Annotated in this window: 55 protein-coding genes and 2 tRNA genes (1 of these 57 running past the window's edge); 27 read left to right on the top strand and 30 right to left on the bottom strand. The window is 63.3% G+C overall.

Annotation, left to right across the window (positions count from 1 at the left end):
- The 3 genes from IM784_RS08365 to IM784_RS08355 all read right to left on the bottom strand — a co-directional run.
- Window positions 1-633 carry the beginning of an N-acyl-D-amino-acid deacylase family protein gene (locus IM784_RS08365; protein WP_199554861.1) on the bottom strand. The gene continues 1,089 nt to the left of window position 1, outside the view, so 633 of the gene's 1,722 nt are visible here — the first part of the coding sequence; the start codon lies at window positions 631-633; the stop codon falls past the left edge of the window.
- A gap of 126 nt (window positions 634-759) precedes the next feature.
- Window positions 760-1,320 carry a DUF3011 domain-containing protein gene (locus IM784_RS08360; RefSeq protein WP_199554860.1) on the bottom strand — a complete coding sequence of 187 codons (561 nt, stop codon included), beginning with the start codon at window positions 1,318-1,320 and terminating at the stop codon, window positions 760-762.
- A 12-nt stretch (window positions 1,321-1,332) separates the two neighbouring features.
- Window positions 1,333-1,773: an EF-hand domain-containing protein gene (locus IM784_RS08355; protein ID WP_199554859.1), complete on the bottom strand. Its 441-nt coding sequence runs from the start codon at window positions 1,771-1,773 to the stop codon at window positions 1,333-1,335.
- Between the two features lie 156 nt (window positions 1,774-1,929).
- Between IM784_RS08355 and IM784_RS17425 the strand changes: the two genes are divergently transcribed.
- A complete protein-coding gene (locus tag IM784_RS17425) occupies window positions 1,930-2,058 on the top strand; it encodes a hypothetical protein (RefSeq protein ID WP_268920827.1) in 129 nt (42 codons plus the stop codon).
- 9 nt (window positions 2,059-2,067) lie between these two features.
- On the opposite strand, the gene IM784_RS08350 is transcribed toward IM784_RS17425, so the two are convergent.
- The 4 genes from IM784_RS08350 to IM784_RS08335 all read right to left on the bottom strand — a co-directional run bounded on the left by IM784_RS08350 (window position 2,068) and on the right by IM784_RS08335 (window position 4,993).
- The gene (locus tag IM784_RS08350; protein ID WP_199554858.1) at window positions 2,068-2,532 is read right to left on the bottom strand and encodes a GreA/GreB family elongation factor; all 465 of its coding nucleotides are present in this window, start codon (window positions 2,530-2,532) and stop codon (window positions 2,068-2,070) included.
- 126 nt (window positions 2,533-2,658) lie between these two features.
- Window positions 2,659-3,309, bottom strand: a complete 651-nt coding sequence (locus IM784_RS08345; protein ID WP_199554857.1) for an HAD-IA family hydrolase — start codon at window positions 3,307-3,309, stop codon at window positions 2,659-2,661.
- Complete coding sequence (locus IM784_RS08340; protein ID WP_235976712.1) at window positions 3,306-4,061, bottom strand: sulfotransferase; 756 nt, start codon at window positions 4,059-4,061, stop codon at window positions 3,306-3,308. The genes IM784_RS08345 and IM784_RS08340 overlap by 4 nt, the downstream gene beginning before the upstream one ends.
- On the bottom strand, window positions 4,058-4,993 hold the full coding sequence (locus tag IM784_RS08335; RefSeq protein ID WP_199554856.1) for an aminotransferase class IV: 936 nt from the start codon (window positions 4,991-4,993) through the stop codon (window positions 4,058-4,060). Before IM784_RS08335 ends, IM784_RS08340 begins: the two co-directional genes overlap by 4 nt.
- Before the next feature lie 54 nt (window positions 4,994-5,047).
- On the opposite strand from IM784_RS08335, the gene IM784_RS08330 reads away from it, so the two are divergent.
- Together IM784_RS08330 and IM784_RS08325 are read left to right on the top strand one after the other, a co-directional pair.
- On the top strand, window positions 5,048-6,295 hold the full coding sequence (locus IM784_RS08330; protein ID WP_199554855.1) for a dicarboxylate/amino acid:cation symporter: 1,248 nt from the start codon (window positions 5,048-5,050) through the stop codon (window positions 6,293-6,295).
- A gap of 248 nt (window positions 6,296-6,543) precedes the next feature.
- Window positions 6,544-7,791 carry a cytochrome P450 gene (locus tag IM784_RS08325; protein WP_199554854.1) on the top strand — a complete coding sequence of 416 codons (1,248 nt, stop codon included), beginning with the start codon at window positions 6,544-6,546 and terminating at the stop codon, window positions 7,789-7,791.
- A 102-nt stretch (window positions 7,792-7,893) separates the two neighbouring features.
- Here the strand turns inward: IM784_RS08325 and IM784_RS08320 are convergent, their stop codons facing one another.
- The 4 genes from IM784_RS08320 to IM784_RS08305 form a co-directional block, all read right to left on the bottom strand.
- Entirely contained in the window at window positions 7,894-8,094 is a 201-nt protein-coding gene (locus IM784_RS08320) for a hypothetical protein (RefSeq protein ID WP_199554853.1), read from the bottom strand.
- The gene (gene vapC / locus IM784_RS08315) at window positions 8,091-8,498 is read right to left on the bottom strand and encodes a type II toxin-antitoxin system tRNA(fMet)-specific endonuclease VapC (RefSeq protein WP_199554852.1); all 408 of its coding nucleotides are present in this window, start codon (window positions 8,496-8,498) and stop codon (window positions 8,091-8,093) included. The genes IM784_RS08320 and vapC overlap by 4 nt, the downstream gene beginning before the upstream one ends.
- Window positions 8,498-8,731 carry a type II toxin-antitoxin system VapB family antitoxin gene (gene vapB / locus IM784_RS08310; protein ID WP_199554851.1) on the bottom strand — a complete coding sequence of 78 codons (234 nt, stop codon included), beginning with the start codon at window positions 8,729-8,731 and terminating at the stop codon, window positions 8,498-8,500. The genes vapC and vapB overlap by 1 nt, the downstream gene beginning before the upstream one ends.
- Before the next feature lie 73 nt (window positions 8,732-8,804).
- The gene (locus IM784_RS08305) at window positions 8,805-9,233 is read right to left on the bottom strand and encodes a DUF805 domain-containing protein (protein ID WP_199554850.1); all 429 of its coding nucleotides are present in this window, start codon (window positions 9,231-9,233) and stop codon (window positions 8,805-8,807) included.
- A 243-nt stretch (window positions 9,234-9,476) separates the two neighbouring features.
- Between IM784_RS08305 and IM784_RS17160 the strand changes: the two genes are divergently transcribed.
- Both IM784_RS17160 and IM784_RS08295 read left to right on the top strand, forming a co-directional pair.
- On the top strand, window positions 9,477-9,776 hold the full coding sequence (locus IM784_RS17160; protein ID WP_235976705.1) for a hypothetical protein: 300 nt from the start codon (window positions 9,477-9,479) through the stop codon (window positions 9,774-9,776).
- Window positions 9,777-9,962: a hypothetical protein gene (locus IM784_RS08295; protein ID WP_199554849.1), complete on the top strand. Its 186-nt coding sequence runs from the start codon at window positions 9,777-9,779 to the stop codon at window positions 9,960-9,962.
- Here IM784_RS08295 and IM784_RS08290 read toward each other — a convergent pair.
- Window positions 9,931-11,451 carry a YifB family Mg chelatase-like AAA ATPase gene (locus IM784_RS08290; RefSeq protein ID WP_199554848.1) on the bottom strand — a complete coding sequence of 507 codons (1,521 nt, stop codon included), beginning with the start codon at window positions 11,449-11,451 and terminating at the stop codon, window positions 9,931-9,933. The genes IM784_RS08295 and IM784_RS08290 overlap by 32 nt on opposite strands.
- Before the next feature lie 123 nt (window positions 11,452-11,574).
- On the opposite strand from IM784_RS08290, the gene ppc reads away from it, so the two are divergent.
- Window positions 11,575-14,241: a phosphoenolpyruvate carboxylase gene (gene ppc, locus IM784_RS08285; RefSeq protein WP_199554847.1), complete on the top strand. Its 2,667-nt coding sequence runs from the start codon at window positions 11,575-11,577 to the stop codon at window positions 14,239-14,241.
- Between the two features lie 118 nt (window positions 14,242-14,359).
- Here ppc and IM784_RS08280 read toward each other — a convergent pair whose 3' ends face one another.
- Window positions 14,360-15,640, bottom strand: coding sequence for a PDZ domain-containing protein (locus IM784_RS08280; RefSeq protein ID WP_199554846.1), 1,281 nt, complete (start codon window positions 15,638-15,640; stop codon window positions 14,360-14,362).
- Window positions 15,641-15,714: 74 nt separating this feature from the next.
- On the opposite strand from IM784_RS08280, the gene IM784_RS08275 reads away from it, so the two are divergent.
- Window positions 15,715-16,329, top strand: a complete 615-nt coding sequence (locus tag IM784_RS08275; RefSeq protein ID WP_199554845.1) for a DUF2975 domain-containing protein — start codon at window positions 15,715-15,717, stop codon at window positions 16,327-16,329.
- Window positions 16,329-16,571 carry a helix-turn-helix domain-containing protein gene (locus tag IM784_RS08270; RefSeq protein WP_199554844.1) on the top strand — a complete coding sequence of 81 codons (243 nt, stop codon included), beginning with the start codon at window positions 16,329-16,331 and terminating at the stop codon, window positions 16,569-16,571. Before IM784_RS08275 ends, IM784_RS08270 begins: the two co-directional genes overlap by 1 nt.
- Window positions 16,572-17,277: 706 nt before the next feature.
- Here the strand turns inward: IM784_RS08270 and IM784_RS08265 are convergent.
- Complete coding sequence (locus IM784_RS08265) at window positions 17,278-21,603, bottom strand: NACHT domain-containing protein (protein WP_199554843.1); 4,326 nt, start codon at window positions 21,601-21,603, stop codon at window positions 17,278-17,280.
- A gap of 145 nt (window positions 21,604-21,748) precedes the next feature.
- Entirely contained in the window at window positions 21,749-23,059 is a 1,311-nt protein-coding gene (locus tag IM784_RS08260; RefSeq protein ID WP_235976704.1) for a hypothetical protein, read from the bottom strand.
- A 440-nt stretch (window positions 23,060-23,499) separates the two neighbouring features.
- Between IM784_RS08260 and IM784_RS08255 the strand changes: the two genes are divergently transcribed.
- From IM784_RS08255 to IM784_RS08235, 5 genes are all read left to right on the top strand, one after another.
- The gene (locus IM784_RS08255; RefSeq protein ID WP_207791709.1) at window positions 23,500-23,787 is read left to right on the top strand and encodes an RNA polymerase sigma factor; all 288 of its coding nucleotides are present in this window, start codon (window positions 23,500-23,502) and stop codon (window positions 23,785-23,787) included.
- 91 nt (window positions 23,788-23,878) lie between these two features.
- Complete coding sequence (locus IM784_RS08250) at window positions 23,879-24,790, top strand: HEPN domain-containing protein (RefSeq protein WP_199554841.1); 912 nt, start codon at window positions 23,879-23,881, stop codon at window positions 24,788-24,790.
- A 434-nt stretch (window positions 24,791-25,224) separates the two neighbouring features.
- Window positions 25,225-27,174 carry a relaxase/mobilization nuclease RlxS gene (rlxS, locus tag IM784_RS08245; RefSeq protein WP_199554840.1) on the top strand — a complete coding sequence of 650 codons (1,950 nt, stop codon included), beginning with the start codon at window positions 25,225-25,227 and terminating at the stop codon, window positions 27,172-27,174.
- A gap of 72 nt (window positions 27,175-27,246) precedes the next feature.
- Window positions 27,247-27,669 carry a CopG family transcriptional regulator gene (locus IM784_RS08240; RefSeq protein ID WP_199554839.1) on the top strand — a complete coding sequence of 141 codons (423 nt, stop codon included), beginning with the start codon at window positions 27,247-27,249 and terminating at the stop codon, window positions 27,667-27,669.
- Window positions 27,666-27,860, top strand: coding sequence for a helix-turn-helix domain-containing protein (locus IM784_RS08235; RefSeq protein ID WP_199554838.1), 195 nt, complete (start codon window positions 27,666-27,668; stop codon window positions 27,858-27,860). Before IM784_RS08240 ends, IM784_RS08235 begins: the two co-directional genes overlap by 4 nt.
- A 774-nt stretch (window positions 27,861-28,634) precedes the next feature.
- Here IM784_RS08235 and IM784_RS08230 read toward each other — a convergent pair.
- Window positions 28,635-29,264 carry an AbiV family abortive infection protein gene (locus tag IM784_RS08230; RefSeq protein ID WP_199554837.1) on the bottom strand — a complete coding sequence of 210 codons (630 nt, stop codon included), beginning with the start codon at window positions 29,262-29,264 and terminating at the stop codon, window positions 28,635-28,637.
- 190 nt (window positions 29,265-29,454) lie between these two features.
- Between IM784_RS08230 and IM784_RS08225 the strand changes: the two genes are divergently transcribed.
- The 4 genes from IM784_RS08225 (at window position 29,455) to IM784_RS08210 (ending at window position 34,403) form a co-directional block, all read left to right on the top strand.
- Window positions 29,455-30,111, top strand: a complete 657-nt coding sequence (locus IM784_RS08225) for a hypothetical protein (RefSeq protein WP_199554836.1) — start codon at window positions 29,455-29,457, stop codon at window positions 30,109-30,111.
- Window positions 30,112-30,113: 2 nt separating this feature from the next.
- A complete protein-coding gene (locus tag IM784_RS08220; protein WP_199554835.1) occupies window positions 30,114-30,803 on the top strand; it encodes a PIN domain-containing protein in 690 nt (229 codons plus the stop codon).
- A gap of 410 nt (window positions 30,804-31,213) precedes the next feature.
- Complete coding sequence (locus IM784_RS08215; RefSeq protein WP_199554834.1) at window positions 31,214-33,646, top strand: Eco57I restriction-modification methylase domain-containing protein; 2,433 nt, start codon at window positions 31,214-31,216, stop codon at window positions 33,644-33,646.
- A 7-nt stretch (window positions 33,647-33,653) separates the two neighbouring features.
- On the top strand, window positions 33,654-34,403 hold the full coding sequence (locus tag IM784_RS08210; protein ID WP_199554833.1) for a hypothetical protein: 750 nt from the start codon (window positions 33,654-33,656) through the stop codon (window positions 34,401-34,403).
- 232 nt (window positions 34,404-34,635) lie between these two features.
- Here IM784_RS08210 and IM784_RS08205 read toward each other — a convergent pair whose 3' ends face one another.
- Both IM784_RS08205 and IM784_RS08200 read right to left on the bottom strand, forming a co-directional pair.
- Window positions 34,636-35,877: a tyrosine-type recombinase/integrase gene (locus tag IM784_RS08205; RefSeq protein WP_199554832.1), complete on the bottom strand. Its 1,242-nt coding sequence runs from the start codon at window positions 35,875-35,877 to the stop codon at window positions 34,636-34,638.
- Between the two features lie 218 nt (window positions 35,878-36,095).
- A tRNA-Thr gene (locus IM784_RS08200) sits at window positions 36,096-36,171 on the bottom strand.
- 102 nt (window positions 36,172-36,273) lie between these two features.
- Between IM784_RS08200 and folE the strand changes: the two genes are divergently transcribed.
- The 9 genes from folE to IM784_RS08155 all read left to right on the top strand — a co-directional run bounded on the left by folE (window position 36,274) and on the right by IM784_RS08155 (window position 44,777).
- Window positions 36,274-36,900, top strand: a complete 627-nt coding sequence (gene folE / locus IM784_RS08195; RefSeq protein ID WP_199554831.1) for a GTP cyclohydrolase I FolE — start codon at window positions 36,274-36,276, stop codon at window positions 36,898-36,900.
- Between the two features lie 5 nt (window positions 36,901-36,905).
- A complete protein-coding gene (gene rimO / locus IM784_RS08190) occupies window positions 36,906-38,249 on the top strand; it encodes a 30S ribosomal protein S12 methylthiotransferase RimO (protein WP_235976702.1) in 1,344 nt (447 codons plus the stop codon).
- An 8-nt stretch (window positions 38,250-38,257) separates the two neighbouring features.
- Window positions 38,258-38,782, top strand: a complete 525-nt coding sequence (locus IM784_RS08185; RefSeq protein ID WP_235976695.1) for a methylated-DNA--[protein]-cysteine S-methyltransferase — start codon at window positions 38,258-38,260, stop codon at window positions 38,780-38,782.
- Between the two features lie 23 nt (window positions 38,783-38,805).
- Complete coding sequence (locus tag IM784_RS08180) at window positions 38,806-41,091, top strand: spermidine synthase (protein WP_199554830.1); 2,286 nt, start codon at window positions 38,806-38,808, stop codon at window positions 41,089-41,091.
- Between the two features lie 72 nt (window positions 41,092-41,163).
- Complete coding sequence (gene argC / locus IM784_RS08175) at window positions 41,164-42,207, top strand: N-acetyl-gamma-glutamyl-phosphate reductase (protein WP_199554829.1); 1,044 nt, start codon at window positions 41,164-41,166, stop codon at window positions 42,205-42,207.
- Complete coding sequence (locus IM784_RS08170) at window positions 42,207-42,743, top strand: GNAT family N-acetyltransferase (protein ID WP_199554828.1); 537 nt, start codon at window positions 42,207-42,209, stop codon at window positions 42,741-42,743. The genes argC and IM784_RS08170 overlap by 1 nt, the downstream gene beginning before the upstream one ends.
- Entirely contained in the window at window positions 42,740-43,270 is a 531-nt protein-coding gene (locus tag IM784_RS08165) for a GNAT family N-acetyltransferase (protein ID WP_199554827.1), read from the top strand. Before IM784_RS08170 ends, IM784_RS08165 begins: the two co-directional genes overlap by 4 nt.
- Entirely contained in the window at window positions 43,270-43,788 is a 519-nt protein-coding gene (locus IM784_RS08160) for a gamma carbonic anhydrase family protein (RefSeq protein ID WP_199554826.1), read from the top strand. Before IM784_RS08165 ends, IM784_RS08160 begins: the two co-directional genes overlap by 1 nt.
- 11 nt (window positions 43,789-43,799) lie before the next feature.
- The gene (locus IM784_RS08155; RefSeq protein WP_199554825.1) at window positions 43,800-44,777 is read left to right on the top strand and encodes a Gfo/Idh/MocA family protein; all 978 of its coding nucleotides are present in this window, start codon (window positions 43,800-43,802) and stop codon (window positions 44,775-44,777) included.
- A gap of 74 nt (window positions 44,778-44,851) precedes the next feature.
- Here IM784_RS08155 and IM784_RS08150 read toward each other — a convergent pair.
- Window positions 44,852-44,928, bottom strand: a tRNA-Pro gene (locus IM784_RS08150).
- 33 nt (window positions 44,929-44,961) lie between these two features.
- Here IM784_RS08150 and ccmA point away from each other — a divergent pair.
- On the top strand, window positions 44,962-45,540 hold the full coding sequence (gene ccmA / locus IM784_RS08145) for a heme ABC exporter ATP-binding protein CcmA (protein ID WP_199554824.1): 579 nt from the start codon (window positions 44,962-44,964) through the stop codon (window positions 45,538-45,540).
- A gap of 57 nt (window positions 45,541-45,597) precedes the next feature.
- Here ccmA and IM784_RS08140 read toward each other — a convergent pair whose 3' ends face one another.
- The 11 genes from IM784_RS08140 to IM784_RS17155 form a co-directional block, all read right to left on the bottom strand.
- Window positions 45,598-46,527, bottom strand: coding sequence for a cation diffusion facilitator family transporter (locus IM784_RS08140; RefSeq protein ID WP_199554823.1), 930 nt, complete (start codon window positions 46,525-46,527; stop codon window positions 45,598-45,600).
- Window positions 46,528-46,574: 47 nt separating this feature from the next.
- Entirely contained in the window at window positions 46,575-47,846 is a 1,272-nt protein-coding gene (locus tag IM784_RS08135) for an OprO/OprP family phosphate-selective porin (protein WP_199554822.1), read from the bottom strand.
- A 90-nt stretch (window positions 47,847-47,936) separates the two neighbouring features.
- Entirely contained in the window at window positions 47,937-49,037 is a 1,101-nt protein-coding gene (gene ychF, locus IM784_RS08130) for a redox-regulated ATPase YchF (RefSeq protein ID WP_199554821.1), read from the bottom strand.
- Window positions 49,037-49,588 carry a GNAT family N-acetyltransferase gene (locus IM784_RS08125; RefSeq protein ID WP_199554820.1) on the bottom strand — a complete coding sequence of 184 codons (552 nt, stop codon included), beginning with the start codon at window positions 49,586-49,588 and terminating at the stop codon, window positions 49,037-49,039. Before IM784_RS08125 ends, ychF begins: the two co-directional genes overlap by 1 nt.
- A complete protein-coding gene (gene pth, locus IM784_RS08120; RefSeq protein WP_199554819.1) occupies window positions 49,585-50,154 on the bottom strand; it encodes an aminoacyl-tRNA hydrolase in 570 nt (189 codons plus the stop codon). The genes IM784_RS08125 and pth overlap by 4 nt, the downstream gene beginning before the upstream one ends.
- Window positions 50,155-50,268: 114 nt before the next feature.
- Window positions 50,269-50,877, bottom strand: coding sequence for a 50S ribosomal protein L25/general stress protein Ctc (locus IM784_RS08115; RefSeq protein ID WP_199554818.1), 609 nt, complete (start codon window positions 50,875-50,877; stop codon window positions 50,269-50,271).
- 99 nt (window positions 50,878-50,976) lie between these two features.
- A complete protein-coding gene (locus IM784_RS08110) occupies window positions 50,977-51,303 on the bottom strand; it encodes a type II toxin-antitoxin system PemK/MazF family toxin (RefSeq protein ID WP_199554817.1) in 327 nt (108 codons plus the stop codon).
- Window positions 51,304-51,549, bottom strand: a complete 246-nt coding sequence (locus tag IM784_RS17420; protein WP_268920826.1) for an antitoxin MazE-like protein — start codon at window positions 51,547-51,549, stop codon at window positions 51,304-51,306.
- 76 nt (window positions 51,550-51,625) lie between these two features.
- Complete coding sequence (locus IM784_RS08100) at window positions 51,626-52,105, bottom strand: pyridoxamine 5'-phosphate oxidase family protein (protein WP_199554815.1); 480 nt, start codon at window positions 52,103-52,105, stop codon at window positions 51,626-51,628.
- A gap of 322 nt (window positions 52,106-52,427) precedes the next feature.
- Window positions 52,428-54,767, bottom strand: a complete 2,340-nt coding sequence (clpA, locus tag IM784_RS08095) for an ATP-dependent Clp protease ATP-binding subunit ClpA (RefSeq protein ID WP_199554814.1) — start codon at window positions 54,765-54,767, stop codon at window positions 52,428-52,430.
- A 264-nt stretch (window positions 54,768-55,031) separates the two neighbouring features.
- Window positions 55,032-55,781 carry an Npun_F0296 family exosortase-dependent surface protein gene (locus tag IM784_RS17155; protein WP_235976693.1) on the bottom strand — a complete coding sequence of 250 codons (750 nt, stop codon included), beginning with the start codon at window positions 55,779-55,781 and terminating at the stop codon, window positions 55,032-55,034.
- Window positions 55,782-55,854 lie beyond the last annotated feature (73 nt).

The following is a 55,854-nucleotide window of genomic DNA, read 5'->3' as shown; positions in this document are numbered from 1 at the left end:
GCTGGGGGCAAGATCGCCGGCGCGGGTGCGGTGCATGACGTTGCGCGAAGTGGTGACGCCGAAGGCGCCGGCGTTGATCCCCTCGGTGACGAGGGCGCGCATGGCGGCGAGGTCTTCGGCGGTGGGCGGCTCCTTCGCGGCGGCGCGATCGCCCATCACATAGACGCGGAGCGCCGAGTGCGGGATTTGCGTTGCGACGTCGATGTCGAAGCGGCGCTGATCGAGGGCTTCGAGATATTCGGGGAAGGTTTCCCAGTTCCACGGCAGGCCTTCGACCATGACGATTTCGGGGATGTCCTCGATGCCTTCCATCAGCTTCACGAGGGTGTCGCGCTGGTGCGGGCGGCAGGGCGCGAAGCCGACGCCGCAATTGCCCATCACGGCGGTGGTGACGCCGTGGCCGGAGGAGGGGGCGAGATGACTGTCCCAGGTGACCTGGCCGTCGAAGTGGGTGTGGACGTCGACGAAGCCGGGGGTGACGAGGAGGCCGGTGGCATCGAGCGTTTCCGTGGCGGTGCCGGGGATGTCGCCGATGGCGGCTATGCGGCCGTCGAGGATGGCGATGTCGGCGTGGCGCGGCGGGGCGCCGGTGCCGTCGTGGACGGTGCCGCCCCGGATGATGAGGTCATACATCGGCTTCTCCCCGCGCCCAGTATCGACAGGATAGTCGCAGGGTTGGGGAGATCGGACAACGGGCGCTTTTCGGAGCCTGCGGAACAGGCGCGGCACAGCGCAGCATTGGCCGGGCGCTGGCGCGGATCAGCGCCCCGACCAGCAGCTGCTGTAGCCGGAGGAATAGGCCTGCTCGCTGCGGCTGTTGAAGCTGGAGCCGTGGCGGCTGTAGTCGCGGCTCATGCTGCGGGATTTGTCCTGCCGGGCGGCGTTGCAGCCGTTGTTCCAGTTGGATTGATAATCGGTGGAACCGGACTGCTGCTTCTTGTTGCTGGCGGCGGAGGCGATCAGGGCCGCACCGAGGATGGCGCCGATGGCGACGGCTGCTGCTGCGCCGTCGTTGTTCTTGCTGCGATCCTGGCCTGAATAATAATCATTGTCGCCATGCCAGTTGTTGCCGCTGTAGCCGGTCTGGAACTCCGCGCGGCAACCGCCGGAGACCCAGATGCCATTGCCGTCGTAGCCCCAGGTATCGCCCTGGTAGCAGCCGTTGCGGCTGAGCTGGTTGGAGAGATAGACGCCGCCGCGGGTGTTTGCGGCGCAGTAGCGCTCGCGCCCGTCGGATTCGCAGGTGATGGTATCGGCGAGGGCGGGGGCCGCAAGGGCGAAGGCGGCGAGGATGGCTGCTCCGGTGCGGATCATGTGCATGGCTTCGGTCTCTCAGAAAGCGCGGCTGGGGCGGATGGTGTCGTGCCATTCGGCGGGCGTAAGTGCGCCGTCCTTGTTTGCATCGCCGGAATCGAACAGCTTGCGCATCGCGGCGTTGAACGTGGCGGCGCTGATGTCTGCTGCCGGCTTCGGAGCGCTGGGGCCGGCGAGAGCCTGTAGTTCCGCGACCTGCAGGATGCCGTCGTTGTTGGCGTCGACATGGCCGAACAGGCGCATGGCACGGTTGCGATACTCCTCCCAGCTGATGACGAGATCCTCGTCGCGATCGGCGTAGGCGAAGGCGATTTGCGAGGCCGTGTCTCCGGCAGGGGCAAGGCCTGCGGCATTGTTTGCCATCGGGTCGTTCGCGAGCGGGGACTGGGCAGTGGCGGAGACCGCCGCCAGCAGGCAGATGAGGGCTGAAAGGCTTTTGAACGCAGTTGTCTTGATCATCCGCTTTTCCCCCGACAGGCCAGCAAGAATGTAATCGGATATCGGGGGTGTCAATGGCGGACCGCGCTCATTTGCGGTCCGCGCGAGATTGCGCGCGCCACGGCATTCGGTTTCGGCTAGATTGAGACGATCGGGTGTTCAGCGGGGAGAGTGACGGTGGCGAAGGGTCAGCAACGATCGACCAAGGAAGCGCGAAAGCCGAAGGCGAACAAGGGCCCCAAGCAGAATGCGTCCAATCCATCCACCAAGGGCAAGGTGCCTGCCGAGAGCCCCGCGAAGGAATAGCGCGGGGCTTTACGGCCGCACTTCGATCGCGAGGATTTCGATCGCATCCGGCTTTCCGCCATAGGGGACAAGATCGTCCTGTTCGGCGTGCATCATGGCGCGGGCGAGTGGAGCCGAGAAGGAAATCAGGCCGGCAGCGGGGTCTGCTTCGTCGTCTCCCACGAGGGTGAGGGTGCGTTCCTTGCCGTTCAGCCGGTAGGTGACGGTGGTGCCGAACTCGACCGTGGCGCCGGTTGGGATGGGCGCTGGCTGGGCGGTGGCCTGACGGGTTTGCCAATAGCGCAGGTCGCGCTTTGCGGCGTCCAGCGGTTGGCCCGCCGGGAGGGTTTGGACGAGCGCTTCCAGGGCGGCTGCTCTCTCCCGGACGAGTTCCAGCCCCCGTGCCGTCACGAGATTGGGGCCGGGGGGGATGGGGATTTCGAATTTTGGCTCGAGATGCTCTTCGTCGCTCTCTCGCCGGAAGGCGACGCTCATGCTGGGTCCTTTGTTTCAGGCAATGTATATCGGTTTTGGGGAGATGGGGCGCAAGGTTGTGCGGGTTGGCGCGGCTGATCTGCGGCAAGCCCGGCGTGCGCGGCGAAATGGGCCCGGGATCAGGTCCTAGAGCCGCGTGCCCAGGAGCTTGTTCAGATCCTCCAGCGCCTGTTCCTCGCCGTTCACCTTGATTGCCGTCATGCCCAGCGTTGCGGCGGGTTTGCAGTTTATGCCGAGGTCGTCGAGGTAGATGCATTCGGCGGGTGCTACGCCGAGGGCTTCGGTCATCCTGGTGTAGATGCGCGGATCGGGTTTGCGGATGCCGGCTTTGGAGCTTTCGATGATGTGGTCGAAGCGTTGCATGACCTCGGCGATGGCGTTGGCCTTTTCGGCGTTGGCGGTCATGCCGGGGCCGTGACCTGTCGGGGCGTTGTTGGTGATGCAGCCGAGCTTGTAGCCCTGGGCCTTCAGCGTATCGAGGGCGGCTACCATGCGGGGGCGGATGTCGCCTGCTAGGAGGGCGATTACGTCTGCGCCGCGCACTTCCTGGCCCAGCGCGTCGGCCTCCGCGGTGAAGATCTGGTCGAACTGCTCGGCGGTGATTTCGCTGCGTTCGAATCTGGCCCAGGCGTTGCTGTCCGGGTTGGTGGCGTTCACCGTGCGGATGAAATTGTGCGGCAGGCCGCGCTGGGCTTCGTAGCGGTTGAAGGCGTCGAAGGGGGACGAGGTGATGACGCCGCCGAAATCGAAGAGGATGGCGGTGTAGGTGCGGCTCATGCGGTGATCCTGAACTGGTGGAGATGGGCGTAGTCGGCGGCGCAGGCGTCGGCGATGGCTTGTGCTTCGGGCGTCAGCCGGGGGAGGGCGCCGGGGGGCGGGCCGAAGCCGGTGCTGGCCTCGACGCTGGCGTACCAGTGGCTGGCCCAGATGCCGTCGGTCTCGCGGCGGCCGGGGAGCCAGTGGAGCATGTGCGGGCTCCAGGGGATGTTCAGGGCGGCGCACAGCGCGGTGAGGGTGGCTTCGGGGTTGGCGAGGATGTCGGCGCTGTCGACCACGGGCGGGGCGTGGCCGAGCGTATCGGCGAGCTCGTCGAACCATCGGCGCTGGCGGGCGAGGCCGAGATGTTCGGGACGGACGGCTTCGCGCTTCTCGGCGTAGCTGGCGACGACGCGGACGGGGTCACGGATGAGGAAGGCGTGGCTGTGGGTGGGGAGATCGGCGATGCCGATCGGCCCTTCCATATGGTGGGCCATATGCTTTTGATACCAGATGGGCTTTTCGCCGGGAACAGGGCCGGAGAGGGTGCGGGTGATGCTGGCCCAGTCGCAATCCATGTCGGCGATGACGTCGGCGGCCATTGGTTGCGGGTCGCCGGTCAGTTTCAGGTAGGCGCCGTAATAGGGTTCGTCGGAGACGGCCGTGTCTGGCCGGGCGCCGAAGCTGCGCAGCATGGCGGTGGAGAGGTTGCGCGGGCCTGACCACATGGCAATGCGGGTAGGGGCTATGCGGGTGGGGGCAATGCGCTTCATGGCCGGAGGCGCCCTTCGGTATCGGCCGTGGCATAGGCCTTGTAGAGGGTTTGCAGGCGCTCGACCATCGGGCCGCGACCTTCCGTGAGCTGGCGGCCGTCTATGCTGGTGACGGGGACCACGCCGGCGAAGGTGCCGGTGACGAAGGCTTCATCGGCACCGTAAACGTCTGTGAGGGAGAAGTTTTTCTCGAACACGGGGATGTTGTTGTCTTCGCAGAGGCGGATGACGTTGCCGCGGGTGATGCCGCCGAGGCAATAGTCGCCGGTGCTGGTCCAGACCTCCTGCTGGCCGCGGCGGTTGCGCTTGACGATGAAGAAATGGGTGGAGTTGCAGGTGGCGACGAAGCCGTGTGGATCGAGCATCAGCGCTTCGTCGGCGCCCGCCTCGGTCGCCTGGATGCAGGCGGTGATGCAGTTGAGCTTGGAATGGGAGTTGAGCTTCTGGTCCTGCACGTCGGGGTAGCCGCGGCGGACGTGGACGGTGAACAGGCGGATGCCGCGCTCCAGCGTTGCCGGGAGCGGGTCCTTGTGCTCGGCGATGATGACGATGGTGGCGGGAGAAACGACGACGCGCGGATCCTGATAGGGGGTGGAGCGGATGCCGCGGGTGACCATGAGGCGGATGTGGCAGCTGGTCATGTTGTTGGCGTCTATGGTGGCGTAGAGGCGCTGTTCGAGTTCTTCGCGGGTGACGCCGACGTTCATGGCTATGGCTTTTGCGCCTTCCCACAGGCGATCGAGATGCTGATCGAGGAAGGCGATTCGGCCGGCGTGGACGCGCAGGCCTTCCCAGACGCCGTCGCCCAGCATGAAGCCGCTGTCGAAGACGGAGACGGTTGCCTGCGCGCGGGGGATCAGCGCTCCGTTGATGTTGATGAGGATGTCCGCGTTGCGCGGATCGGCGACGAAATCGTGGGTTCCTTGGGCCATGTCGGTGAACCTATGGCTCTTGCGGCGGGCTAGGCAACCTGACTAGTTGTCGGAATGGGTAATAAACTTACGTGGTGGATCCTGGGTGCGCTGGCGCTGGGGCTGGTGGCGGGATTTGTGGTGCATCGGACGGCATCGCCCGACGAGGCGAAGGAAGTTGTCTATTACCTCTCCATCGTGACCGACCTGTTCCTGCGGATGATCAAGATGATCATTGCGCCGCTGGTGCTGGCGGCGCTGATTTCGGGCATCGGCCATATGGGGGGCGATGCGAGCGCGCTGGGGCGGATCGGCGGGCGGGCGATTGCCTGGTTTATCGCCGCGTCGTTCGTTTCGATCACCATCGGCATCATTGCGGTGAACTGGTTGCAGCCGGGTGTGGGGCTGGACCTGCCCCTGCCGCCGGTGCTGGCGGACAGCGGCATCCACTCCCAGGGCTTTGATGCGAAGAAGTTCTTCACCGATCTGGTGCCGAAGTCGATCTTCGAAGCGATGGCGGGGAACCATATCCTGCAGATCGTGGTGTTCTCGATCTTTGCCGGGATCGCCTTGTCGGCCATGGGGGAGAAGGGGGCGCCGCTGTTGAAGGCGATGGACGCCTTGATGCACCTGATGCTGATCGTGACCGGCTATGTGATGCGCTTTGCGCCGCTGGCGGTGTTTGCGGCGGTGACGGCAACGATTTCGGAGCGCGGGCTGGGGGTGCTGGTCACCTATGGCGCGTTCATGGGCGGGTTCTACGTGGCGCTGGTGCTGCTGATGGCGACGATCCTGTTTGCCGGCGGGCTGGTGATCGGGATGAAGCCGGTGCTGCGGCTGGCGGCGGAGATTCGCGATCCGATCGTGCTGGCATTCACGACGGCGAGTTCGGAGGCGGCCTATCCGCGGACTTTGGACGCCCTGGATCGGGTGGGGGTGCCGCGGAAGATTTCGAGCTTTGTGCTGCCGCTGGGCTATTCGTTCAATCTGGATGGGTCGATGATGTATTGCGCCTTTGCGACGATCTTCATCGCGCAGGCCTATGGCATCGATCTCAGCATCGCGCAGGAAGTGACGATGCTGCTGATCCTGATGGTGACGTCGAAGGGGATGGCCGGGGTGCCGCGGGCGAGCCTGGTGGTGATCGCGGCGACGCTGGGGCAGTTCAACATTCCCGAGGCCGGGCTGATCCTGATTCTGGCGGTGGACCATTTCCTGGACATGGGGCGTTCGGCGACGAATGTGGTGGGAAATGCGGTGGCGACGGCGGTGGTTGCGGAATGGGAGAAGAAGCGGGTGCCTGCGCCGGCCGCCGATGGCTAAACCCCGGGCGTAGCCCGCAAGGCCGACCGGCCGTCGGAGCTAATGCGAGGAACCGGCGCGGAGCGCCGTAGGCATGACGGGCATAGCCCGCAAGCGCGACTGCGCGCCCGCGCTAATGCGCGGAGCTGGCCGCAGGCCAGCGCAAGACAATTGGCATTCGTCGAATTATGCGGAGTAGTACTCCGCACTGGGTTGACTCGGACGTGATCTGAGTTAGGCTCAGCCCCAATTCACTGGGGAGTGAGACTATGGCTACGCTTGCGCGCGAAACCGGTTTGGCGCTGGACATCCTGGATGTGGGGGAACCGCATCGCTGGCAAGACAATTACGACCGCGTTCTGAAGGATTTCGCCGCGATGCGGGCCGAGGGGCCTGTGCACTGGTGCCCGGAATCCATCTATGGCCCCTATTGGAATGTGGTTTCGCACCAGCACATCATGGAAGTGGAGGGGCGGCCCGACATCTTTTCTTCGAGCTGGGAGAAGGGCGGAATCACGATCGCCGACCGGCAGGACAACCAGGAAGAGCCGCCGATGCCGATGTTCATCGCCATGGACCGGCCGCAGCATACCGGGCAGCGCCGGACCGTGGCGCCGGCCTTTACGCCGGCCGAAATGGAGCGGCAGAAGGCCGATATTCGCCGCCGCACCGCCGAGCTGCTGGACAGCCTGCCGGTTGGCGAGCGCTTTGACTGGACCGACAAGGTTTCGATCGAGCTGACGACCGGCATGCTGGCGCTGCTGTTTGACTTCCCCTGGGAAGATCGGCGGCTGCTGACGAAATGGTCGGATGCGGCGACCGATTTCGAAGCCATCGAGAACGAGGAAAAGGACAAGGCACGCTGGGCGACGCTGTATGAGATGGTCGGCTATTTCACCAACCTGTGGAACGAGCGCGCCAACAAGGAGCCGGCGCCGGACCTGATCTCGATGATGATCCACTCCGACGCGACGAAGAACATGACGCCGCAGGAGTATCTGGGCAATCTGGTGCTGCTGATCGTGGGTGGGAACGACACGACGCGCAACAGCATGTCTGGCGCAGCAATGGTGCAGCATCTGCACCCCGAGGGCTGGCAGAAGATGATGGCCAACCCGGAGCTGATCCCGAACGCGGTTTCCGAGCTGATTCGCTGGCAGACGCCGCTGGCGCATATGCGGCGGACGGCGCTGGAGGATTTCGAGGTGGGCGGGCAGACGATCCGCGCCGGCGAGAAGCTGGTGCTGTGGTATCTGTCGGCGAACCGCGACGAGACGATATTCCCCAATGGCAATCTGTTCGACCCGACGCGGGAAAATTCGCGGCGGCATCTGAGCTTTGGGTTTGGCATCCACCGCTGCGTGGGTGCGCGGCTGGCGGAACTGCAGATCAACATCCTGCTGGAAGAGATGCACAAGCGGAAGATGGCCGTGGAGGTGGTGGGCGAACCGAAGCGGGTGTACTCGTCGTTCGTGCATGGGTTCCGGGAGCTGCCGGTGGTGATGCGGCGGGGTTGATTGCGGCTTTCGGGTGATTTGAAGGGGCGCTGCCCCTCCACCCTGGCGGGCAGATCTGTCCCGTGCATCCGGATTTGGCCATTTGTCGTCGAGATTTGAAGTTTAAAGAAGATCTGACAGCATATCGCGAAGCTCTTCCTTGGCTTCGTCGAACCTCGCGGAGGAATATTCAATCGAGAAGCTCGTCTCGTCGTTTCCGTATCCGCACGCACCGAGAAAAAGGTTCTTCAGGTCATCCGGCAGCCGAGCGGTCGGCCTTTCCCACAGCGCGAAACAATGGCGCGCGTTTGCGGTGAGAATCAATCTGCGCTTTCCCAATCCTCGCAACGCAGGCCGTCCACGCGGTTGAACTCGCGCAGATTGCCGGTGATGACCGTGAGCCCTCTGCTGCGGGCATGGCCGGCTATCAGCAGATCGTAGGCGCCGATTGTCTGCCCGCCACGTTCAAGGCTTCCGCGGATGTCGGCGGCGTGATCGGCGGCTTCGGAATCGAAGGGGAGGATTTCGAGGCGGGAGGCAAACCGCTCTACTTCCTTCCGGTGATGGTCGGGGCGGGCAGATTTTGCGGCGCCTGTCAGCAGTTCATAGAGGATGATTGTCGAGACGCACAGGCTGTCCGCATGGCCATTGAATCGTTCCCTAAGGCCTTGGGGACGATCGCGCAGAACGCGGATGCAGAGGTTGGTGTCCAGCATGTAGCGCAGCATCAGAAGGTTTCCCGCTGCTGAGCCTCCGGCTGGCTACGATCCGGCAGGTCGATGCCGGGCGCTGCAAAGAAATCGTCCCATGCCGCATCGGCCGGCACGATGAGCCTTTGTCGACCCTGTTTCAGCACCCGCACTTCGCGCACATTTTCCGGAAAGGCGACGGCCTTCGGCAGGCGGACGGCCTGCGAGCGATTGGATCGGAATAGGGGCGTGCGTACGCTTGGTTCTGCCATGTATCTGGCTCCTGGGCGGGATATCCCGAAGATATATCCCGTCGGACATTGAATGCAAGTGATCAGGCCTGCTTCAGCTCGCCGGGCCGGGTCTGCCCTTCGGGTCCGGGCCGTAGCTGTTGGGGCCTCTGGTACCGTCTATCAGGAAGAAGATGAGGAGGACGAGGGCGCCTATCGCGAGGAGGTTGAGGAGGAGCCACCAGCCGCTCTTGTCGCTGTCGTGGAGGCGGCGGACGGAGACGGCGAGGGACGGCAGGAAGAGGGCCAGCGAGACGAGGGCGATGACGATCATCGGCAGACGGGTGGGGCCTTCCATCAGGTTTCCGCTCATGGCGAAAAATTCGTCTGTGCCGACGACCTTGTCCGGCAAGGCGGCGAAGAGCCAGGCGAATAGGACGGCAGAGATGATCCAGATGAAGAGCTGCCAGAGCCAATATTCCCTGCGCCGGGCGCGGCCGGAAAAGGTGGCGAATTTGCGAAGTGGTTCGAACATCAGTGACATATGGTAACCCCCTGTTAGCGGGCAGTTTAAGCCAGATTCGCGGGGCTGGCTAGCGGTTGTGTACGAGGCGCGAGGGGAGGGTTTGCTTGCCCCGGAGCGCCATTTCCGTTAACCATATTTTGCGCGGCATGGGCTGACCGGCGCGCAATATCAGTCGGAATTCGACAAGTGGGTGGGCAAGGGGATGCGGCTGCGGGCGGTGCATCCGTATGCGACTGCCGGTGGCGTGCGCTATATGGCCTGGTGGGAGAAGAGCGCCGGGCCGGCCTGGACGGCACGGCACTGGCAGAGCGAACAGGCCTTCCGGCAGACAAGCTGGGCGATGGGGCGAAGCTGGCGGCCTGGGCCTGGGTGATTGCGACCGAGGCTGGGCCGGTTTCCGCGGAGACTACGGCGGATACCAACAAGTTCGCGCAGATTTCGAATGCGGCGAGCGCCGGGCGGTTTCGGCGGGCGCTGATCGGGCTGGCGCAGCGCGGAGGTGACGCCGATGGAGAGGCGGTGCAGCTGCGGATACCGGCGCTGCATACGGTGCTGCTGTGAGTGAAGGGCAAGCGCGAGGTGTATGAAGTGCTGGATAGCAGCGTTGCCGGGTTGGAGGTGGGGCGGCGCTATACGGCGGCGGAACTGGTGAAGATCCTGAAGCCGGAGGCGGAGGCGGCGATGCGCGGCGGGGACGTGGAGGGCCGACGGCCTTTCAGGATTGCGGGGCCTGGCGGCGGAAGCTGAGGGCCTCGGCGACGTGGGTACGTTGGGTGGTTGGGGTGCCTTCGAGGTCGGCTATGGTGCGGGCTACGCGGAGCATGCGGGTCCACGCACGGGCGGATAGTTTGAGGGTTTCGGCCGCGCGGGTGAGGAGCTGGCGGGCGGGTTCTTCGAGCATTTCCGGGGTTTCCAGCAGCTTGCCATCTGCTTCGGCATTGGTGCGGATGGCGGTGCCGGCGTAGCGGGCGGATTGCAGGGCTCTGGCCGCGGCTATGCGTTGGGCCACGTCTGCGCTGCGTTCGGCTGGCGACGGGAGGGCGAGATCGCTGGCCTTTACCGCCTGGATGTCGACGAACAGGTCGATGCGGTCGATGAGGGGGCCGGAGATTCTGGATTGATAGTCGGCGGCGCAGCGCGGGGCGCGGGCGCAGGCCAGGCTGGCGTCGGCGAGGTGGCCGCAGCGGCAGGGATTCATGGCGGCGATCAGCTGGACCCGGGCCGGGTAGGTGACGTGCAGGGCGGCACGGGCGACTTCCACTTCGCCGCGTTCCAGCGGCTGGCGGAGTGCGTCGAGGGCGCCGCGCTGGAACTCGGGGAGTTCATCGAGGAAGAGGACGCCGAGGTGGGCGAGGCTGACCTCGCCGGGGCGGGCGCGGGTGCCGCCGCCCACGAGGGCTGGCATGGAGGCGCTGTGATGGGGGCTTCTGAAGGGGCGGGTGCGGGCTATGCGGCCGCCTTCCAGCGTTCCGGCGAGCGAGGCGATCATGGCGACTTCCAGCGCCTCGGTGGTGGTGAGTTCGGGGAGGATGCCGGGCAGCGCCGCGGCCATCATCGATTTGCCGGCGCCCGGAGGCCCGCACATCATCAGGTTGTGGCCGCCGGCGGCGGCGATTTCGAGGGCGCGCTTGGGGGTTTCCTGACCCTTTACATCGCCCAGATCGGGGCCGGTGAAGGCCTTTGCTTCGAGCATGGCCGGGTTGGGCGGGGTGAGGAGCTGGCTGCCCTTGAAGTGGGCGACGAGGGCGTGGAGATCGGGGGCTGCGAGCACCTCCATGCCGCTGGCGGAGCCCAGCCAGGCGGCTTCGGGGCCCTGGGCGGCCGGGCAGATCAGGCCGAGCGATTTCGAGGCGGCATGCATGGCGGCCAGCAGCACGCCGGGTGACGGGGTTATGCGGCCGTCGAGGGAGAGTTCGCCGACCGCCACGAAGTGGGCGAGCGCCTCGGGGTCGAGGACTCCCATGGCGGCGAGGAGGCCCAGCGCGATGGGGAGATCGTAGTGGGAGCCGTTCTTCTCGAGGTCGGCAGGCGCCAGGTTCACGGTGATTTTCTTGGCCGGCATGGCGAGGCCGAGTGCGGCGAAGGCGGCTGAGACGCGGTCGCGGCTTTCCTTCACGGCCTTGTCTGGCAGGCCGACGACAACGAAGCTGACGAGGCCGGAAGCGAGCTGGACCTGCACATCCACGGCGCGGGCTTCGAGCCCGAGATAGGCGACTGTCGCCACGCGCGCGACCATCTACGCAACTCCACCAGTTATAGACCCGCTGTTTGCGTAGCGGCGAAAAGCGGTGGGCGGAAGGGCTGGCGCGGATTGTTGCAGCTGTTATGCTGCAGCTGCGAAAAAGAACAGGAACCACCCATGGCTGCAAACCCTCCGATCGTGCAGAACCCCGATATCCGGATGCTGGGGCGTATTTTGGGGGATGTGATCCGCGAGCGTGGCGGTGTGCGGCTGTTTCGGGGGACGGAATCCATTCGTGCGGCGTCGGTGGAGCGGCATCGCGGGCGGGGGTCCGTGGAGGATGTGGCGGATGCGCTGGGGGCCTTGTCTCTGGACGATACCCTGGCCTTCACGCGCGGCTTCATGCTGTTTTCGATGCTGGCGAACCTGGCCGAGGACCGGCAGATGGCGGCGGATACCGGGGCCGAACCGGGCTTTGGGCTGACCGAGGCGGTGCGGCGGCTGGGCGAGCGAGGCGTCTCTCGGGCGAAGGTGATGGCGACGCTGCGGCGGGCGAAGGTGGTGCCGGTGCTGACCGCGCATCCGACGGAAGTGCGGCGCAAGAGCGTGATCGACCACAAGACGCGGATTGCCGAGCTGATGGCGATGGCAGACCGCGGGGCGACTCATGCGGCGCCGGGCGAGACGATCGAGGCGGCGATCAAGCGGCAGGTGGCGCTCTTGTGGCAGACGCGGCCTATCCGGCGGGAGCGCATCCGTGTTGCCGACGAGATCGAAACGGCGCTGGCCTGGCTTCGCGACGATTTCCTCCCCGTCATGCCGGAGCTGGTGCAGGGCTGGGCGGAGGCTTTGGGCGAGGTGCCGCCGCCGTTCCTGACGATCGGGACGTGGATTGGCGGGGACCGCGACGGGAACCCGAATGTGACCGCTGACGCCTTGCGGCTGGCGATGGCGTCTGCGGCGCAGACCCTGTTCACCTGGTATCTGGACCGGGTGCATGCGCTGGGGGCGGAGCTGTCGATCTCGGCGGAGATTGCGCCGGTGCCGGAGGCGGTGCTGAAGCTGGCGGAGCTGAGCGGCGATACCAGTTCGGCGCGGACGGATGAGCCGTATCGGCGGGCTTTGACGGGTATTTACGCACGGCTGGCGGCGACTGCCGAGGCTTTGACCGGGTCTCCGCCGGCGCGGCCGGCGCGGATCGCGGCGCCTGCCTATGGCGGGCCGGACGAGTTTCTGGCCGACATCGATACCATCGCCAAGGGTGCGGAGATGGCCGGGGTTGGCGGCGGGGCGCTGGACCAGCTGCGCATTGCGGTGGGGTTGTTCGGCTTCCATCTGGCGACCCTGGACCTCCGGCAGAACAGCGATGTGCATGAGGCCTGTGCTGCCGAGCTGTTCCGGCTGGCGGGAGTTGAGGCGGACTATGCGGCGCTGGACGAGGCCGCCAAGGTGGCGCTGCTGCGGAAGGAGCTGACGAGCGCGCGCCTGTTGCAGACTCCGCTGGCGCCGGCTTCGGAGAAGGTGAATGGCGAGCTGGCGATCTTCCGGGCGGCTGCCGATGCGCGGCGGCGGCAGGGGGCGGCCGCGATCACGACGGCGATTGTTTCCAAGACCACCAGCGTTTCCGACCTGCTGGAGCCGCAGCTGATGATGCGGGAGAGCGGGCTGCTGAAGCCGGGGAAGGCGCCGGAAGCTGCGCTGATGGTGGTGCCGCTGTTCGAGACGATTGCCGACCTTGAAGCGGCGCCTGCGATCATGACCGAGTATCTGGGGCTGCCCGGTGTTGCCAAAGCAGCGCGGGCGCGCGGGGCGCAGGAAGTGATGATCGGTTATTCCGACAGCAACAAGGATGGCGGCTATCTGACCTCTACCTGGCAGCTGTTCAAGGCTTCGGCCGCGCTGGCGGAGGTGTTTCGCAAGGCGGACGTGCCGATCCAGCTGTTCCATGGGCGTGGGGGTTCGGTGGGGCGCGGCGGCGGGTCGAGCTTTGCCGCCATTCGGGCGCAGCCTGCGGGCACGGTGAACGCGCGGATTCGCATCACCGAGCAGGGTGAGGTGATCGCCGCCAAATATGGCACGCCGGAAGTTGCGGCGAAGACGCTGGATACGATGGCGTCGGCCACCCTGCTGGCGACCCTGGACCCGCCGCAAGTGGCGGATGCCGACATGGCGCGGTTCGAGGCGGCGATGGACGGCATTTCTACGCAGGCGTTTTCGGCCTATCGGGCGCTGGTCTATGGCGAGCCGGGGTTCCGCGCCTTCTTCCGGGCGATGACACCGATTTCCGAAATCGCGACGCTGAAAATCGGCTCGCGGCCGCCCAGCCGCACCGCCTCCGACGCGATCGAGGACCTGCGCGCCATCCCCTGGGTGTTCAGCTGGGCGCAGGCGCGGGTGATGCTGCCGGGCTGGTATGGCGCCGGACACGCGCTTTCGGCGTTCGAGGACAAGGGGCTGCTGAAGGCGATGGCGGAGGGCTGGCCCTTCTTCCAGGCGATGCTGGCGAACATGGAAATGGTGCTGGCAAAATCCGACATGGGAATCGCCGGGCGCTATGCGGCGCTGGCGGGCGAGAGCGGTGCGCCGCTGTTTGGGGCAATCCGCGATGGCTGGGGGCTGACGGTGGACTCGCTGCTGGCGGCCACCGGGCAGACGCGGTTGCTGGAGAAAAACCCGGCGCTGGATGGATCGATCCGGCTGCGGCTGCCCTATATCGAGCCGCTGAACCTGCTGCAGGTGGAGCTGCTGAAACGGCACCGGGCGGGCGAGGACGATGCGCGGATCGGCGAGGGGTTGCAGCTGAGCCTGAATGCGATTGCGACGGCTTTGCGGAACTCGGGGTAGGGCATTTGCCGCCGGCGGCCGGGCTCTGCCCGGAACCGGCAGTGGACGTCGCCGGACCTCATGCGCCGTCGCCGCCATCCGCGATCAGGCTTTCTTTCAGCAGACGCAACATGGCCGGTCACCCGGGTGCGGCACCGGCTAATTCCCCAACGATCTCGGCCTCCACCTCCAGCGTCGCGCCCTCGCGTTCCAGCGTCAGCCTCCGCCGCGTGCCGGGTGTTCCGCGCAGTGCCTGCAGGATGCCCTCCCGCGTCAGTTCCGCGGCCGTGCGCCCGTCTATCGCCAGCAGCCTGTCGCCCACTTTCGCGCCGGTCAGGTCCGGCTTGCCGTTGCGCGTCACGATGGCGCCGATCCGATAGAATTTCGTGCCCTTGATCAGCGAAATGCCCACAGCGTCCAGTTCGCCTGTCTGCGGTTCTCCGGTTCGCTTCCAGTAGCTCAGCTTTTTCCGGTAATCGAAGCTGACCCGATAGGGGCGCATCGCGTTGCCGCCAATCCAGCCGAACACCGGCTCGGCCGCCCCCTGGCCCCACAGCTTCCAGAACATCGCGTCCTTCACCTGGTCGGCCGGATGCCCCTGGGCGGGTGCCGTGCCCAGCACGCCGACATCGGTCAGCGTCAACGGGCCGATGGCCATCTGCGGCACCCGCACGACGGTTCCCAGCTGCTCCACATTCTCGGCCACCATCGCCTGATTGGAGGCGCCCAGCGCGCCATCAGCCCGATACCAGCCCGGATTGGCCTTCAGCCACCTGCGGACATCGTCGCCCCGGATCCAGCTGTATCCGCTGCCAGCGTCCAGCGCGACTGGCAGGGTGTGGCCGTCCACAAGGAGGCGTACCGAGGCAAGCCCCGTGGCCTCGTTCACCAGCATCGGCACTGCCACCCCATCGGGTGCCGGCGCGTCGGGCGCTTCCAGCGTCAGTGTTCGTGCGGGGTAATCCAGCGTGACGCGAAAAAGCGGCCACATGCCCGCCGGCAGCACCGCCTCCACGGGAAGCGGCCCCATCTGCGCGAAATTGCCGGCGGACATTGGCAGCAGCGCCGTGCTGTCCACCCGCACACTTGCCTCGCCAAGCGCAAACTCTACGGCGCCTCCGCCCAGCTCGGAATGCAGGGCGGGCGACAGACTCATGCCGCCGACGCCGAAATTCACCCAGGCCAGAGCCTTGCGGGTGCTGCCGTCCGCCTTGCGGAAAACCACATCGGTATAGATTCGCCCCCCATCCAGCAGGAAGGGAACGCTGGTAGGCGCCGACACGGGAGCAGCCAGGCTGATGGCTTGTGTCACGGGCTTTCCGAACGGCGCACGCACGCAGGCAGCAAGCGGCCACAGCGTCAGCAGGATCGCAGCCGACAGGACAACACGGGAACCGGCAGGCAATTTGGAATGGATCATGTTCAACCTCGACCAACGGCAACGGTTCGATTAGGATAGATAAATAATTATTGTATCACAATAAGGAATTTCCGTTGGCCACAATTTCCAACGTCGTCCACCTTTCGCCCCCGCCGCTTGCGCAACCGGAATCGCGGCCGCAGCTGAAGGGCCCGATGCGTGTCGCAAGCCGGGTTCTGGCAAATGTCCTCCTGGTGTCGGCTGCGCTGTTTGCGCTGGCCGTGCTCGGCGTGCTGGTTGCGATGGTTTTCTATCGTGGCGACGGCTTGCAGATCGGCGCCACCGGCATGTGGCTGGGCACCGGTCAGGGGCCCCCGGGTTACCAAGCGTTCGGCTCGCTGCCGTTGCATCACCGGCTGATCTACGTGCTGGTCGGCCTCGTCCGCTATACGCCCGCGCTACTGATCCTGCTGAACCTGTCCGCCCTGTTCCGCCTCTATGCGCAGGGTTCGGTCTTTGGCCGCAGCAACGCCATGCACCTGCGCGCCGTCGGCCTGTGGCTGGTCGTCGACGCGGTGCTGCCCTTCGTCGTCCATCTCCTTCTCTCCGCCACGGGCTACGAGATCGACCGCAACTGGATGCACATCGCCAGCCTGCAGAAACTGTTCGCAGGGGCGATGCTTTTTGTCATCGCCGAGGTGATGAAGGTCGGCAGCGAGATCGAGGAAGAAAGGAGCCAGTTCGTCTGATGCCCATCATCGTCCGCCTTGACGTCATGCTTGCCCGGCGCAAGATCCGCTCCAACGAACTTGCGCGACAGATCGGCATCACGGAAGCCAATCTGTCGTTGCTGAAGGCCGGTAAGGTGAAGGGAATACGCTTCGCGACGCTGGAAGCGATTTGCGACTATCTCCAATGCCAGCCAGGAGACCTGTTGGAATATGTGCCAGAAACCGGAGCAGGGGAAGAACGGGCGCGGCTTGCCGGCTGAGTGATAGGGGATTCCGTCCGCGGGCACTCTCCAGCTTCTCGAGGTTGCAATGAGACGGGTGGACGTCGGCGGACGTGAAATGGGCTGCAGGAATCGAATAACTAAAATTATCGGTTTGTTTTCAAAATCATATCGCGTTTTTTTGTTTTTCTGAGGCCCCCAATTTGGCCCCCTTTCCCAGATAAGCCACGGGTTCTGCGCACTTTTCTCAATGTCGGCTTGTCTCAAAACTGCCCATTTGAGCCCATTCGATCTCAAGGCAACCTACTGATACAATTGCCAAAAGAACATCCAGACCTGGTCCAAGAGGGCAATGCGGTGACACATTTCAACGGAAGCAGACTTGCAGCAATTTCTGATCTCTCATACGCGCAAAGTGATCGCTAGGTCGCACGGTATCCCGCAGTATCTCACGACGCACGTGAGGCTCTTAGACAGTACCAGAATGGGAAGTCTGGAAGGAGCCGATTGCGGAATGGCCGGTTTCAGATCCTGCGTTGTAATGGTTGCCCTTCAGGGCTCCGCTCAATTTAAGCAGCGAGCGCCAACCGATCGACCATCTGTGTGCGGCAAATCGGCTCGTCGGAAGCAGTCGGTCGTTCAGCATGCTATTCTGGCCAAACCTCAGGTTGATTGGACCGCTTCCTCGCAATCCGGGTTCCAAGTGCACCGCGCGGCCTCGTTGATCTCAAAAGTGGCCTGGAAACTAATCTGCGATTACATTTGGATCGGGCGTTATGATCGGCCACGGTTTGCCGGAGGCAAGATCGGGGTGGCGCGGCTCTGAAACGGGGGCGCCGCGTTCGTCTCGAATTTCGTCAATAGCGGTCAGACAACGCGCGGCGGCATCCTTAGGACCGCCATTGGCTGTCCGCGCGAGAAGCGCTTGCCGCAATTCGGCGGCTGCAACCGGAACTACGTTGTAGGCATTGCTCCAGTTCTCGACAGGGACGTGTTCGGTGACAACGGCTTCGATCGCGCGCCAATCCAACATGGATCGCTTCTGTTTGCTCTCCATATCGACCAAGAGCAGCAAACCCTCGCCATCGGGGCTTTCGGTCACGGCCCTTGCAAGAAGCGCGAGAGCTGGTGACGACGCACCCTCTTTCAGCAAGTCATAGACCTGCCTGCGCACTTCCGGGAATTTTTCAATCAGTGCGCCAAGTTCGCGCGACGACCGCCAGCCATCGACCGATCTGGCGTTAAAGACGCCGTTCGCCGTAAGCTCAATGAGCCGCTGCGCGGATGAGACTGTCCCCAGCTTGAGCGCCGCCGCGCGCCATTGGTAGTTCTCGTAGAATCGCGGGTCTTGTTCAGCGAGATCGAACAAGGTCTCTTCCGCGCCCGCCGAGGGGGTTGCGGCGAATGCGTCAACCATTCCCTCCAGAAAGCGCGGCTCCCGCTGCGCCTCCGGCATGCCGCGCACAACATCAAGCGTCGCGGCGGGTTGTTTCGTGAAGGGCAATAGTTGCAACCAGGCGCGCAGTTCATAACCGTCGCTTTGGGTGAGTATCCATGTTTCCTTTTTCGCCGCCTCGAAGGTCTCCGCAACGCCATCGGTGACGAGTTGGCTGTCGATTTCTGAACCCGAGAGAATGAGGTTCAACAGCAGCTTGGAACGTGCACGGCGGGACGTCAGGGAAACAAGTTTCTCAATCGTGGCGACGCGCTGGCCATGCGGCAAACGCACAGCCACGATACCAAGTTCGGCTGCGAGCCGCTTTTGGTCGACCGTCGCGCCATCCGTGATAAGCGTTTCGATAACGGAGAAAATTGCTTCCGCCGCGTCCGAGGTTGCGGCGGGATCGGCGGCACGGGCGGCGCGCTTTTCCGCCACGCCGCTGAAATCCGGCCCGCCAATGAAACGCTGGTTCGGTGGCGGTTCGTTTGCGGCTTTCCAGTGTGCGGCGAGGACGCAGGCCGCGAGTTCGCCAAAGTGCGGATCGCTGAGATATTCGCTCATAAGCGAAGTCGTTTCCGGCGATTCAATCGCCATGAACGCACGCATATATTCGTGCGTCATGGGCCAGCTCGCCTCGTCCCGTGCCTTGCCTTGCCGCCAGCCTGCGGCAGCGGCTTCTTCCCGGAAGGCGCGGTAACGGCGTAGATTCTCGTCCAGCATCCGCTTCAAGAGAGGAAGCAAGCTCACATTCGGCGCGCGGCGTGCAAGCGTTGCCACGCTTGCAATATGCCGCCGTTCCGCATCACCGGACGCCAAAACGCGATTGCCCCAATCTTCGATGAGCACACGGATAGCGGTGAGGCTTTCCGCATCGAAAGGACGGCCCCGGTCGGCCTCATCGGGGTGACGTGACAGCAACTCTGCCAGACGTGCCATCTGCTCGTCATCCGCTTCAGCGGCGCGGGTCTGTATGGCGGCAACAAGGCCCGCCCCCGGCACATGCGCAATACGTGATTCAATGCAGTGATAACGGTCGGCAGCCGCTTTATCATATTTGCCATCGACATCGCGCAGCCGTGTCGCCGCATCCAACAGCGCATCGACCATGCGCCCTACAGATTGGGGGCCGAGAACGGAGGCAGCGGCTTCCGCCTGGTCATCAAGGTGTGCGGTTTCTGCCAGCGCACGCCGCAGCAGATCATCGTCTTCAAGCGCGAAACCTGCACTGGCGAGAATATCGTCCGCGCCAATGAATAGATTGCGGCCCGCGCGCACCCGCGCCAGCAAGCCCTCCGCCACAGCCTGCGGATAACGGTTCCACGCTTCATAGATGAGCCGCACCGACGCATCCTGCCGATCCCCAATCTCCATCTCTGCGATGATGGCGGTGAGTTCGGCGCTCCTGTCCTCGGTATCGCTGGCGAAAATGATCGGGTGCAGCTGGTCATAAGTGGACATGCCGCTTTCTACGTGTCGCTTGCGCGCAGCGGCGATCCCTTGCTGCACAGCCTCGTCATTCACTTCGTCAACAACGTTCCTTCGCGCGACCAGATCAAAGGTTGCGTCTTTTGCGTCGTGCAGCAGTTCGGCGATATGGCGGGCGGCACGGCGGAATGCCAAGGCGTAAACGACGGATGCCTGCACCTCCGGATCGGGATCATCCTTCGCAACCGCCGTTGCGAGATTGAGGCCGTCAATGCCGCTGTGAAACGCCATTTCATGCAGGAAGACAGCGCGTACCTGCGCTGGCAGAGCTTTAATACGCTTTGCCGCGTCCGGCCCCAGCAAGGACGGCCGAAAACGTCTGCAATTACGCAGCGCCTTGAGGCTGACCTGATCGTTCTCTTGTGTGATGAGCGGCCAGATGCGGTCAAGGAATTCCGGACGCCCTGAATTCATCATGAAGCGAAAGGCGCGGTCGCATTTGCCGGGTGCATGCCAATGGCCGATACGTTCCTGGATCGTCGCCGCGATGGAGAACCAGACTTTGTCAGTCGCGCGGTAGATCATTTCGGCGGCAAGGATGGGATCAACCTCGAAAGCGGCGAGAATGGCCTTTCCACAGGCGGCGGCCTCGGACGCTCCACACCGCGCCATCCGTTCGACCGCGAAGAGGATAGATTCTTCCCATGTCGGCAGATTGAAGATTTCCGCTTTCAGCGCTTCGCGCCCCTGGGGATCGTCCACTTCGCTGATGATCCGGTGCTCGACCGTGTGCGACGCATACCATTCCTGCAACTGCTGGTGCTGGAATGAAACGCCGGGCGTATCACCGGCGCGCATGAGCACATGGCTGTTGACCAGAACGTCCAGCACGTCACCGGGATCGGGTTGAGAATTCAACGTCAACTGTCCGTTCTGGACGAGCAGCGCTGCCGTTTCAGAGATCGACCGCCGCGCATTGTTGACCGCGATGGCGGTATTAGCGGTCTGCGAGGCAAAAACGGCAAGGCCGCCCAGAAAATCTTCCTGAAAACCCCTCGCCACGGCATGCAGGGCCTCTGCATGGCTCGCCTCTTTTTCGTGTGCGGCGACGAAGTGCCGCAAGACTTCCTCTTGCGTGGTCGGAAACGGCGCGTTTTCGGGAAGGGAAAGCAAGGCCGACAGATAAAGCGGTATCGTCACAAGCTCGCGCACGCCGGTTGTGCGCCAAGCCTGGTCAATGGCCTTCGCCCCCGTATCGCCACGCATGGCGACGGCGATCTGCATTTGCTGTTCCTCGCTGAGCGGCAAAAGATCGACGCGCGTTCCCGCGAACGGCACGTCAAGCGCCTGCCTGCGCGTGGAGAGGACAAGTCCGAGTTCCGGCAATTCTGCCTTGAGTGTTTCGACTTGCACGCGGGCGCGCTTGCGCGCTTCCGCGTCCAGTTCATTCCAACCGTCCAGCAACAGCACGATGCCGGGAAGGTTTGCCGCCGCGCGGAAATCACCTTCCGAAATGCCCTTGAGCGCGGGACGCTTGAGGATCGCGCCGAGAACCGTCGCGTCTTCCGTCGCCCAATCGCCGAGCGGCACGATAAAAGGCGTGCCGCTGCCGTCCGCCAGCATAGCTTCGGCGATCTGGAAGAGCGTCGTCGTTTTGCCCATGCCGGGCGGTGCGACGAGGATCAAATCATCCAATGACACGACAGCACGCGCGATTGCGTTTGTCGTTGCAGGCTCGCCGAGTCCGTCCACTTCGAGCCTGAGCGGAACTGGCGTGGAGGGCCATTTCGCCGTGTTCCTGAACACAGCGAGATCAGCTTCGGCGGCATTGCAAAGCCGCACATGCAAATCGTCATGGGGTTGCCCTGCGGACGCGGTAGATGCGTCATTGCGCAATACGCGCCGCCAGGATTCCTTTTGCGCCAGCTCTTTCCACTCGCGCAGGCGTTCGACGGTGAATTCCTGCACGTCTGAGTCAATGGCCTTGCCGTGGTCACGGCACATCCAGATGCCGTTTTTAGCCGAGGAACGCTCTGCAGGCGTCATCTTCTCGTCATAGCGCGGCCCGCCGGGCGCTGCGGCACAGATATGAGCCGCCGTGCCGATATTAATTACGCCATCGCCATCCGCAGTCGCGCCGACCGTCAACGTGCGGCACGACGGAAACGAACAAAGCCAGCCCGCGCCCTTCGCGATCTGGAGCACTGTCTTCTGAGGAAAATCGTCTCTATTTCTTGCCAAGGCCGATGCTCAAATATCTTCACCTCAAATAGGGTATAGACCGAATATAGCGCTCCGGGGCGCACAATAAACAACCTGAATATTGTGGTTTTTCACATATTGTGACCATTTATCCTTTGACGATCCGCGCCCTCGTCAGGCCATGCACAAGGGTTATCAACTCTTGCATGTGCTGGTCTCCTTCCGCCGTAGACCACGGCGCAGCCATTTCGCCGTGCATGACCGAGTTGCGGAGTTTTTGCCATGTGCCGACATGCGCCGCATCGATTTTTCCGGCCTTGGCCGTATCGCGCAGGAACGCAAGGACGCTGCGCTGCCTGACAAGGCCGAGATTGGACAGCATGCGCCTCCGAAGCGCGTCATCACCGTCCCAAGCCCGGAGGTGCTTTTCCATCGCAGCCAAGACATCGTCGGAGAACTCCGACCGCTTGTCGCTTTCGTTCATCAGTGATTTCGCCAACGCCTCAACCGTGCTGGCGAGCGTGAGCAGGATGCTCCAGCGGGAGCCGCGCTGCGCCTGCCAAAGTTCCTCATAAAGGCGCGTCACTTCGTGACTTTGCATGTCTGCCGTATCGCCGTCCGCCGCCACCATCGATAGAATATCGGCGTAGAGCTGCCAGAACCGCTCGCCATGTGTGCGGTCGGGCCCCACAGGCTGCATCAGGCCAAAGGGCGACGGCGACACCTGCCGTGGCGCGGGAAGCAGGGTCACGAAGGCCGAACCGTCACCGAAGTTCCGCGCGGTGAGCCGGGGATAAACGACTGCGCCCATCAGGATACGCAGCGGCTCTGACAGCCAGCGTTCTGCATCGGGGTGACGGAGCTGATCGCTTGTATCGGCGGTCAACCACAATCCGTCCCCGGACAGGTCATGGGCGAAGACGACCTGGGTGCCGAGGACGTCGATCACCTGCTGTCCCGGTCCCCGGCTCCAGCCAAGCTCTTCTTCGCCGAGAGTCGTTGTCGTCATCATCCATTCGTTCATGGGCAAATGAAAGGGCGGCAAGAATAACAACTCTACGCTGCTGTCCTTCGCGACCCAGGGGCCGGTGACTTTCGTGCTTAGCCCCTGCAATTCTCCGGTGAGCGGCCAGCCATGCTTGTGGTCGGTGAAGAAATCCACGGCAGTATAACCGCCTGCCCATTCGTTGCCCTCATAATCGGTGGCGAAGAGGCGGAACTGTTCAAGGGCGTCATAGGGATTTTCGCGCGCCGAAATCATCTTGCGCCAAGACGCGCCGCCGTCTGCCGCGCTGCCATACATCGAGAAACGGATGCTAGAGGAACCGTCGGCTTCAATCCGGCCAGGGCCGGAGACAATGGTGCCTTCAAAATCCCTGCCAACCAGCCGCATGTCGCTGCACTCCAGTGTGCAGGCATTGCTAAATAGCCGTTTCCAATGTGAAAGCGTTTGCATCATCACTGCCCCAACAAGATTCGCTACGCACCCCACTAAGCTGGGTTTTTCGGCCAACTGAATGACGGACCGCTTATCTCAATCGCCGACCAACATTATAGCCACAGTGAGCGCTCCGATCGAATGTCTGCTCTTAGAATCGGCCAAGGCGGCTCGAACGGCCGGGATGGAGCGCAAAACGGACATGCAATTCGACGACTGCGCAGTATTGCGGATCGGTGACCGGGGGGCTCGATTTGTCGACCGTGCTTCCACCACAGCAGCGAGTGCGGTCGTCGGTTTCCTCTAGGCCCGTGCCGGCGGTCTGCAAGCCGGTTCCCGGCTCCTTCACTTCGTTACGGCCTTCGGTGCAGTCCGCCTCATTGCACGGGCCTTCCGGGCACCTCTCGCCGCCCACCCTCGCCACTCCGGCGATCCGGTGATGGATCGGCTGGAGATCGCAGATGTCCTGGTTCAAACGCCCCTCTCAACCATTCGACACCGAGCTGAACTGCAGCCCGCAAATGGCGCTGGCGATCCGGTCGCTGCCCGAAGAACTGCAAACCGTTGTCCGCCTGCGCCGTGCCGTGGGCCTCACGGTCCCGCAAACCGCAGAACGGTTGGGCCTCACGGAACAGGAGACCCTACGTCTTCTGGCGCGTGCGATGGCCCGCATCACGATGCATCTGGGCGAGCAGGAGCGAGCGGCACAGGCGGAACAAGCCCAACAGCGCTTCCGATGGCGGCGCTGATCGGGTGGAAGCCAGAAGTGACGGCCCTTCCTTCCACCTGCCCTGCACTTTGTGCTTGGCATCACTCAGCAAAACCGCGAGTCTTAGTGTCATGAAGAGCAGCCTCGACCATCTGCCTGAAGGCAAGCAGCGCGAACTGGCGCATGCGGTCGAGCGCGTGCGGGAAGGGTTCGCGCGGGCCACGGCGCAACGCACCCAGCCCCGCTATCGCAACGGCAAGCTGCTGAAGATCATCCTGTTCGGAAGCTACGCCAGAGGCGACTGGATCGAGGATCCGGTCGGCCGCTACTTCTCGGATTTTGATCTGCTGGTGGTGGTGAACCACGAGGATCTGACCGACATCGCTGAGTTCTGGGAGAAGACCGAGACCGGGCTGCTGGCGGACCTGTCAGGAGGCACGGTCCTGCGCACGCCCGTCAGCCTGATCTATCACAGCCTGGACGATGTGAACGAGAAACTGGGCCTCGGCCGCTACTTCTTCATAGATATCCTGCGCGATGGAATCCTGTTGTTCGAGGAGCCTGGACACCCGTTCGTCGAGCCCCGTCCGCTGTCGCCGGAGCAGGCGCTGAAAGAGACGCAGGACTATTTCGAAGACTGGTTTCAGACCGCACAGCAGTTCTACCGACAACACGAGCATGCCTTCGCCGACGGCGCGTTGAACATAGCGGCATTCGACCTGCATCAGGCGGTCGAGCGGCTCTATCATTGTCTCTTTCTGGTCCGCACCCTGTACAGTCCCAAGACCCATAATCTGAACCGGCTGCGTGATCTGGCGGAGGAACTGGAACCGTCGCTGAAGGCGGTCTGGCCGCGCAATAGCCGGTTCGAAAAGCGCTGTTATGCGCTTCTTCGCGATGCCTATGTGAAGGCCCGCTACTCTCGTTCCTACCGCATCACAGACGAGCAGCTGGCGTGGATTGCGGAGCGCGTCACGCTGCTGCAAAGCCTCGTCCGCGAGGCGTGTGAGACGCGTATAGAGGACCTCGCAAAGGCCGCCTGACCCGCCTCGATCGCCGCCAATCTGGCGCGATTTTTCCCATCAAACTGCCCTTAAGTCAGCCCGTTTTCCGGCAGCAAATGGCCTCGCTTGCTGTCCCGGAACAGCGTCTTTTGCACCCATATCCCCCTTTTCCGGAATTGACGGCGGCATCCACAGCCGTCCGCGCGTCAGTGGCTGGGCCTGGGGTTTGGGCAGGTTGAGGGCGGCTGGATGGTGCCGGGAGAGGTGGAATAAGGGATGGCAAGATAGAAAGGATTGGCTCCCAACGGTCGCCAACCCATTGTCTGCACATCCTTTTCTTTGGAGCACTGTTCGGACCATTGCCTCCACCGCCCGCTAAGGCGCTGGTAGACCACGCCTTTCTGTGGAGCACCTTGAAGGGCGGGATGCGGCACCCTCAATCCGCGGGCTGACACTCTAGCGGGAGCTCTCCGATGCCCGACGATGACTTCGCCCTCTGGCTTGGCCGTATCGGTCAGGACCGCCCGATGCGGCATCGCATGCGCGCAGCGGTCAACCGCGCTGGCGGTCGGGTAAAGGCCGGCGGCAGCACGTTCACCGGGGTGCGGATCGGACGCGGCGCGGGCATCGGCGCCATGCTGGCGTCTCCGGACTATCGCAGCGGCGCATCCGGCCGCCGGGTGATCGTGAAGGCCCGCATCGTGAAGCTGGCTGGCAAGGGCCTTGGCGGCGCGACCGCACACCTGCGTTACCTGCAACGCGATGGTACCACCCGTGAGGGCGAACGTGGGGAGCTTTACGGCCCCGGCGATGAAGCCATCGACGGCAGGGCGTTCCTCGATCGCGGGGCCGGTGATCGCCACCAGTTCCGGTTCATTGTCGCACCGGAAGATGGCGCAGAATATGAAGACCTCAAACCCCTTGTCCGGCGCTGGATGAGCCGGGTGGAAGAGGATCTGGGAACCAAGCTCGACTGGGTGGCAGTTGATCACTTCAACACTGGCCACCCCCATTCCCACGTGATGCTGCGGGGGAAAGATGATCGTGGCAAGGATCTGGTGATCGCCCGCAACTACATGACTCATGGCCTGCGAGGCCGTGCAGCCGAGCTTGTCGACCTCGACCTTGGCCCGCGATCGACAGCGGAACTGCTGCGCGCGGCAGCGCGCGAGATCGACCAGGAACGGCTGACCAACATCGACCGGCGGTTGCTGCGGTCGATTGGAGAGGATGGGGTCGTCGTGGCCGCGCATCGGGACAGCGTGGAGCAGTCGCTGCGCGCAGGTCGGCTGCAGACGCTGGGGCGCATGGGGTTGGCCGACGACATGGGCCACGGCCGCTGGAAGCTGGCCGATGGTCTGGAAGGAACCTTGCGTCGCATGGGCGAGCGGAACGATATCATTCGCACGATGCAGAGGGACCTGCGCGATCATGTGCCCGAGCGGATCGCCGAAGACATGTTGATCCATGACTCCGCCGCCTTTCCCTCCCCAGTCGTCGGCAAGGTGATCTCCAGAGGGCTGTCCGACGAGCATGCCGACCGCCACTATCTGATCGTTGACGGAAGAGACGGCATCAGCCGCTACATCGATGTCGGGCTCAGCCAGACCGAGACCCCGACTGGAAGTGTAGTGCAGGTCAGCCCGGCAGTTGCTGCAGTCCGGCAGGTGGATCGCACCATTGCCGAGGTCGCTGCTGCCAATGGCGGAATCTACTCGATCGACCAGCATCTGTTCCACGATCCAAAGGCCAGCGAGGCGTTCGTGCAGACGCATGTGCGCCGGCTGGAAGCGATCCGACGCGCCACTGGCGCAGTTGATCGGCAGTCCGATGGCAGCTGGATCATAGCGCCTGACCATCTCCAGCGGGTCGAAGCCTATGAACACCAGAAGGCAAGCCTCATACCCGTTCGGATCGAGACCCTCTCCGTCCGGCCGGTCGAACAGCTAGCCCGGCACAACGGCGTGACCTGGCTCGACAAGGAGCTGCTGTCGGAGGCTCCGGCCGAGCTCGGGCGTGGGTTCGGGGTCGAGGTGCGGCGGGCGATGCTGCTGCGCCAGCAATGGCTGATCGAGGAGGATCTGCTGGTACAGAAAGGCGAGCAGGTGCTGGCGCGGCCCAACATGCTGACGCAACTCCAGCAGCGGGAGTTGCGCACAGTGGCGACCCAGCTCTCCAGCGAGCTCGGGCTGCCGTTCCGCGAGGCCGAGAGCGGTGAAAATCTGGAAGGCGTCTATCGCAAGGCGGTGACCATCAGCGGCAGCAGGTTCGCGCTGGTTGAACGAGCGCGGGACTTCACGCTGGTCCCGTGGCGGGCGGAGCTGGAGCGGGAACTGGGCCGGCAGGTGTCGGGCATCATGCGCGACAGCGGCAGCATCAGCTGGACCATCGGGCGCGGGAGATCAGGTCCGAGCATCGGCTGACATCAGAAGCGCCTTCCTGCACCCAGAAGTACCCTATGGGCGGGCAGCAGCAGACGGCATCATGCCTTCACCATGAAAACGCTGAAAACCCGGCATCAGTTCTACCTGCCCGACGAGCTGTCGGCGAAGCTGGATCAGCTGGCATCCAAGCCCGGCAACTCCAAGAGCAGCATCCTGACCGAGGCGCTCGCCAGCTGGTTCGAGCGCAAGGCGGTCAACGAGCTGGACGATCGGTTCTCACCACGAATGGACAGGCAGCTAAGGGTCCTGAACCGCGTGGAGAGCACGCTCAACGTCGCCGCCGAAATGCTGGATCTCTACGTCCAGCACCAGATGACCCTACTGGCCTACCAGCCGCCGTTCGATGAGGAGAGCAACAGTCTCGGAAAGCGGCGCTACCGCCTGTTCATGGATCAGGTCGCGCGCAGGCTTGGCGCCAATCAGGGCTTGGCACGGATCACGCTCAGCCATGATGGTCAGGAGAGGAAGCCATGAATCCCATCACGCCCGAGCCGCTGACGGTGCGGATCAAGGAGGCATGCCGGATTACCGGCATCGGGCGGTCCAAGCTCTATGAGCTGATTGCAGAGGGTGAGATCGAGGTCATCAAGGTGGGGGCGATGACGCTCGTACCGGTCGAGGGGCTTAGAGCATTCATCGGAAAGGCGCGGGAAGAGCGTCAGTGACCTGCGCACGAATGCTGGAGAAGGGGCCCAAAGTCACTTGTTTGGGACAGGGTTCTGGACTGTGAGCTTTCGGGCGTTGGTCGGGCAATACCGGACGTTGAAGTGCGACGGGAGCAATGCCGGCGGTCGTTCATCGCGCCTCAGAACATCATGTTAGTCAACAATCGGTTGATATTCGCCTCTCGGGGCCATCGGTGGTTCCGATTGATCGCATCAGGCTCTCCAGCGAGCTGCGGCAGGCAGACGATTGGCGGTCGCGCACGACGTCGCGGCTGACCTCGCGTGAGGCATTCGGCTTTGTCTTTATCCCCGCCAAATTGGCGCAATTCGCCGCGACAATTTATTGGTGCAGAATCCTCTACTCGACATGGTGTAAAAGAGTCTATGGCTTTAATAAATGTAGAATCCGCAGACATTCGGCGGTCTAGACGTAGCGACTAAGGGGAAAGTCGCGTTGGAAATCAAAGAAAGACTCTGTCAGGAGCTAGAAATCGTATGATTTGGTTCTGTCTGGTCAGGCGTGTTGCCAGCATCTGGCTTATTTTTGCGCGATATTCTTGTTGACGATTTCGTTTTCGACGTCGCTCATGCACACTGCTCAATCTACAATGCGCATGGCGTCAAGCAAGGCGGCGACCCGAGCCGGACGACGCTCATATTGTCGGGAACGGCGCGCGCCCCTAAGCGCTGTTGCGAATCCCAATTCTTCCAAACAACGCAGGGACGAGCCCAAACAATAGTCGATTCGTCCACTACCACATCGAATTTTGAGTTTTAGGCAGCTGCCACCTCTTCCCTCCACACGCCCAGCTTCTCGCCCATGACGAAGGTTTCCTCATTATAACCGACGAGAATGTCGTCGGCCACTTCGAGCGCGAGCAAGAGAATCTCCCTAGCCTTCGCCGGAAGGATGACTTCAGCAGGCGTTGTGGTCTCGTGCTCACCGAGCGTTGTGTATAACGCCGTTTCGCGTAGCTTGATCAGCTCTCCTCGCTGGGCATCGACTTGGAGTCTTTTGCACGCTTCCTCTCCAAGCAATTCATACAACCTACCCATAAACGTTGTCGGCCGCACGCTAATGACGTGCTTAGCCTTATGGCTAAACAATGGGTCTGAGCGGACACGCACTCCAGCATCCCCTGGACCGCGACGAAAAATTGACATCTCCGCCTTGGCGACCTCCTCCATGCTGGTCACGGCGAGAAAGACAGCGGTCCCGTACGAGCCGTTGCGAAACGCGGTCATCGCATCGTCGAGCAACCGCAGAGCGTGTTGAGAAACCTTCCTGAAGCTATGCCGCGCCAGACGGGGACCAGCAAATTGGACGGCCTTATCGACTGCTTCGAAAAAAACATCCGACGCCGCGTCCGAGAGCGGCAGCGCATTATCGTTGGTTTTGGTCATGGGCGGAGAATGTCTGCATTCCGGGATGTAGGCAAGAAGGCCCCCAAGCCCTTAGCGGTTACGCTTCTGCGCCCGTCGGCGACGATCATGTCGGCGCTTTATCGAATTCAGGCATGGAGAATCTCTGTTGGCAAACCGCCCCCAAATAGGAGACCTATGCCGAGATCAACTTTACCAAACTGGGAGTGTCATGAGCGGGATCGAAGTCTTTCAGGACATGGTGCTTACCGGTCCAGAGTCCGCACGCGAATCTCTGGCGCTGGCTCTAATGAAGGAGGTCGTCGCTCCGTGGCGCTTCGATCCAGCAGGATCGGAAAGGGCAGAGCGAAACGCGCTCGGAGACAAAGGCATCCTGATCTTCGAGCGAAAGGCATCGGCCGGTATCCAGGCGGCACGGCTCGTGCTGTGGCCCCGGGACGAGGGCTATTATGTTCCCAATATCACGCCGGCAGAGAATGGTGAATTGGGCATCACACTCTACAATCGCATCCTTTCTGAGTTTGCAGAGACGATCGCGAAGCCGGTCGCCAGACGGTTCGGCTTCGTGGTCTCCATTACATCAAGCAATCAGGACTTGGACGATTGGCTGGATCATGAGGCGGCGGTAGCCCTTCGGCGTTTCTCCGGCGCGGCCAACAAGTCCACAGGCGCAAGCCATCCGATGGATGAACGACGTTGGTTCGATTTCATTATCGCCGTACATCGGTCGGGGAAAAGGGTCGGAACGGATCATCTCGCTCGCTGGCTAGAGGATGTCGAGGGTTGGGACGAGCGGTCCGCTAATAAGCTCGCCAGCGAGTTCGAGCGCGGGATGGCGCTCCTGGAGCGGGAAGCCGAGACCCGATAGACGTGCAGATCTTCGACCTTCAGGCGATCGCTGCGCTCGGAGTGCCGGTGCTGTGCATCGACACATGTTCGGTGCTCGACATCATGCGCGATCCGACCCGCGATGACAGCCATCCCCACCATCGCGAGGTGGCCATCAACCTGGTCGACCGAATGGAAGCCGGCGAAATTGTGTGCATCGTCGCCGAGCAGGTCGAACGAGAGTTCAACGACCACGATCATCCCATCCAGGCAGAGGCTCGAGCGGCGGTCGAACGGCTTCGCCAACGAGTTGAGCAGGTCAACGAAATCCACGGAACACTTCTTCCGCCGGTTCCGATTGATCTCCTCCATTTTGATGCCGTTACCGCATCGGCGAGACAGATTGTCGGCCGCGTGCTCGACATTTCGTATCGGTCGCCCGGTTCGGCCGACATCAACAATCGGGCCATAGATCGTGTAAACCGCAACATAGCACCGGCTCGCCGAGGCAAGGACTCCATCAAGGACTGTATCGTCCTTGAAACGTATCTTGAGACTATGAGCGTTTTGCGCGGCGAGGGGTTGCTTGCGAACGCAGTCTTCCTGTCTTCGAATTCCAAAGAATATCAGGAGGGCCGAGCCTTGAAACCCGACCTCCAACCCGACTTCGCGCGGACCAACCTCGCATATGCGACGAATATGGGCCAGGCCCGTGCCTATCTCGGCTTCTAAGTACGGCATGAGGCCTCATCTGGCGCACGACCCTGCTAGATGATGCGTCGTGGCGAAAAAACGAAGAACAATGCACAAATTTACCGTGCCCGAGATTCTGGGCTGGTAGCGCACCCTCTTTCGATTGCGGACCAAAAAGCCTGCATCGGTTACGCTGAGATTTTACGCGCGGACTGCACCGCCTTCCCAAAAGTTGGCGGCACCGACCGTCCCCTTCCCGGCAAGCCCGAACGGTGAACTCGACCAAGAGCAACAACTTCTTGCATTTTTGTTCTCTTTATGTTCTTATCGCCCAAGACGTATTGTGCCCGACGAACGCCCCAAATTGCCGTGAAAAAACTAGTGACAAAAGGCTTGTGGTCGGATTCGCAACAATGTAGTCGTCTGCATATTGTTTTTGAGGCGGCGAGATGTCGAACATTCAGAGTATCTGGTCGCAAGAACTGGGCTTGGCACTGTCGCCTTTGTTTGGCGATCACGATGCACGCACCGCGCATAGCGCTATGCTGGACGGCATAGCGGGGAGTTTTGTATTTTCGGACGCCACCGTACAAAACGGCTTTGATGATGCCGCAAGGGAACAGGGAGCGGATTGGTCTTGGTCTTCCATGATGCGGCATCATGTCCTGCTCGAGCAGAACCAGGTGACGGTCTCTTTTTCCAATCGGCGCGGGACCCAGGCCATCACTCGGACGTCGGTGGAGCAAGACCTGAACGGTTTTCTGGCGTATCTGGAGCGTTCGAGTTCCAGCAGCGATGACGTGGTCGATCATGTAATCGGAAGTTTTCAGGCTTTGCGCGCGGTGTCGGCCGGATGCGCCGATGAACAGCTCACAGCATTCCTTGCTCTTCTTTCGCTCAAGCTTTCAAATCCTCAGGCCGGCGCGGCCGATCTCGCGGGAATGCTGGCAAACCTAGATGATGTCGCGACCGAATTCGACCTGTCACCTGACAATATGGGCGCCGCACAAATCACGGAAGATGTCGCGGCGCGGTTTTTCGAACAGCTGTTGACCAACGGCCAGAACGGCCGCGCGCTCAACATCGATTTGACAGTGCGACATGCCGGCGCCGAACTCTTTCAAGCGGCTCAGCTGGTTCCTCCTCCTCCGACTGGGCAGGGGCAGCTTTTTGGATTGCCGAGTGTCCGGATCTCGGTGCGCCCTCATTCGCTCAAAGGCGTGGCTTATACGCCGATCGGACTTGCGCGCATCCTTGCCGAACAGAGCGTGGCCATTCGCCTGCGCCCCGGAATGATTTCGCTCACAGTGGCGGATTATGCATGTGGCTCGGGCTCATTTCTTACTGAGACCATCGCGGCGCTGGGGCGCCTAGGTTGGGCTGGCGAGCTTCATCTCGTTGGCTATGACATCTCACCGACTGCGGTCACCTGCACAAAGTTCGCCATTGCCTGCGCAAAGCGCGACCATCCTAGCATCACTGTGACCTCACTGATCGAGCAACGCGACTTTCTCGATCCCGATTTTGTGCCGGTTGCGGCGGACGTCGTGCTCATGAATCCGCCATATCAGTCCTGGCTCGATATGGGCAAAGACCAGCAAGATCGACTGCGAACAGTGCTGGGCGAGGCCTATCGCAACAGGCCCGATCTCAGCATCGCGTTTGTCGAGCGAGCCCTGCATGCCGCAAAGCCGGGCGCAATTCTCACAAACTTGCTGCCGGTCGGGGTCGTGGCTGGAGAGTCCGCTGCCGCTTGGCGCAACAGTGTCTTGGAGAAGGCAGCGCCCCGGATGATCGCTGTCCTTGGCGACCATACGCTTTTCCGGTTCGCGACGGTCAATGTCGCTGCGGTCATGCTCGAGAAAGGCGCAAATCTCGATGAAGCAGACGCTGGCACCAGAATGATCTGGGCTTCAGAAACGACGGGTGCTGCGTCGGCCGCCTTGCGCCAATTGCGTCGCGAGCCGTCGGCGGTCGTCGCCAAAAACGGTGCGCCGTCACAGCCCTGGAGCGTTTATCGGCTCTTTTCAGACGAGATCGCCGATCGGGCCAATTGGCTGCCGGCTCCGCGGTTGCTTCCGCCGCAAGCGTTCGAGAAGCTTCGTCAGCTCGACACACGAATCGATGACCTGTTCGACATCAAGACTGGCGTCCGAGCCGGACATCGCGAAGCTCTCATCATATCGGAAGAAGATCTGCAGCAGTTGCCAAAGTCTGAGCGCAATGGCTTCCGTCCAGTTGCAGAAAAGCAGGATATTGTAGGGGGAGAAATCTCGCCCTCTTCTTACTATTTCGAGGCCGGTAGCGATATTCAAACCGAGGAAGAACTCAGAGCTAAGTTCCCCCGCTATCTGGAGACGCACCTGGAGAGCGCAAAGGCGTTTCTCGCCGGTCGCAAGAGAACCGGCGAGCGCTGGTGGCTACCTTCCGAAGCTCGCAATTCCTGGCGCCAAAGCGACGAACCGCGCATCGTTAGCCGGCAATGGGTCAAAAACGACGGCTTTGCCGTCGACGAGCATGGTCGATATGCGGTGGTGCAAGGTTATGCTTGGTTTCCCAAGCGACGGCTCAAATTGGAGGCTACCCGCGCTTTTGGCGGCGACGGGCTCGTTGAGACTTTGCAGCTCTACTGCGTGCTTTTCTCCTCAGACGTTTTTTTCCAGGTCGCGCGCGAATATTCCACCAACTCTTCGGGCGGTCAGATCAATCTGCAGCAGAACCTGATCAAGAAAATCCCGGTTCCGCTCATCCCTGAGCTGCTGGTGACGAGCCCCGGTCTTGGTGACGAGATCGCAAATTGGGACAGGAAGTTCCCTGATATTCGCGCCCGTAACGAGTTCGCTGCGCGCTGCTACGGGTTCGATCTGAGCGCGCTGGACTAAGCCCGACATGGAAAAGCCGCTGATTGTCGATCAGAAGGAGCTGCATCAGTTTCACACGTCCATCGGGGGCGATGTCCGGACCGCCTTCGAGCTCGGCAACAACCGGCACCTCAATTGCCAGAAATACGCGGCCATGGGCGCCCAGACCGTGGACAGTTATCGTCTGGTGGACAACTCGGAGTATGGTGCCCGAGCTCGCAATCTGCGGGGAAACGATATCGACGTGTTCCCGGTCCCGATGGATCGCAGCGAGGTGTTGATGGTCGGGGTCTCATTTGATTGGGCGGGCTCGGGCAAGAAGTTTCGCTTTTGCAGCGCGCAGATCATTGTGTTTTCAGGCCGCAAGCGGCCGGGCAGCAGGAAACTCGAAATCGAAGGCGACGCACGTCAACTGTTGCGCTTAGAATGGGTTGGGCGCAGCGATTCCGGATCATTTGAGGCGTTGGTCCATGCACATCCACATTGGCAAGTAGATGCAATGCCCGGCTTCTCGGCTGCGCCTGCGATTCCCACCGAACCGCAGGTTATTGATTTGGCTGAACTGAACGAGGAGAAAGCGCCTGCGTGCAAGACCTGGCTATCCCACCTTCATTTACCCGCTGCCGCCATCGGCTGGATGAAGGGCGAGGGCTGGAAGGGCGACCACAATGATTGCACCACCCACGCAAATTCGCCGGCTTCAATTGCTGAATTGCGCGCTTGGGTGGGTTCGGCGGCACGCTATCTCAATCACCAACTGCAGAATGCTGTAACATAACCCGTACTTCGGGAGCAAGTGCGACCCAGAGAGCTTCCGCAAGACGCTGGCAACGACCTACCCGTGCCTACGACACGCAGGCTCATGTACACCGCGGAGATGGCGACGCTCACGACACGTAACGCCTGCACGAAATCAGTTCGAACAATCTGAATGAATGACCGGTTCCGGGTGGGGGAATAAGCGGCGCGAATGTCCGAGATGTTGGCGAAATGTGAAGGTCAAAAAGCAATCAACGTTTGCCACCGGCCTTTCTGGAGCTTTTGCGCTCATCCCGCCCTTCTTCGCGCAATTCGTCCAGATAGTCCGACCACCATTGTGCCATCTCGACCCGCTCCTTCCAATGCGCGCCCCGGTGATAGGCCGCCCGGATCCTGTCCTTGTCGCCATGGGCAAGTGCCCGCTCGATCGCGTCCGACGACCATTTTCCGGATTCATTGAGCAACGTGCTGGCCATTGCCCGGAAGCCGTGTCCCGTCATTTCCTCGCTCTTGTAGCCAAGACGCCTGAGGCCACCATTGATGGTGTTTTCGCTCATGGGTCGCTTCCGGCTGCGCACTGACGGGAACACGTAACCAGAGTACCCCGTAATCGACCGCATCTCTTTCAGCAGCTCAAGCGATTGTCGTGAAAGCGGGACATGGTGTGGCTTGCGCATTTTCATCTTCTGCGCCGGTATCGTCCACACAGAGGTTTCGAAATCGATCTCCTTCCATTCGGCATGGCGGAGTTCGCCCGGTCGAACGAATGTGTGCGCTGCCAGCTGCAACGCCTGCTTGGTGATACCAAACCCTTCATAGCCGTCGATTGCGCGCAGCAATTCGCCGACACCGTCAGGCTCCAGGATCGCGGCATAATGGGTGACCCGCGGCGTTGCGAGCGCCCCCTTCAAATCCCGAGTAGGGTCCGATGGAAGTCTCGCAGTGGCGACTGCATAGCGGAATACGGCGCTGGCCAGTTGAAGGGCTCGACGGGCACTCTCCAGCTTCTTACGCTTCTCCAGCTTGCGACATGCCTTGAGCACATCGATCGGTGCGATGTCCGTCACAGGCAGGTGCCCGATTGAGCCATGCAGATGGGCCAGCAGAAACGTGCAGCGCTTAGCCGTGGCAGGAGCCCACGGCCTGTACCCATCCGTCCTGCGTCGCTCACAATATTCAGCGGCAACCAGCTCGAACGTGTTTGTTGCGAGCAGCTGCGCTTCCTGAATTGCCTTCTGTTTTTCCCGTACCGGGTCTTTGTGTGCTGCCAGTTGCTCCTTGGCCGCCACGCTCCTTTTTCGGGCTTCCCGAAGGCTGATATCCGGGTAATTTCCGATACTTAGCTTTCCCTCACGGCCAAGCCTCCGGTACTTTTGCCGCCAGTATTTGGAGCCGTTTGGCTGCACCAGCAGATACAGGCCCCCACTATCGGTCATTTTATACGGCTTTTCACGCCCTTTTGCGGCCCGAATTGCGATTTCCGTGAGCGCCATAACAATCTGAACTCCCACATAAAAACCTCGATTTGGGGGCCACAGAATCGGGAGGCAAAAAGTGGCCCCCAATTTGGCCCCCAAAAGGCCCCAAAAGTGGCCCCCAAATGACGTTGGCTGCAGCTGGACGTCAGCGAACTTCACTGGCCGATATGTAGGAAAATACGCCTGTTTTCCGTGGGTTGCAATGACACGGGTGGACGTCGGCGGACGTGAAATGGTGCCGGCTGCAGGAATCGAACCCGCGACCCCCTGATTACAAATCAGGTGCTCTACCAACTGAGCTAAGCCGGCCGTCGGGGCGCCATAGGGCAGGGGTCTGGGCGGTGCAAGATGGCCGGCATTGCCCCGTTGGCGCCTTGTCCCTAGATAGGCGCCTTAACGGATTGGCGGGCAATGGCGGATTTTCACCTTCACGACGATGAAACCCTGAACGGAGCGGACCGCGATGCGGCCATTCCGACCGAGGTGCTGGAGGCCGTTCGGACGTTGATCCGCTGGGCGGGGGATGATCCGGCGCGCGAGGGGCTGATCGATACGCCGGGGCGCGTGGCGCGCGCCTATCGCGAGTATTTCGAGGGCTATCAGGTTGATCCGATGGCGCATCTGGCGCGCACCTTTGAAGAGGTGGGGGGCTATGACGAGATCGTGCTTTTGCGCGACATCCCGTTTCAGTCCCATTGTGAACATCATATGGCGCCGATCATCGGCAAGATTCACATTGCCTATCTGCCGAGCGATCGGGTGGTGGGCATCTCCAAGCTGGCCCGCGTGGCGCTGGGTTTTGCCCGGCGGCTGCAGGTGCAGGAACGGCTGACCGCCGAGATTGCCGATACCATCCAGGCCGGGCTCGATCCGCGCGGGGTGGCCGTGGTGATCGAGGCGACGCATGCCTGCATGTCGGCGCGCGGGGTTCATACCTCTGGCGTGACGATGACGACGAGCCGGATGATGGGAGTTTTCCGTGATGACGAGCGCAGCCGCAAGGAAGTGCTGATGCTGATGAAAATTGGATCTTCCTGAGAGCCATGACCGACGTTGTTGACCTTGTTGCCCCCAAGACCGTGGGGATGGTTTCGCTTGGCTGCCCCAAGGCGCTGGTCGATTCCGAGCGCATCCTGACCTCGCTCAGGTCGGAGGGGTATCGCCTGTCTCCGGACTATGCCGGGGCGGATGTGGTGATCGTGAACACCTGCGGTTTCCTGGACAGCGCCAAGGCGGAGAGCCTGGAGGCGATCGGCGAGGCGATTGCCGAGAACGGACGCGTGGTGGTGACGGGCTGCATGGGCGCGGAAGCGGCGCAGATTACCGAGCGGTTTCCGCAGGTGCTGGCGGTGACCGGACCGCAGCAATATGAGCAGGTGGTGGGCGCCGTGCGCGAGGCGGCGCCGATGCCGCCGCAGCCGTTTCTGGACCTGGTGCCGGACGCCGGTTTGAAGCTGACGCCGCGGCACTACAGCTATCTGAAGATTTCCGAGGGCTGCAACCACCGCTGCGCCTTCTGCATCATTCCGAGCCTGCGCGGCGATCTGGTTTCGCGGCGGCCGGACGGGATTTTGCGCGAGGCGGAGAAGCTGGTGGCGGCCGGGACCCGGGAACTGCTGGTGATCAGCCAGGACACGTCGGCCTATGGGCGCGACCTCAGGCATGCGCGTTTCGGCAAGGACGAGCAGCGGGCGCATATCACGGATCTTGCTCGGGAATTGGGTAAGCTAGGTGCCCCCCATGATCCAGTTTGGGTGCGGCTGCACTATGTCTATCCCTATGCCAGCGTCGACGAGTTGATCCCGCTGATGGCGGAGGGGTTGATCCTGCCCTATCTGGACATTCCGTTCCAGCATGCCTCGCCCAATGTGCTGCGCAGCATGCGGCGGCCGGCGAACGAGGCGAAGGTGCTGGAGCGCATTGCGCACTGGCGTTCGATTGCGCCCGATATCGCCATCCGTTCCACCTTCATCGCGGGCTATCCGGGGGAGACGGAGGCGGACTTCCAGTATCTGCTGGATTGGCTGGACGAGGCGCAGCTGGATCGGGTTGGCTGCTTTGCCTATGAGCCTGTGTCGGGTGCAGCGGCGAACGAATTGCCCGGCGCCTTGCCGCGCGACGTGCGCGAGGAACGGCGCGACCGCTTCATGGAAAAGGCCGCAGCAATCTCTGCAGCAAAGCTGCAGGCGAAGATCGGGCGGACGCTGGACGTGATCGTCGATGAGGCGGACGGCGAGGGTGGCGTGACGGCGCGTTCGAAGGCGGATGCGCCGGAGATCGACGGGCATGTGCTGCTGCGCGATGCGCCCGATGCCAGGCCCGGCGATATCCTGAAGGTGCTGATCGAGGACGCCGACGAGTTCGACCTGTTCGGGGTGCCGGCCTGACGCGGCGCTTGTCCTCCATCGCCACGCCTGTGGGGACGATGGCGCTGGTGCACGATGCAGACGGCGTGCTGTGGGCGGCTGAATTCCGCACCGATCCGGCGCGGGTGCAGAAGAGCCTGGACCGGTTCGGATTGGGCGAGCCGGTGCCGGGCGAGACGCCGCGTGAGCTGGCCGATGCGTTTGCGGCCTATTTTGCCGGAGAGCTGCGGGCGCTGGAGGGTTTGCGGACCGGCAGTTTCGGCAGTGCGTTCGAGCGCGCCGTCTGGGCGGAGCTGCGACGGATTCCGGCGGGCGAAACGCGCAGCTATGGCGATATTGCGCGCGCCCTGGGCGGGGCTGCATCGGGGCCGGGACCGAATGCACGGGCGGTGGGAACGGCGAACGGCCGCAACCCGCTGGCGATCGTGGTGCCGTGCCATCGGGTGATCGGCGCCGATGGCAGCCTCACCGGCTATGCAGGGGGCCTTGCAGCCAAGGCCTGGCTGTTGCAGCATGAGGGCTGGAAACAAGAACAAATAGAATTATTCCCATAGGGGGTCCCGCGTTTATGCATGCCATGACTGCTCCGGAAGATGCTGCTCCGGGCATTGCCACGCGCCTGCCGATCAGGCCGTTGTTCACCGGAATCGTGTTTCTGGGCAGTTTCCTGCTGTTCCTGATCCAGCCGCTGTTTGCGCGGGCGGTGTTGCCGGTGCTGGGCGGTTCGCCGAGCGTCTGGAACACGGCGATGCTGTTCTATCAGGCGACGCTGCTGCTGGGCTATGGCTATGCGCATGTGCTGCAGCGCTTCCCGTTTCGGGTGCAGGCGATCACGCATGTGGGGGTGCTGGCAGTAGCGGCGCTGACCTTGCCGATTGGAATTGCGTCGCTGGGTGGCGCCGATACCGGCAATGCAGCCGCCTTCTGGCTGCTGCAGTTGTTGGCGATGTCCATCGGGCCGGTATTCTTCGCGGTTTCGGCGCAGGCGCCCTTGATGCAGGCCTGGTTTGCGCGGTCGCCCGACCCGGCGGCGGCCAGCCCCTATTTCCTCTATTCGGCGTCGAATGCGGGATCGTTGCTGGGGCTTCTCGCCTATCCGTTCGTGCTGGAGCCCTTTACCGGGCTGCCCTTCCAGCAGAATTTCTGGTCGGTCGGCTATCTGGCGCTGCTGGGGCTGGTGGCGCTGGGCGGGGTGATGGTGGTGAAATCAGGCGTGCGCGCCCCGGCGACGGCGCCCGATACGGTTTCCGAGCGCGGAGCGCGGCCGGTGACCTGGGGCCGGCGCCTGCATTGGGTGCTGCTGGCAGCGGTGCCGTCGGGGCTGATGCTGAGCACGACCACGCATATCACCACGGATATCATGGCGATGCCGTTGCTGTGGGTGCTGCCGCTGGCGGCCTATCTGATCAGCTTCATCCTGGTTTTCTCGGCGAGGGGCGCGCTGGCGACCAGATTGGCGATTGCCATCTCGCCGGCGGCGTTGATGTTCAGCGCGCTGGGCATGCTGGCGGTTGGCCAGGCGACGACTTTCTATGGGCTTGCCTCCCTGCTGACGCTGCTGGTGGTGGCGACAGCGCTGCACGGAACGCTGGCGGCGGATCGTCCGCCGGCCGGCAAGCTGACGGAATTCTATCTGTGGATGTCGGCCGGCGGCGTGGTGGGCGGACTGTTCCCGGCGCTGATCGCGCCGCAGCTGTTCGACTGGGTGTATGAGCATCCGATCCTGCTGCTGGCGGCGGCGCTGCTGATCCCGATGCCGCCGCTCCGGAAATGGATCGGCGACCTGTGGAAGGGCAAGGGGCTGGCGTCGCGGGCGTTGCGCATCCTGACGCCGGTGGTGACGTTGATCCTGGGCTGGTGGCTGGGCGCTTCGTTCAACATCGTCGATCCGACATTGCTGCAGACGCTGGGGCTGCTGGCGCTGGTGGGGCTGGGCATATTGGCGATCGGGCGCCCGATCATGTTCACCTGGACGCTGGCGATGCTGATGCTGGCGCTGGGCGGCTGGCAGCAAATCGACATTTCCACCATCGAGAAGGCGCGGCAGCGCAGCTTCTTCGGCGTCTATACCATCCAGAACAGCAAGTCGACGCAGACGCGGAGGCTGCTGCACGGAACGACGCTGCACGGGGCGCAATCGCTGGATCCGGCGAAATCGCGCATGCCGCTCACCTATTATGCGCCGGAAAGTGGCGTGGGGCTGGCGATGCGGACGGCGCCGAGCCTGTTTGGTGCCAACGCCCGGATCGGCGTGGTGGGGTTGGGCACGGGCAGCCTCAGCTGCTATGCGACCCCGAGCGAGAACTGGACCATCTTCGAGATCGATCCGCTGATGGTGGAGCTGGCGACGGACCCGGCCGTGTTCTCGTTCATCAGCCAGTGCAAGCCGGATGTGCGGATCGTGCTGGGGGATGCGCGGCTGAAGCTGGCCGAAGAGCCTGCATCGCGCTTCGACATCCTGGCGGTTGACGCCTTTTCCTCTGACGCGATTCCGCTGCACCTGCTGACGAAGGAGGCGTTCGAGACCTATCGGCGGACGCTGTCGCCAAATGGCGTGCTGCTGGTGCATGTGTCGAACCGCTTTATGGACCTGCGGCCGGTGGTGGCGGCGCTTGCCAGAGATATCGGCATGACTGCGCGCATGCGGACCTATGTGCCCTCCGACGCGGACAAGATGGAAAGCTATAACCCCTCCATCTGGATCGCGCTGACGCGGGACGACGCGGCGATGACGCGCTTTACCGAGGCGACGGCGGACAGCGCGGATTGGCTGCCGGTTCCCGCGCGTGACGATGTGCCGGCATGGACCGACGAATTTGCCTCGGTGCTGCCGGTTCTGAAGATCTTCGGGTTCGAGCAATAGGCCTGCGGTTTTTGCCCGGCATTCCCATTCGGATGATTACATCCGCGTGGGACATGTTCTAGGACGGATCGCATGACAGACAAGGTTCGGATCGCGGTTCTGGGGGCTTCGGGGTATACGGGGGCCGATCTGGTGCGCCTGGCGTTGACGCACCCGCGGGTGGAAGTGGTGGCGCTGGCGGCGAACCAGAAAGCGGGGCAGACGATGGCCGGCATCTGGCCGCATTTCGCGCCCTATCTGCACTTGCCGACGCTGGTGCGCGCCGACGCGGTGGACTGGAGCGGGATCGACGCGGTTTTTGGCTGTTTGCCGCATGCCGCCTCTGCCGAATTGCTTTCGACGCTGACGGATACGCGCATCATCGACCTTTCCGCCGACTTCCGGTTGAACGATGCCGAAACCTATGGCGAGTGGTATGGGGTGACGCATCCCGCGCCGGAGCTGCTGTCGCGGGCGGTCTATGGGCTGACGGAAATGGCGCGGCCGAAGCTGCGCGATGCGAATCTGGTGGCTTGCCCGGGCTGCTATCCGACGGCGGCGCTGCTGTCGCTGCTGCCGCTGGCGGAGGCCGGGCTGATCCGGGAGCGTAACATCACCATCAATGCGCTTTCCGGCGTCACCGGCGCCGGACGGGGCCTGAAGGAAACCAACCTGTTCGCCGAAGTCTCCGAGGCGGTGGCGCCCTATGGGCTGGGCGGGCACCGGCATATGCCGGAGATCGAGCAGGAACTGGGCAAGGCGTTTGGCGCGGGCGTTACGATCAGCTTCGTGCCGCACCTGCTGCCGATGAACCGGGGCGAACTGGAAACCATCATCGTCGAGCTGGCGGACGGACGCACGGTTGCCGACCTGCGCCAGTGCCTGGACGCGCGTTATGCGGAGGAGCCGTTCGTGCATGTGCTGCCCGAGGGTCTGGCGCCGGCGACGCGGATGGTGCGCGGTTCCAATCATATGGTGGTGAACGTCTTTGCCGACCGGGTGCCGGGCCGGGCCATCGTGGTCGCCGCCATCGACAATCTGGTGAAGGGCTCTTCGGGACAGGCGATCCAGAACATGAACGTGATGTTCGGCCTGCCCGAGACGATGGGGCTGGAAGCGGCCCCGTTGTTTCCCTGATGGAAACCGGCCGGCTGCTGCTGCGGCCGTGGACCGATGCCGATCTGCCGGTGCTGGCATCCTTCAGCCTGGACCCGGTGCTGATGCGCCATTTCGGGAAGACGGAGCTGCTGGACGACAGTGTGGAGCGGCTGGAACGCATGGAGCGCTTCCGGCGGGAGCTGGGATATAGTTTCATGGCGGTGGTGCGGAAGGAAGACGGCGCCATCATCGGCAATTGCGGGCTGAAGCCGATTACCCTGCCGCCTGAGGTGCTGCCGGGTGCGCGGGCAGACGATGTGGAGATCGGCTGGCTGTTTCGGCAGGACTGCTGGGGGAAGGGCTATGCCCTGGAGGCGGCGAGCGCGGCGATGGCCTGGGGGCTGGAGCTGGCGCCGCGGGTGATTGCGATCACCGCTGAGACCAACGCGCCGAGCTGGGGATTGATGGAGCGGTTGGGGATGCGTCGGCTGGACGGATGGGATTTCGAGCATCCCGAAGTGCCCGAGGGGCATTTTGCGCGCCGGCATGTGGCCTATGGGAAGGAACGGGGATGATCGAGACGGAGCGGTTGATCCTGCGGGCCTTCCGGGAAGCGGACGGCGAGCCCTGGGCGGCGATGAATGCGGACCCGGCGGTCATGCAGCATTTCCCGGCGACGCTCTCCCGTGAGGAAGCGGATGCGGCCATGGAGCGGGTGAATCGCTCGATTGCCGAGCATGGCGTCGGCTTCTGGGCGCTGGAGCGCAAGGCCGATGGCCGGTTCCTCGGCTTTGCCGGGCTGAACCGGATCGGGCACGAGGATCTGCCGCTGTTCGGCATGTGGGAAGTGGGCTGGCGGCTGGCGCGCCACGCCTGGGGTCAGGGCTATGCAAGCGAAGCCGGGGCCACGGCGCTGTCCTATGGCTTTGATGTGAAGGGATTGGACCGCATCCTTGCCTATACCGCCGTCACCAATACGCCTTCGGAGGCGGTGATGCAGCGGCTGGGCATGGTGCGTGCGACAGAGATGGATTTCGATCATCCAAGGGTGCCGGATGAAAGCCCGCTGAAGCGGCATATCGTCTATGTGAAGAACGGCTGATGCCCGTGCATCCCTTCAATGGCGTGCTGCCGCGGATCGATCCGACCGCCTGGGTTGCGCCCGGTGCGCAGGTGCAGGGCGATGTGGTGATGGGGCCGGGATCGTCGCTGTGGTTCAACGTGGTGGTGCGCGGTGACGTGATGCCGATCCGCATCGGGGCGCGTTCCAACATCCAGGACGGCAGCATCGTGCATGTGTCGCGTGGGACCGCGGCGACGCATATCGGCGACGAGGTGCTGGTGGGGCATCTGGCTATCGTGCACGGCTGCACGTTGATGGACCGCAGTTTCGTGGGGCTGGGCGCGGTGGTGATGGATGGCTGCGTGATCGAGCCGGAGGGAATGTTGGGGGCGGGCGCCCTGCTGTCTCCGGGGAAGGTGATCGGGCCGCGCGAATTGTGGCTGGGCCGGCCGGCGAAAAAGGTGCGGCTGCTGAGCGACGAGGAGGTTGCGCGCAATGCGTTGGGGACTGCCGGATATGTCGAACTGGCCCGGTTGAATCGCGAGGCCGGGCTTTGATCCGCTGGGGCATGGTTGGCGGCGGGGGCGGGGCGAAGATCGGGCCGGTGCATCTGGCGGCAGCGCGGCAATCGGGGGCCTTCGAGCTGGTGAGGGCCGCGCCCTCGTCTCGGCCGGAGGTGGCGGCGACGACTGACTGGGGTTGCCCGGTGACTTCGGACTGGCGGGAGCTGCTGTCGGCCGGGCTGGAGGCGGTGAGCATTGTCACGCCGAACCATCTGCATATGGAGATGGCGCGCGCCTTCGATGCGGCGGGCGTGGCGGTGATCTGCGACAAGCCGCTGGCGCGGACGTTGGCGGAGGTGGCGGATTGGGCGCCTGCGCGGCCGTTTGTGGTGACCTATAATTATTCTGCCTATCCGGCGGTGCGCGAGGCGCGTCGGCTGGTGGCGGAGGGGGCTCTGGGCGAGTTGCAGCTGGTGCGGATCGGTTGGGCGCAGGATGGCCGGCTGAAGCCCGGCGCGGCCGAGGGGTGGCGGGCGGACCCGCTGCGGTCCGGGCCGGGCGGGACGCTGGGCGATCTGGGCACGCACTGCATCCATCTAGCGGAATTTGTGACAGGCGACCGGGTGATCGAGTTGAACGCGGAGGTTTCCGGCTTTCATCTGCCGCTGCCGACGGACGCGACGACGCTGTGGCGCTTTGCCGGAGGGGCGCGCGGCAGCCTGTGGGTGAGCCAGGTGGTGCCGGGTGGCGGCAAGGGGCTGGAGATGTGGCTGGCAGGGAGCAGGCGGAGCCTGCGCTGGCGGCTGGATTCGCCGGAGGAGCTGCAACTGCTGGAGGTGGCGGAGTTTGTGGGCGCCGCGCAGGCGGTGCCGATGGAGCGCTGGGATGCGTGCTTCACCGACGCCTTTGCGGGCCTCTATGCGGAGGCGGCGCGGGCGGTTCGCGGCGAGGCGTCGCTGGCGCCGGGATATGCGGACGGCGTGCGGGGGATGCGGTTTATCGAGGCGGCGCTGGCGTCGCGCGGGGCCTGGGTGGGGTTGTGACCAAGGACAGCGCAACGGAGCGACAGGATTGCTTTGGCAAATCCTGTCGTCACCGATGGTGGTCTGTGAGAAAATGGTCGGAGCGACAGGATTCGAACCTGCGACCCTCAGACCCCCAGTCTGATGCGCTACCAGGCTGCGCTACGCCCCGACGAGGCACGGGCCATAGGGAAGGCCTGCGCTGATGGCAAGTGCCGAATGCCTGCACGCGGAGAAGCTGGCACTCGTTCGCGGCGGGAGGCTGTTGTTCGAGCAGCTGTCGTTCAGCGTGCGGCCGGGGGAGGCCTTGCTGGTGACCGGGCGGAACGGGGCCGGGAAATCGTCGTTGCTGCGGCTGGTGGCCGGGTTGCTGGAGGCTTCCGAGGGTGTCGTGGCGAACCCGTTTGCGACGGCGCTGCTGGCGAGCGAACCGGCGTTGAAACCGGATCGGACGGTTGCGGCCGAGCTCGCCTTCTGGGCGGGGCTGGATGGGGCGGGCGCGGGAACCTTGCAGGCGGCGGCCGAGGCGATGGCGGTTACGGCGCTGATGGAGTTTCGCTGCGGGCAACTGTCCTCAGGGCAGCGGCAGCGGGTTGCGCTGGCGCGGACGATCGCCAGCGGGGCGAAACTGTGGCTGCTGGATGAGCCGTCGAGCACGCTGGACGCAGCATCGGAGATGCGCCTGCTGGACGCCGTGGCGGCCCATCTGGCGGCAGGCGGGTTGGTGATGGCGGCGACGCACCAGCCATTGCCTTTTCCGGGGGCACGGGAACTGGGGCTGTAGGAAGCTTCCGCATGGGTTTTCGGCAAGGCTGCTGGTTTGGCAGCATCGGCAGATGCCTCATAGCTCTGTCGGGTCGGCGGTGAAGATGATGGTAAGCCAGCGGTCCGGCCCGCGATCGCCGATGGCATCGCCGATTTCATAGCGCAGATCGTCATAATATTCGATGGTGCGGGGGGGCATTCCGGGTTTTGCCAGCACGGATATTTCGATGAAACGGGCGCGGCCGGTGGTGGTGACATAGCTTTCATAGCCGGCGTAGCCGTGGCGGGCGACGAATGCGTCCATCACCTTATGTACATGCGCGTCCAGTTCTGCGGGGACGATGCCGAAGATGTCGCGGAAGGCGAGGCGCGCGTCTTTCCACGGCACCGGCAGGATCGCAAGCGAGAGGATGGCGAGGATCGCCGGATCGACATACGGGATCCACGGTTCCAGCTGCGTGCCGCGCATCGCCCATGCGGTGCCGAAGGCCAGGAGCAGGGCGGCGGTGATGATGCCCGACATGGCCCACGCCTTCATGTCGAGCGCGACCAGGGAGGAGCCGATGCGTTCGTTCTGGCGCCGCATCCAGAACCATGTGGCGATGCAGATGACCACGACGATCCCGGCATAGCCGATGGCAGGGCCGAGATCGGGCGTGTGGCCGCCCGTCTGAATGCTCTGCAGGGCGCCGAGAAAGCCGAAGGCGACGAGCGTCATCAACACGGCCGCCTTCAGGGCGACCACCAAGGGTTCGAGGTGCCAGTAGCCGTATTGGAACTTCTGGTTGCTTTCCTGTGCCACGAGGCGGGCGACCACCAGCATCAGCCATGTGACGCCCGCGTCCGCCAGCGAAAACAGGCCATCGAACAGGATGGCGAGCGATCCGGAGAGCAGGCCGAAGATGACGCCCAGCGCCGCGATGAGGACGGTCGCCCAGATCGACAGCCGCAGAAGCGACGCCTCCAGCTCGCTTTTCAGCGCCGTTGCCCGTTCGACTGCCCCCATGGGTGCGAGTTTAGCGGACTATGGCGAAGCGGCACAATCGGCGAGGATCAATAAACCCATTGCAGCCGGGTCATCAGTGTGTCGGTCTGCCCCCGCTCGCCGAAGCGGTCGAGCCAGACATGGCCGTAGTGGAGGCCGAATTTCCAGCGCTGGGTGGCCCACCAGTTGTAGCCGGCGTCGATCCGGCGGAAACGGCCGCCATCCACCTGGCTGTCGCGCAGGTCGACATCGGACCAGCGGGCAATCAGTTCGTGCGCGCCCCAGCGGCCCTTGGGAACCACGCGCCGGGCATAGCCGACATTGCGGTCGTAGGGGCGGTGATCTCCGGTGAGGATCCAGCTTCCCGTGACGTACCAGCCGTCGAAACTGGGATTGCCCATCGTCGGCGCATCGACCCAGGCAGTGGTATATTCGCCCTGGACCGATATCGGCCCCAGCGCGAGCATGGCTTCCAGGCCCATGTGCAGGGCGCCGTCCGCGTCGAAGCTGCCGGTGTCGATGAAATTGTCGGAGGCGTTTGTGCCGGGCCGCCCCCTGTAGCGAAGCTCGCCTTTGGAGGCGACGTTGCGGAAGCTCGCGCCCACGTGCAGATAGTGGCTGTCGTCTGCGGGATCGTCCCAGACGAGCGCCGTCAGGCGGACGGAGCTGTCCACTCCGCGCCGCGCCGACTTCTTGGTGTCGATGTCCCAATCGTCGTTGTAGACGCCGAACGACAATGTCCCGCGCTTGTTCGGCCCCCAGACATGGGTGAAGCGCGCGCCGGTGTTGCGCGACACATAGAAGGGCGACAGCACCCGCTCGACCACCGGCAGGTTGGCGGAATCGCCGACCATCTCGTAGGCGAAGGTTTCCTTTGTCTTGCCCAGTGTCAGCTTCGACCTGTCCCCCTTGGCGAGGGTGATGCTGATGTCGGTCATCTGCCAGTCTTCGTTGGGATCGCTATCGAAGCCCTTGTATTCGCCCGAGACCTGGTAGGAGAGCTTGAAATCGCCGCTGCCGAAGGTGCCGAGGAAGCTGAGCCGAAGCGCGCGGATCTGCCACTTGTCCTCCTGCACGCCCAACTGGTCGACGCTGGCGTCATCTTGCCCGAAGGTGGTGTAGTCGCCGATGGCGACCACGCTGATGCGGAAGGGGTCGGGCTTTTTCCGCTCCTCTTGCCGGGGGACCGGATCGGGAATGCCATACTGGCCTACATCCTCCAGCAGCGACCTGTCGCCCGTGGCCGTGCCGATCGGCTCGTAGATGGAGGTCGTTTCCTGGGCCTGCGCGGTAGCGGCAGTCCATACGGCAACCAATGCAAGCAGACGTCTGATTGCCACTTTGGCTGCCCCCCGCCATTTGTCCTTGTCCACCCCAATAGATCACAATCAATTGGGGGTGCAGTATTTTCCAGTGGCCGGGAAATTTCCTTAATTACTGTGGAGGAAGTGCATCACATCGCCGTCCTGGACGATGTAGGTCTTGCCTTCGGCGCGCAGCTTGCCGGCTTCGCGGGCCTTGGCCTCGCCTCCGAGCGCGACGAAATCGGCGTAGGCGATGGTTTCGGCGCGGATGAAGCCCTTTTCGAAATCGCTGTGGATGACGCCGGCCGCGTTGGGGGCGGTGGCGCCCTTTTCCACCGTCCAGGCGCGGGTTTCCTTGGGGCCTGCGGTGAAGAAGGTGAGGAGGTGCAGAAGCTCGTAGCCGGCGCGGATGATGCGGGCGAGGCCGGTTTCGGCGAGGCCGAGGGCTTCCAGGAACTCGGGGCGGTCGGCCGCTTCCATGGTGACGATTTCGGCTTCGATGGCGGCGGAGATGACGACGGCTCCGGCGCCCTGCGCCCTGGCCATGGCGGCGACGCGTTCGGAGAAGGCATTGCCGGTGGCGGCCGAGGCTTCGTCGACGTTGCAGACGTAGAGGACGGGCTTGCCGGTGAGCAGCTGGGCCTGCGCGAGATGGCGCTTTTCGTCCGCGTCGGCGGCGACGGCGAGGCGGGCGGGCTTGCCGTCGCGCAGCAGATCGAGCGCCTTTTGCAGGGCGACGGCTGCAGTTTTCGCGTCCTTGTCGCCACCCTGGCCCTTCTTCGCGAGCGCCGGGACGCGGCGTTCGAGGCTTTCGAGATCGGCGAGCATCAGCTCGGTCTCGACGGTTTCGGCGTCTGCGACGGGGTCGATCCTGCCTTCGACATGGGTGATGTCGTCGTCCTCGAAGCAGCGCAGCACATGGACGATGGCATCGACTTCGCGGATGTTGGCGAGGAACTGGTTGCCCAGCCCTTCGCCCCTGGAGGCGCCGCGGACGAGGCCGGCGATGTCGACGAAACCGAGCTGGGTTTCGATGGTCTTGGCCGAGCCGGCGATCCTTGCGATTTCATCGAGGCGGACGTCGGGGACGCCGACGTTGCCGACATTGGGCTCGATGGTGCAGAAGGGGTAGTTGGCCGCCTGCGCCGCTGCCGTTTCGGTGAGCGCGTTGAAGAGCGTGGACTTGCCGACGTTCGGAAGGCCGACGATGCCGCAGCGGAATCCCATTATTCATCTCCTGTGCGGTCGAGCCGCTTTGTCATGCGTATCACCGGGAGCTGGACGCCGCCGGGCAGTGTTTCGGTGTAGGATCGATCGATCACCCAGCCGCGGCGGCTGTAGAGCCTTTCGCCGGCCAGTGTCGCCACCATTTCGGCGTGGGTGAATCCGGCGCCGCGCGCGGCGTCTTCGCAGGCATCGAGCAGGCGGCCGCCGAGGCCCTGCCGGGCGTGATCGGGGGAAACGAAAAAGGCGCGGATGCGGGCGGCGTCGATGCCGGGCTGCATGCGGGCCGTGGCGTCTGCCAGATGGTCGGCGCCGCCATAGGTTTTCGCGCGGAAGCTCCAGCCGCCGCAGGCTATGGCCTCGCCGTCGCGCTCGATGAGGAAATAGGTGCCGTCGGCGATCAGCATGGGATCGAGGCCGAAGGCAGTGCCGACCGCGACGTTCAGCACTTCGGGGGGATAGTCGGCTGCCTGCAGCTCGTGCGCGGAGCGGCGGATGAGGCTGGCGAGCGCGTCGGAATCGGCCTCGGTCGCCAGGCGGAGAATGTCGGTCATGGCTGCTGCCGGAGCGCCAGGTCGCTCATGAAGCGGGCATCGTCGCCGTCGGCGAGGATGGGGGCGAGATCGGCGATGTCGGCGAGCGTCTCGACGAGGGGCCGTTCTTCGGTTTTCGCGAAATTGCCGAGCACGTGCGGGGTGACGCGATCCTTGTGGCCCGGGTGGCCGATGCCGATGCGGACGCGGCGGAAATCGGGCGTGACGTGCTGGCTGATGGAGCGGATGCCGTTCTGGCCGGCCGCGCCGCCGCCGGTCTTCACCTTCACGCGGAAGGGGTCGAGGTCGAGCTCGTCGTGGAAGACGGTGAGGGCATCGGGGCCGAGCTTGAAGAAGCGCAGTGCTTCGCCGACCGAGCGGCCGCTTTCGTTCATGAAGGTCATCGGTTTCAGCAGGACGACCTTGTGCGTGCCGAGCCGGCCTTCGGCCGTGACGCCCTGGAAGCGGGCTTTCCACGGCGAAAAGCCGTGGGCGTGATGGATCACGTCCACCGCCATGAAGCCGACATTGTGGCGATGCTGGGCATAGGCCGGGCCGGGATTGCCCAGCCCGGCGAATACCAGCATGTCTTACGCCATGGCTCGATGCGCAAGGCGCATCGAGTTCGGCCTATCGGCCGGCGCGCGGTCGCGCTTGCGGCGTACCGCCGGGCGATAGGCTTTCATCGAAGGGCTTCGGTCTTAAGCGGCTGCTTCGCCCTCGGCTGCGTCTTCCTGGCTCTTCAGGCCCGATGGCGCAACGATGGTGGCGATGGTGAAGTCGCGGTCGATGACCGTCTTCACGCCCTTGGGCAGCTTCACCACCGAGATGTGGATCGAATCGCCCACATCGAAGCCGGTGACGTCGACGACGATGTCGTGCGGCACCGAACCGGCCGGGCAGCGCAGCTCGACCTCGTGGCGGACCACGTTGAGCACGCCGCCACGCTTCAGGCCGGGCGAGGCATGCTCGTTCTCGAATACGACCGGCACGTTGACGGTGATCAGCGAATCGTCGGTGACGCGGAGGAAATCCACGTGGATCGGACGATCGTTGACGGGGTGGAACTGCACGTCACGCGGAAGCGTGTGGTGGGTCTTGCCGTCGAGCTGGATCTCGACGACCGAATTCATGAAATGGCCCGTGTGGAGCAGCTTCGTCAGAAGCTTTTCCTCGACGTGGATGCTGATAGCAGCTTCCTTGTTGCCATAGATTACCGCCGGAACGCGGCCTTCCCGCCGCACCGCCCGAGAGGCTCCCTTGCCCGCCCGGTCGCGTGCTTCGGCGGTGAGCGTCAGCACATCAGACATGTTCTTCTCCAACTAATTTCGCCCGACACCTCCAGGGTGTGCCGGTTCGCGAAGCGGGGGCCTTTAGCGGGAAAGGCGATTCGGGGCAAGCTGCGCACCTCAGGCGAGGCCAAGAAAGACAATCATCGCTCGGCTCAGCTGCAGCAACTCGCCGTCGGTGATATGGCCGATCACGGAGTGGACGCGCTCCCGACGAACGGTCACCAACTTGTCGGTCATGGCCCAGGAGTGCGCCTTCAGTCCGTTTTCGGCATTGGGAGAAATCGCGATACGAAAAAGTCGTGCATCTATGTCTGTCGTGGTAAGTGGGCAGAGCGTGACCGATCCGGTGAGGTGGAACGCATCGGCCTGAACAATAATGGCTGGTCTCGGCTTGCCCGTAAAATCTCCGCCACCTGCAACGGTGACGACACTGCCACGCCGCACTTATTCGTCCCAGTCGGCGAGATTTTCCACGAACAGCTGATCATCGTACACGTCATCGGCGATGGCCGCCCGAGCGCTTTGCCGCTGAGCCATCGTTCGGAACCGAGCCGCCGCGAAGCGCGTCGAATGCATATCGGGAACCCAGAGCTCCACGCGACGCAGCCCCTGCGCTCTCAGGCGAGCGCAGGGGGCCGACGCATATCGGCGGGAAGCGCCCTTCGAACGGTTAGACGATGTCACACGCATAGCGATAAGCTAACATGCCGAATAGGACATCTCAATGAGCGCTGAGCTCTTGGCCACCCGCACGACCCTTGCGCCGTCAGAGCGCGACAGTGGCAACCTTGTCGGCATAATCCTTCTTGGGGTCGACGCCGAGCAGCATCTTCAGGCCGGCGAACAGGTTGTTCTCGTTTTCCCAGATCTTTGCCTCGTCCGCGTCGAAGCGAAGGAGGACCAGCTTGGGGTCTTCCTTGCCGCCTTCGTACCAGGCGGCGATGAATGGGTTCCACAGGCGGTCGATCACCGCCCGATCCATGTCCACCTGCAGGCGGCCTTCGATGGTGGCGAACAGCTTGTGATCCTTGGCTGCAAAGGTCGCGGTGGCGGGGCTGGCCTTGCCGGCATGTTCGACGATCGTGTTTTCCCTGGACGTGAAGAACCAGATCGGGCCGCCGGCCTCCTCGAACATGGCGGTCATCGGGCGGACGTGATCCTCGAACCGGTCGATGCCGAGCATCACGGTCCGGTCGGATTTCAGCGCCTTCCAGAAATTTTCTTCCAGTTGCTGCGGGGTCGGCATGGTTTCCTCCTTGCTGGCTACCCGGGTTTAACCGGGCAGCCAGGCTGAGGTTCCTAGGACGTGAACCCATAAACGGAAGGCGTTTTGATGGGTCAGGCAGGCGAAATCGGCGTTGGCGGCGGCCGAAAGCGGGGCTTTGCCCCCCGGTGAGGACGGCGACGGCGTTGATTTCGCCTGCCTGGCCCACCGAAGGCGCGGTTTTCAGACCCGATCCAGCGCTCGCTGCGCTTGCCAGCTACCTTCAGGTAGCCGGACTGCGCTTGCTCACTCGTCTCGGGGCTGAAAACCGCGTCAAAATGCCTTCCGTTTATGGGTTCACGTCCTACGCTTCGTCGGTGGACGGTGCCGGGAGTGCGGCCACCTTCTTCTTCCGCTTTGGCTTGGGTGCCGCCGGGATGATCTCGAAGGCGGGCCTGTCGTCCTTCACATGGACGCGGACCTCGCCGCCGTTGACCAGCTTGCCGAAGAGCAGCTCGTCGGCGAGCGGGCGCTTGATCGCCTCTTGAATGAGGCGGCCCAGCGGACGCGCGCCATAGAGCTTGTCGTAGCCGCGCTCGATCAGCCAGTCCTTGGCATCGTCTTCCAGCGCGATATGGACGTCGCGCTCGGCCAGCTGCAGCTCCAGCTGGAGGATGAACTTGTCGATGACGCGCGCCACGATCGATGGCGGCAGGTAATCGAACGGCACCGTTGCATCGAGACGGTTGCGGAACTCCGGCGTGAACATCCGCTTGATCGCTTCCTCGTCCTCGCCGACGCGCTGGGTGGCGCCGAAGCCGATGCCTTCGCGCGCCATGTCGGCGGCGCCTGCATTGGTGGTCATGATGAGGATGGTGTTGCGGAAATCCACCGTCTTGCCGTGGTGGTCGGTCAGCTTGCCGTTGTCCATCACCTGCAGCAGGATGTTGAAGAGGTCCGGGTGGGCCTTTTCGATTTCATCCAGCAGCAGCACGCTGTGCGGGTTCTGATCGACGGCATCGGTGAGAAGGCCGCCCTGGTCGAAGCCGACATAGCCCGGAGGCGCGCCGATAAGGCGGCTGACCGAGTGGCGCTCCATATACTCCGACATGTCGAAGCGGGTGAGCGGGATGCCGAGGATCGAGGCGAGCTGGCGGGCGACTTCCGTCTTGCCGACGCCGGTGGGGCCGGAGAAGAGATAGTTGCCGATCGGCTTGTTCGGTTCGCGCAAGCCCGCACGGCTGAGCTTGATGGCGCTTGCCAGCAGATCGATCGCCTTGTCCTGCCCGAACACGACGCGCTTCAGCTCGGCGTCCAGGTTCTGCAGCACCTTCTTGTCGTCGGTGGAGACGGATTTCGGCGGGATGCGCGCCATGGTGGCGACGACAGCCTCGATTTCCTTCACACCGATGACGCGCTTGCGCTTGGCCTCTGTCACCAGCATCTGCGCCGAGCCGGACTCGTCGATGACGTCGATCGCCTTGTCCGGCAGCTTGCGGTCGTTGATGTAGCGCGCGGAGAGCTCTACCGCCGACTTTATGGCGTCGGGGGTGTAGCGCACCTTGTGGTGCTTTTCGAAGGCGGGCTTCAGGCCGGTGAGGATCTTGATGGTGTCCTCGACCGTCGGCTCGTTCACGTCGATCTTCTGGAAGCGCCTGAGCAGGGCGCGGTCCTTCTCGAAGTGGTTGCGGAATTCCTTGTAGGTGGTGGAGCCGATGCAGCGGATGCTGCCGCCGCTGAGCGCGGGCTTCAGCAGATTGGAGGCATCCATTGCGCCGCCGGACGTTGCGCCGGCGCCGATCACCGTGTGGATTTCGTCGATGAAGAGAATGGCGTGGGGCAATTTTTCCAGCTCGGACACGACATTCTTCAGCCGCTCCTCGAAGTCGCCGCGATAGCGGGTGCCGGCGAGCAGCGCGCCCATGTCGAGCGCGTAGATGACGGCGGGCTTCAGCACGTCGGGGACATTGCCCTCGATGATCTTGCGGGCGAGGCCCTCGGCAATGGCGGTCTTGCCGACGCCGGGATCGCCCACATAGAGCGGGTTGTTCTTCGAACGGCGGCAGAGGATCTGAATAGTGCGGTCCACCTCGGCCTCGCGGCCGATGAGGACATCGATCTTTCCGGATTTCGCCTTGTCGTTGAGGTTGACGGTGAACTGCTTCAGCGCCGATTCCGGCTGCTTCTGGCGGCCTTCGCGTTTTTCCTCGCGCTGCTCGGTCTGTTCCTCGGCGCCCTTGGGCGATTTGGATTCGCTCATGCCGGCCGTCTTGGCGATGCCGTGGCTGATGTAGGAAACGGCGTCGAGGCGGGTCATGTCCTGCTGCTGCAGGAAATAGACGGCGTGGCTCTCGCGCTCGGAGAACAGGGCGACGAGGACGTTGGCGCCGGTCACTTCCTCGCGGCCGGACGACTGCACGTGCAGGATGGCGCGCTGCACGACGCGCTGGAAGCCGGCGGTGGGCGAGGGATCGACCGACGAGTCGGCCTTCAGGCTGCCCAGTTCGGTGTCGAGGTAGCGGGTGACCTGCGCGGAGAGTTCCTCGAGATCGACGCCGCAGGCCTTCATCACCACGGAGGCATGGGTGTCGGAAATGAGGGCGAGCAGCAGGTGCTCCAGGGTCGCATATTCGTGGCGACGGCGGCTGGCTTCGGCCAGCGCATTGTGGAGAGTGGATTCAAGGTCTCGGGAAAACGAGGGCATCTGACCTTCCTGACTTCCGGCCTTCGCCGGGTCCTGCAAACCAGCAAGCTGGTTTTCGGGGTGGGTGCCTCCGGAGCGGAGACTCCCGGTTACGACCCAATGTCACCATGCTTCAGCAAAAGTGCAAGGGGGCGCATGTCGCAGGGTGCGCAGCTTATGCGGGCGGAGCCTGGGAGATGGGCCCGAAATGGGGTGTGCCCGAAACGAAAGGGGCGCCCACGCTGCTGCGTGGACGCCCCCCAAATCATTCCCGACGCTGCCGGATCAGGCCAGAGTGGCGGCGATCCGGTTGCGGCGGCGCGCCGCGGCGCCGACGAGGCCGAAGCCCGCGATCAGCATCGCCCAGGTGGCGGGTTCCGGAACCGCGCCCTCGCCGCCGGGGCGGGTGTAGAAGCCGACGGTGTGGTTGTCGGATTCATAGCCGCCGCCTGCAGTCTGGGTGATCACGATGCGGTCAAACTGGTCGCCGCCCGTGAAATAGACGTTGAGGAAGGCATAGGGCTCGCCCGAATTGCCGCCGGTGTAAGGGGCGTTCGGGTTGCCGCAATAGGCATTCGGGCAGCTGCCGACGAAGCCGGCGACCTCGGCCGGGTTGATCGCCTTGACCAGATTGCCCTGGTAGTAGAATTCAAGCTGGTTGCCACTGTTGAGCGCCGACAGCCAATAGCCGAAATAGGTCAGCCCTTCCGGCAGCGTCGTGGTGAAATTGATGGTGATCGGCGTCAGGTTCGAGAAGGTCACCACATGCTGACCCGTGCCGCCGGCAGAGCCAAAGACGTTGGCGTCGTCGATGCGGCCGCCGGAATAGGTGGCCTGGATGGCGCCGCCGGTGCCGAAATCCGTGACGAAGTTTGCTGCCGAGCCGATCGGCTGACCGTCGAAGGTCTCCACGCCGGACGTGGTGAAGCCAGCAGTGGTGTTCTGCACACCGGGCGCTTCGTAGTTGACGCTAACGGCGGCCAAGGCCGGGACGGCAAAGAGGGCTGCGCCGGCAGCCGCGAGAATGAACTTCATGGAAAATCTCCAACCCCATGTACGCGGCGAGATGTTCGCCACCGGATTACAGGGTGCAATTGGCGTGCCAAAT

Source organism: Sandaracinobacteroides hominis (assembly GCF_016464365.1).
Taxonomy (GTDB): Bacteria; Pseudomonadota; Alphaproteobacteria; order Sphingomonadales; family Sphingomonadaceae; genus Sandaracinobacteroides; species Sandaracinobacteroides hominis.
This window is presented reverse-complemented; position numbering and strand designations above follow the sequence as displayed.

Excerpts from the sequence above, each read along its gene's own strand:
- IM784_RS08360 (WP_199554860.1), bottom strand. The coding sequence starts at position 1,320 with ATGCACATGATCCGCACCGGAGCAGCCATCCTCGCCGCCTTCGCCCTT.
- IM784_RS08355 (WP_199554859.1), bottom strand. The coding sequence starts at position 1,773 with ATGATCAAGACAACTGCGTTCAAAAGCCTTTCAGCCCTCATCTGCCTG.
- IM784_RS08350 (WP_199554858.1), bottom strand. The coding sequence starts at position 2,532 with ATGAGCGTCGCCTTCCGGCGAGAGAGCGACGAAGAGCATCTCGAGCCA.
- IM784_RS08345 (WP_199554857.1), bottom strand. The coding sequence starts at position 3,309 with ATGAGCCGCACCTACACCGCCATCCTCTTCGATTTCGGCGGCGTCATC.
- IM784_RS08340 (WP_235976712.1), bottom strand. The coding sequence starts at position 4,061 with ATGAAGCGCATTGCCCCCACCCGCATAGCCCCTACCCGCATTGCCATG.
- IM784_RS08335 (WP_199554856.1), bottom strand. The coding sequence starts at position 4,993 with ATGGCCCAAGGAACCCACGATTTCGTCGCCGATCCGCGCAACGCGGAC.
- IM784_RS08330 (WP_199554855.1), top strand. The coding sequence starts at position 5,048 with ATGGGTAATAAACTTACGTGGTGGATCCTGGGTGCGCTGGCGCTGGGG.
- IM784_RS08325 (WP_199554854.1), top strand. The coding sequence starts at position 6,544 with ATGGCTACGCTTGCGCGCGAAACCGGTTTGGCGCTGGACATCCTGGAT.
- vapC (WP_199554852.1), bottom strand. The coding sequence starts at position 8,498 with ATGCTGCGCTACATGCTGGACACCAACCTCTGCATCCGCGTTCTGCGC.
- vapB (WP_199554851.1), bottom strand. The coding sequence starts at position 8,731 with ATGGCAGAACCAAGCGTACGCACGCCCCTATTCCGATCCAATCGCTCG.
- IM784_RS08305 (WP_199554850.1), bottom strand. The coding sequence starts at position 9,233 with ATGTCACTGATGTTCGAACCACTTCGCAAATTCGCCACCTTTTCCGGC.
- IM784_RS08290 (WP_199554848.1), bottom strand. The coding sequence starts at position 11,451 with ATGGTCGCGCGCGTGGCGACAGTCGCCTATCTCGGGCTCGAAGCCCGC.
- ppc (WP_199554847.1), top strand. The coding sequence starts at position 11,575 with ATGGCTGCAAACCCTCCGATCGTGCAGAACCCCGATATCCGGATGCTG.
- IM784_RS08280 (WP_199554846.1), bottom strand. The coding sequence starts at position 15,640 with ATGATCCATTCCAAATTGCCTGCCGGTTCCCGTGTTGTCCTGTCGGCT.
- IM784_RS08270 (WP_199554844.1), top strand. The coding sequence starts at position 16,329 with ATGCCCATCATCGTCCGCCTTGACGTCATGCTTGCCCGGCGCAAGATC.
- IM784_RS08260 (WP_235976704.1), bottom strand. The coding sequence starts at position 23,059 with ATGATGCAAACGCTTTCACATTGGAAACGGCTATTTAGCAATGCCTGC.
- IM784_RS08255 (WP_207791709.1), top strand. The coding sequence starts at position 23,500 with ATGTCCTGGTTCAAACGCCCCTCTCAACCATTCGACACCGAGCTGAAC.
- IM784_RS08250 (WP_199554841.1), top strand. The coding sequence starts at position 23,879 with ATGAAGAGCAGCCTCGACCATCTGCCTGAAGGCAAGCAGCGCGAACTG.
- rlxS (WP_199554840.1), top strand. The coding sequence starts at position 25,225 with ATGCCCGACGATGACTTCGCCCTCTGGCTTGGCCGTATCGGTCAGGAC.
- IM784_RS08240 (WP_199554839.1), top strand. The coding sequence starts at position 27,247 with ATGAAAACGCTGAAAACCCGGCATCAGTTCTACCTGCCCGACGAGCTG.
- IM784_RS08235 (WP_199554838.1), top strand. The coding sequence starts at position 27,666 with ATGAATCCCATCACGCCCGAGCCGCTGACGGTGCGGATCAAGGAGGCA.
- IM784_RS08230 (WP_199554837.1), bottom strand. The coding sequence starts at position 29,264 with ATGACCAAAACCAACGATAATGCGCTGCCGCTCTCGGACGCGGCGTCG.
- IM784_RS08225 (WP_199554836.1), top strand. The coding sequence starts at position 29,455 with ATGAGCGGGATCGAAGTCTTTCAGGACATGGTGCTTACCGGTCCAGAG.
- IM784_RS08215 (WP_199554834.1), top strand. The coding sequence starts at position 31,214 with ATGTCGAACATTCAGAGTATCTGGTCGCAAGAACTGGGCTTGGCACTG.
- IM784_RS08210 (WP_199554833.1), top strand. The coding sequence starts at position 33,654 with ATGGAAAAGCCGCTGATTGTCGATCAGAAGGAGCTGCATCAGTTTCAC.
- IM784_RS08205 (WP_199554832.1), bottom strand. The coding sequence starts at position 35,877 with ATGGCGCTCACGGAAATCGCAATTCGGGCCGCAAAAGGGCGTGAAAAG.
- folE (WP_199554831.1), top strand. The coding sequence starts at position 36,274 with ATGGCGGATTTTCACCTTCACGACGATGAAACCCTGAACGGAGCGGAC.
- rimO (WP_235976702.1), top strand. The coding sequence starts at position 36,906 with ATGACCGACGTTGTTGACCTTGTTGCCCCCAAGACCGTGGGGATGGTT.
- IM784_RS08180 (WP_199554830.1), top strand. The coding sequence starts at position 38,806 with ATGACTGCTCCGGAAGATGCTGCTCCGGGCATTGCCACGCGCCTGCCG.
- argC (WP_199554829.1), top strand. The coding sequence starts at position 41,164 with ATGACAGACAAGGTTCGGATCGCGGTTCTGGGGGCTTCGGGGTATACG.
- IM784_RS08170 (WP_199554828.1), top strand. The coding sequence starts at position 42,207 with ATGGAAACCGGCCGGCTGCTGCTGCGGCCGTGGACCGATGCCGATCTG.
- IM784_RS08165 (WP_199554827.1), top strand. The coding sequence starts at position 42,740 with ATGATCGAGACGGAGCGGTTGATCCTGCGGGCCTTCCGGGAAGCGGAC.
- IM784_RS08160 (WP_199554826.1), top strand. The coding sequence starts at position 43,270 with ATGCCCGTGCATCCCTTCAATGGCGTGCTGCCGCGGATCGATCCGACC.
- IM784_RS08155 (WP_199554825.1), top strand. The coding sequence starts at position 43,800 with ATGGTTGGCGGCGGGGGCGGGGCGAAGATCGGGCCGGTGCATCTGGCG.
- ccmA (WP_199554824.1), top strand. The coding sequence starts at position 44,962 with ATGGCAAGTGCCGAATGCCTGCACGCGGAGAAGCTGGCACTCGTTCGC.
- IM784_RS08140 (WP_199554823.1), bottom strand. The coding sequence starts at position 46,527 with ATGGGGGCAGTCGAACGGGCAACGGCGCTGAAAAGCGAGCTGGAGGCG.
- ychF (WP_199554821.1), bottom strand. The coding sequence starts at position 49,037 with ATGGGATTCCGCTGCGGCATCGTCGGCCTTCCGAACGTCGGCAAGTCC.
- IM784_RS08125 (WP_199554820.1), bottom strand. The coding sequence starts at position 49,588 with ATGACCGACATTCTCCGCCTGGCGACCGAGGCCGATTCCGACGCGCTC.
- pth (WP_199554819.1), bottom strand. The coding sequence starts at position 50,154 with ATGCTGGTATTCGCCGGGCTGGGCAATCCCGGCCCGGCCTATGCCCAG.
- IM784_RS08115 (WP_199554818.1), bottom strand. The coding sequence starts at position 50,877 with ATGTCTGATGTGCTGACGCTCACCGCCGAAGCACGCGACCGGGCGGGC.
- IM784_RS17420 (WP_268920826.1), bottom strand. The coding sequence starts at position 51,549 with ATGCGTGTGACATCGTCTAACCGTTCGAAGGGCGCTTCCCGCCGATAT.
- IM784_RS08100 (WP_199554815.1), bottom strand. The coding sequence starts at position 52,105 with ATGCCGACCCCGCAGCAACTGGAAGAAAATTTCTGGAAGGCGCTGAAA.
- clpA (WP_199554814.1), bottom strand. The coding sequence starts at position 54,767 with ATGCCCTCGTTTTCCCGAGACCTTGAATCCACTCTCCACAATGCGCTG.
- IM784_RS17155 (WP_235976693.1), bottom strand. The coding sequence starts at position 55,781 with ATGAAGTTCATTCTCGCGGCTGCCGGCGCAGCCCTCTTTGCCGTCCCG.